The following is a 57,671-nucleotide window of genomic DNA, read 5'->3' as shown; positions in this document are numbered from 1 at the left end:
AACGAGCGGGCCTGGACCCGATGTCATTGCGCGGCAGCAAGACTGGAGTCTTCGCCGGTCTGATGTACCACGACTACGCGTCGAAGACGGCACTGCCTGCCGAACTCGAAGGTCATTTCGCGACCGCTGTCGCGGGCAGTGTGGCGTCGGGGCGGGTCTCGTACACGTTCGGGCTGGAAGGGCCCGCTGTGACGATCGATACGGCGTGTTCGTCCTCGCTCGTGGCCATGCATCTCGCCATGCGTTCGCTGCGGTCGGGCGAATGTTCGATGGCCCTCGCGGGCGGGGTCACGGTGATGGCGACACCGGCGGCATTCGTCACCATGTCCCGGCAAGGCGGCGGCTCCTCCGACGGCCGGTGCAAATCGTTTTCCGCGGCGGCCGATGGCACCGGCTGGGGTGAGGGAGCGGGTCTGCTGCTGTTGGAGCGGCTCTCCGATGCCGAGCGCAACGGCCACCAGGTGCTGGCGGTCATCCGGGGTTCGGCGGTGAATCAGGACGGCGCGTCCAATGGCTTGACGGCGCCGAACGGTCCGTCTCAGCAGCGGGTTGTTCGCCAGGCGCTGGAGGACGCGGGTGTGACAACCGCTGATGTAGATGTGGTCGAGGCACACGGTACCGGCACCGTGCTGGGTGACCCGATCGAGGCACAGGCGCTGCTGGCGACCTATGGTCAGGGCAGGCCCACCGGACAGCCGCTGCTGCTGGGGTCGATCAAGTCGAACATCGCGCACACACAGGCCGCGTCGGGTGTCGCCGGCGTGATCAAAATGGTCGAGGCGATGCGGCGCGGGATCGTGCCCGCCACCCTGCATGTGGACGAGCCGAGCCCGAAGGTTGATTGGTCATCCGGTGCGGTCGAGCTCGTCACGGAGGAATGCCCGTGGCCGAATGCGGGTCGGGTGCGCCGAGCCGCAGTGTCGTCATTCGGGGTGTCTGGTACGAACGCGCACGTCATCCTGGAACAGGCGCCGCCGGAATCCGATCGCTTCACCACCGCGGATCTGCCTGCGGAATCCCCGCATGTCTGGGTGCTGTCGTCCCGAACCGCGGCCGGATTGCGTGCGCAGGCCCACCGGCTGCGTGAATACATCACTGCGAACCCGGATCTCGCGCCGGCGGATGTCGGCGCGGCGTTGGTGACGGGCCGCGCGGCACTCGAACATCGCGGGGCAGTGCTGGGCTCCCACCGTGACGAGTTCGTGCGGGGGCTCGAGGCTCTGGCCGCGGGAGAGTCGGCGCCGGGTGTCGTAGTCGGCGAGGTGCTCGAGGGCCCGACGGTGTTCGTGTTCCCGGGGCAGGGCGCGCAGTGGGTGGGGATGGGCCGCGACCTGCTGGAAACCGATGCTGTCTTCGCCGCCAGGATGCGTGAGTGCGCGGTGGTGATGGACCCGGCGACCGACTGGTCGTTGCTCGATGTGGTGGCAGGACAGCACGACAGCTTGCTGGAGCGGGTCGATGTCGTCCAGCCGGTGTCGTTCGCGATCATGGTGTCGCTGGCGGCGGTGTGGGAGTCCCGTGGTGTCACACCACACATGGTGGTCGGCCACTCGCAGGGCGAGATCGCGGCGGCCTGCGTGGCGGGCGCACTGACTCTCGAAAATGCGGTCGACGTCGTGGTCCGGCGCAGCCGAGTGATCGCCCATCGGCTGGCGGGCCATGGCGGGATGGTGTCGCTGGCGTTGCCCGAGGGCGAGGTGGGTGCGCTGATCGCCCCGTTCGGGGACCAGGTTTCGATCGCCGCCGAGAACGGCCCCACGGCCACGGTGATTTCGGGAAACAGCACCGTTCTCGACGAGATCGTGGCCGAATGCCGTGATCGCGGGGTGCGTGTGCGGGTCATCGACGTGGATTACGCGTCGCATTCGGCACAGGTCGACTCGATCGCCCCGGAACTGCTGGACGCGCTGACCGACCTCACTCCACAGTCTGGCCGGATCCCGCTCTACTCGACCGTGCGAGGCCGGGTAGTCGATGGTGCCGACCTGGACGCGGCGTACTGGGTGGAGAACCTGCGTGAGCCGGTGCGGCTCCGGTCGGCGATCGAGACTCTCCTGGCCGCCGAGCACAGGACCTTCATCGAGGTGAGTACTCACCCGGTCCTGGTGCCCGCGATCGAGCAGATGATCGATGGCGCCGAGACGACCGCGGTGGCGCTGGGGACACTGCGGCGCGACGAGGACGGTTCCCGACGGCTGCTGGAGTCGTTGGCACAGGCTTGGGCCGGTGGATCGGCGGTGGATTGGCTGCCGAGCTTCGAGAAGCGGCCGGGGGCGCGAGTCGACCTGCCGACCTACGCGTTCGAACATCAGCGGTTCTGGCTCGAAATGGCAGCGGGCGCGGGTGATATCGCATCCGTCGGTCTCCGTTCGGCAGAGCATCCGATGCTGGGCGCCGCGGTGGTGCTGGCCGATTCGGGGGGACTGCTGTTCACCGGTCGGCTGTCGGTGGCGACGCATCCCTGGCTCGCGGACCATGCTGTGGCCGGCAGCATACTGGTGCCGGGAACCGGGCTGGTCGAACTGGCATGGCGCGCGGGCGATCAGCTCGGTTGCGGCGAGATCGAGGAGCTCACGCTCGAAGTACCGCTGATCATCCCGCGCGACGGCGGCGTCGCGGTGCAGTTGGAGGTCGCCGCGGCGGATGCTTCTGGACGGCGTGAGTTCTCGGTTCACTCGCAGCCACCGAACGGCGACGACGAGTCCTGGGTGCGGAACGCGACAGGGGTTCTAGGGGTCGGGGGAGTAGGTGTCGGGGCGGCCGAATTGACCGAATGGCCGCCTGCGGGCGCGGTCCAGGTCGACGTGACGGACCTGTACGAGCGCACTGCCGCGGCGGGTTTCGACTACGGTGCCGCATTTCAGGGACTGCGCGCGGCGTGGCTGCGGGACGGCGAGGTGTTCGCCGAGGTCGCCCTGCCCGAGCATGTCGCCGCGGATGCCGATCGGTTCGGCATGCACCCGGCGCTGCTGGACTCGGCGCTGCACGCGTCGTCGCTACTGCCCGCCTGGGCTTCCGCGAGCGAGGGCAGGCTCCCGTTCTCGTGGCGGGCGGTGACGCTGCACGCGACCGGTGCGACCACGCTGAAGGTCCGCCTGCGGGCAATCGGCGCAGACGCGATTTCGGTACTGGCGTGTGACGGCGCCGGTCGGCCGGTGGTGATCGCCGAGTCGCTCGCGGTCCGCGCGATCAGCGCCGCGGGTCTGTCGGGTCGGGGCACGTCGGCCTCGCTGTACCGGCTGGGCTGGCAGGCCGTCGCAACCGTGCCGGAGGCACTGCCGACCGTACCGGTCTTGCTCGGCGACAGTAGTGCCGAACAGGCAGGGCACCTGACGTTTCCGGACCTGCCCGCGCTCGCGGCGGCGATCGAGGACGGCCTCGAATTGCCCGCTGTGGTCATCGCGGCCGTGCCGGAAGACACCGGCGACGACCTGGTCGATGGTGTCCACCGGGCCGCGCACGACGTGCTGGAATTGTTGCGGGCCTGGCTGATCGACGACCGTTTCGCCGACGCAGTCCTGATCCTGGTGACCAACGGCGGGGTCGCGGTCGCCGCGGACGAGAGCCCCACTCGGTTGGCGCATGCCGCGGTCTGGGGTCTGGTGCGGTCCGCACAGTCCGAACATCCCGACCGGATCGCAGTGCTCGATGTCGACGGAGGCCCCGCTGCGGGCATCGTCTGGGCCGGGGCCGCCATCGCGCAATCGCAGGCGGCGGTACGCGGCGATACGATGTGGACCCCGCGGCTCGAGCACATTTCCGGCGAGAAAACGTCGGGCCGAACCGATTTCGGATCCGGCGCGGTGCTGGTCACCGGTGCGAGCGGTGCCCTCGGCGGACTCGTGGCCCGGCACCTGGTTGCCGAGCACGGGGTGGGTCACCTGGTGCTGGCCAGTCGCAGCGGCGCGACAGCGGACTTGTGCGCCGAACTGGTCGATCTCGGCGTGACGGCGACATCGGTGGCCTGCGATGTGGCCGACCGCGAGGCGGTGGCCGCCATGGTCGCCGCGATTGCCGCGGAGCGCCCGCTGACGGCAGTGGTCCATGCTGCCGGCGTCATCGACGACAGCACGCTGATGTCCCTCACGGCCGATCGGATCGACCGGGTATTCCGGCCCAAAGTGGATGCCGCGCTCGCGTTGCACGAGGCGACCCGGGATCAGCCGATCTCGGCTTTCGTCATGTTCTCCTCCGCCGCCGGAATTCTCGGCAGCCCCGGGCAGGCGAACTACGCAGCATCGAACGCCTTCCTCGACGCGTTCGCACAATGGCGGCGCGGAACAGGCCTGCCCGCGGCCACCCTGGCCTGGGGCATGTGGGCACAGGCGAGCGGAATGACCGATCAGCTGGCCGACGCCGATCGGGAGCGCGGCGAGCGCAGCGGAGTGGTGCCACTGTCGAATGCCGAGGGCCTGGCTCTGTTCGACGCCGCTCTCGCGGGCGAGGATGCCGTCGCGGTCCCGATCGGTCTCGACCTGTCGCGGTTGCGTGCCCGGGTCGCTGGGACCGGCTGGGTTCCGCCAGTCCTGCGCGGGCTGGTACGAACCGTGGTGCGGCGTAGCGTGGCCGCAGGCTCCGGTACCTCCGCCGATCGTCTGGCCGGGTTGCCCGAGCGCGAACGTGCCAGGGCGCTGCTGGACATCGTCAGTGCGCAGGTCGCCGTGATCCTGGGCTACACCTCGGCGCGTGTGCTCGAACCGCGCCGAACGTTCCTCGAGCTGGGCTTCGACTCGCTCACCGCGATCGAGCTGCGTAACCGGCTCAACGCAGCGACCGGGCTGCGGCTGCCCGCGACGCTCATCTTCGACTACCCCAACACCGAAACGCTGGTCGGGCATCTGAAGGCCGAGCTGGCCGGGACCGACGACAGCGCCACGCAGCGGTCCTCGGCCGTGGTGGCCGACCACGACGACCCCATCGTGATCGTGGCGGTCTCCTGCCGGTATCCGGGCGGCATCAGCGACGCCGAGGGACTGTGGCGAGTTGTCGCCGAAGGCGCCGATGTGATCTCCGACTTCCCGACCGACAGGGGCTGGGATCTCGAAGCGCTGTTCGACACCGACTCCGGCCGTTCCGATACCAGTTATGTCCAGGTGGGCGGATTCCTCTACGACGTGGCGGATTTCGATGCCGATGTCTTCGGCATCTCGCCACGTGAGGCACTGGCGATGGACCCGCAGCAGCGTTTGCTGCTCGAGACGTCATGGGAGTTGTTCGAACGGGCCGGAATCGACCCGTTGTCGTTGCGGGGCAGCCGGACCGGCGTCTTCGCGGGTGTGATGAACCACGACTACGCGCTCGGCCTCACCGATGTATCCGAGGACCTGGTCGGATACATCGGGATGGGCACCTCCGGTGGCGTGGCGACCGGGCGCATCGCCTACACCTTCGGCCTGGAAGGGCCTGCGGTGACGGTGGATACGGCATGTTCGTCCTCTCTGGTCGCACTACACCTGGCGGTGCAGGCGCTGCGCAGCGGAGACTGCACACTCGCGGTGGCGGGCGGTGTCGCGACCATGTCGACGCCGACATCGTTCATCGAGTTCAGCAGGCAGCGGGGCCTGGCACCGGACGGTCGGTGCAAGTCCTTCGCCGCCGCCGCGGACGGCGCCAGCTGGTCCGAAGGGGTGGGGCTCGTTCTGGTGGAACGGCTTTCGGACGCACGGCGCAACGGGCATCCGGTTCTGGCGGTGGTACGAGGTTCTGCGATCAATCAGGACGGCGCGTCGAACGGGCTCAGCGCGCCCAACGGTCCGGCGCAACAGCGGGTGATCCGCCATGCTCTGCAGACAGCTGGGCTCGACACCGCCGATGTCGACGTGGTGGAAGCGCACGGCACCGGCACGGTCCTCGGTGATCCGATCGAGGCGCAGGCTCTGATCGCGACCTACGGGCAGGGCAGGGATGCCGAGCGTCCGCTGATCCTGGGATCGATCAAGTCGAATATCGGGCACACGCAGGCAGCTGCGGGGGTGGCGGGCATCATCAAGATGATCGAGGCGATGCGCCACGGTGTGGTGCCCGAGACGCTGCACATCGATGCGCCCAGTCCACACGTCGACTGGGCGGCGGGAGCCGTCGAGCTGGCGACCGCGGCCGTGCCGTGGCCGGTCACCGATCGTCCGAGACGGGCGGGTGTGTCCTCCTTCGGCGTCACCGGCACCAACGCGCACGTCATCATCGAACAGCCGCCACATGCGGTCGAGCCGAGGCCGACCGTCGATCCGATCGACATGCCGCTGCCGTTCGTCCTGTCGGGCCGAACACCCGAGGCGCTGTCGGCGCAATCCGCCAGGCTCGCCGCCTGTCTCGACCACACCGACGATGTCGCGCTGACCGAGGTGGCCTGGACCCTGCTGCGCGGGCGCGCGGCACTGGACCAACGCGCGGTTGTTCTGGCGCGCGACACGGCGGAGCTGGTGCGCGGTCTTACCGCGATCGTGGACGGCGACCCCGGGGCGATCGCGGGATCGGCGCACAGTCAGGCCGTGCTCGGAATCCTGTTCAGCGGACAGGGGTCACAGCGTGCGGGCATGGGCCGGGACCTGTACCAGGCGTTCCCGGTGTTCGCCGCCCTGTTCGACGAGGCGTGCACGCACCTCGATCCGCTGCTCGAAACGTCGTTGCGCGACATCGTGTTCGACACCGAGCATCCGGAAACCTTGAACCGCACGGAATTCGCGCAACCAGCCTTGTTCGCGATCGGATACGCGCTGTTCGGGCTGGTCGAATCCTTCGGCCTCGCACCGGATGTCGTGATGGGTCATTCGGTCGGTGAGATCACCGCGGTATGTGTCGCGGGAGGACTCTCTGTCGCGGACGCGAGCCGCCTGGTGGTCGCGCGCGGCCGTTTGATGCAGGCGCTGCCCGCGGGCGGCGCGATGGCGGCGATTCAGGCGACCGAAGCCGAGGTGGTCCCGCTGCTGTCCGATTCGACAGCTGTCGCCGCCGTGAACGGTCCCGCCGCCCTGGTTGTCTCGGGCAGCGAGGCGCGGGTCGACGAGATCGTCGCGCACTTCGCCGCGCTCGGGCGCAAGACACGCGCTTTGCGGGTATCGCACGCGTTCCATTCCCCGCTGATGGATCCGATGCTGGACGAGTTCGCCGCGGTGTGTGCCGAGGTCGAGTTCTCCGCCGCGAAGGTGCCGGTGATCTCGAATGTGACCGGCGAAACGATCTCGCTCGACGAGTTCGGCGTTCCCGCGTACTGGGTGCGGCACGCGCGAGCGGCGGTCCGCTTCGCCGACGGCGTGGACTCGCTCGTCCGGGCGAGCGTGACCGGGCTGCTCGAACTCGGACCCGATAGCACGCTGACTGCGCTGGCGCAGGCGGTCGCCCCCTCCGACATCTGCGTGGTACCGGCCATGCGCGCCGGCCGCTCCGAGGCCGAGTCCTTCGTCGATGCGCTGGCGCGCTTGCAGACCCGGGGGTTCCCGACGGACTGGGCGGCCGTACTGCCGGGCGATCCGCGCCAACGCGCCGACCTGCCCACCTATGGGTTCCAGCGACGCCGATTCTGGCCGAAGCGGTCGCGGACCGCGGTGGGGATGACGAGCACCGGCCATCCCGTGCTCGGGGCGGTCGTCACCCTGGCAGATTCCGACGGCCTGCTCATGACCGGCAGCCTCGATCCGGCCGTGGTGTCCTGGATCGCCGAGCACCGTGTACTCGACGACTCGTTCGTGCCCGGTTCGCTGTTCGTCGAGCTGGCATTGCAGGCGGCGGATCAGGTCGGTTCCGATTACGTCGAGGAGCTGACCATCCAGGCACCGCTGGAGCTGCCAGGCTCCGGCCCGGTCGAGCTGCAGGTCGTGGTGGGTCCGCCGGACTCCGAAGGCCGTCGCTCGTACACGATCCATTCCCGGGCGGCAGCGGATTCGACATGGGCGCAGCATGTTTCCGGCACACTCGCCGAAGGTGTGATGGGGCCGGGTTTCGCCGAGGAGGATTGGCCGCCCAGCGGCGCCACCGCCGTCGACGTCACCGACTTCTACAACCGGGTCGCCGACCGTGGACTCGAATACGGTCCGTCGTTCCAGGGACTGCGGGCGGCATGGCGGCGCGGCGACGATCTGTTCGCCGAGGTCGCGTTGCCCGCGGAAGAAGTCTCCGATCTCGATCGCTATGCACTGCATCCGGCGCTGCTCGACGCGGCTCTGCACGCACTCGGGCTCACCCCTGGTGACGGCGCGCTCGAGTTGCCGTTCTCGTGGCGCGATGTGCGACTGCACGCCGCACACACAGATCTGCTGCGCGTCCGATTGTCTCCGATCGGCGACGGCATGGCTGTCGAGGCTGTCGATCGGTCCGGGCGTCGTGTCGTCTCCATCGGCGGACTCGTCACGCGACCGTTCGTGAGTGGCCCGCCCGCGATCGTTCGCGATGCGCTCTTCCGGGTGGAGTGGATCGCCACGAAGCTGCCGGTCCGAGCGGGCGAGGACAGCTTCTCGATGGCGGCCGTCGGCGATGTGCCGGAGCTCCAGGCCCGTCGTTACCTCGACCGCGCGGCGCTGGTCGCCGCGGTCGACGCCGGTGAATCGGCGCCCGATCTGGTAGTGCTGGCGTATCTACCGAATACGTCGGTTACCGATATCGCGTCGGCGGCGCGCGCGCAGACGGCACGAGCCCTCGACGACCTGCAATCACTACTGGCCGACGACCGATTCGCTACGACCAGGATCGCCTTCCTCACGCGTGGCGCGGCGGGCGACCACGACACGGTGGACCTGCGCAATGCCGCGGTGTGGGGTCTGGTCCGTGCGGCCCGGGCCGAGTACCCCGGCCGGCTGCTGCTCGTCGATGTCGACGAGCAGACCGAGTCCGCACTGCCCGCCGCGCTGGCACAGCAGGATGAACCGGAACTGTCCCTGCTGGGCGGCGCGATCCGGGTCCCGCGATTGAAACGTGCTGAGGTTGCGGCCGTCTCACCGGCCGAATGGAACCCGAACGGCAGCGTGCTCCTGACCGGTGCCACCGGTGCCCTCGGTACCGAGATCGCCCGGCACCTGGTGGCCGAACACGGAGTGCGCCACTTGATTCTGGTGAGCCGTGGCGGCGTGTCCGAGGACAGGGTCGCCCAGCTGACCGAACTCGGAGCCGAAGTGGTCGCGGCATCCTGTGACGTCACCGACCGGGACGCGCTCGCCGCGCTGATCGCCGGTATTCCGGCCGACCGTCCGCTGGCCGCGGTCGTTCACGCCGCCGGCGTGCTCGACGACGGCGTGGTGGCCGGCCTTACCCCGAGTCAACTCGACGCGGTGATGCTCCCGAAAGTCGATGCCGCGCTTCATCTACACGAGCTCACCGCCGCCCTCGATCTGGATGCATTCGTGCTGTTCTCTTCGGCCGCAGGCACTTTCGGTGGAGCCGGGCAGGCGAACTACGCTGCCGCCAACGCGTTCCTGAACGCGCTCGCCGCCTGGCGACGAGCTCAGGGCTTGCCCGCGTCCGCGCTGGGATGGGGTCCCTGGGAGGGTGACGCCGGAATGGCGGCGACGCTCGACGAAACCCATACCCGGCGCTCGAGGCAGGCCGGTGTCCAGCCGATCTCGGCGACCCTCGGCACGACGCTGTTCGACCTGGCGATGCGAGCCGACGATCCGGCCCCGCTACCGGTGAGGCTCGATTTCACGGTGCTGCGGTCGGATCCGACACCGCTGCTGCGGTCCCTGACCGGCGTCGCATCGCGCCGCGTGTCCCAGTACTCGTCACTGGTGATCGCGGGCGCGCCCCCGGAGGAGCAGCGGCGCCGGGTCGCCGACCTGGTACGGACCCAGGTCGCGGCCGTGCTCGGACACGACGGCGCCGGCGCGATCGATCCGAGTCGCCCCTTCGCCGATCTCGGCTTCGATTCGCTCACCGCGGTCGAACTCCGCAACCGGCTCGGCTCGGTGACCGATCTGCGTCTACCGCCCACGCTGGTCTTCGACCATCCCACCCCGAGTGCGCTCGCCGACTTCGTTCTCGACACGCTGCTCGACCGGACCACTGCCGTCGCACCGTCGCGCGCCATCGCCACACCGGTGGACGAGCCGATCGCCATTGTGGCGATGAGCTGCCGCTATCCGGGTGGCGTGCGGTCACCGGAGGACTTGTGGGAGCTGCTTGTCGCCGAGGGTGACGCCATCTCCGAATTCCCGGCCGACCGCGGCTGGGACATCGAAGCGCTGTACGACCCGACCGGCCTACGACCCAACTCCAGCTATACGCGCGAGGGTGGGTTCCTCGACGACGTGGCCGATTTCGATCCGGCACTCTTCGGTATCTCCCCGCGCGAGGCGATCGCGATGGATCCCCAGCAGCGGTTGCTGCTCGAAACCACCTGGGAGGCTTTCGAGCGGGGCGGAATCGACCCGTCGTCCTTGCGTGGCAGTAACACCGGGGTCTTCGCGGGCGTGATGTACGGGGACTACGCCGGCGTGTTCCAGGAGGGATCCGACGAGCTGTCCGGGCACGCGGGCGCAGGCACCGCCGCCAGTGTCGTGTCGGGGCGGGTGGCCTACACCTTCGGGCTGGAAGGCCCGGCGGTGACCGTCGATACCGCGTGCTCGTCGTCGCTGGTCGCTTTGCATCTGGCGGCGCAGGCGCTGCGCAACGGTGAATGCTCGCTCGCTCTCGCCGGTGGTGTCGCCGTGATGTCGACCCCGGCGTCGTTCATCGGATTCAGCAGGCAGCGGGGGCTGGCTCCCGACGGCCGGTGCAAGTCGTTCGCGGGTGGCGCGGACGGCACGAGCTGGTCCGAAGGCGCCGGACTGCTTCTGCTGGAACGGCTTTCGGACGCACAGCGCAACGGGCATCCGGTGCTCGCCGTGGTGCGGGGCACCGCCGTGAACTCCGACGGCGCCTCCAACGGGCTGACCGCGCCGAACGGACCCGCACAGCAGCGCGTCATCCAGCAGGCGCTGGCCAATGCGGGATTGTCGGCCGCAGATGTGGACGCGGTGGAGGCACATGGGACCGGAACCACGCTGGGCGATCCCATCGAGGCACAGGCGTTGCTCGCCACCTATGGTCGGGAACGCACTCGTCCGCTGGCCCTGGGGTCGATCAAGTCGAACATCGGACACACGCAGGCTGCCGCGGGTGTTGCCGGAATCATCAAGATGGTCCAGGCGATGCGCAACGGAATTCATCCCGCGACACTGCATGTGGATGAGCCGACACCGCATGTCGACTGGTCGGTGGGCGCCGTGGAACTGGTGACCGAGGCGCGGGCCTGGCCCGAGCAAGGCCGGCCGCGCCGAGCCGGAGTGTCGTCGTTCGGATTCAGTGGGACCAACGCGCATGTGGTGCTGGAACAGGGACCACGGACCGAGCCCGGGACATCCGCCGACTTGCCGATGACGCCACTGCTGCTCGCGGGCAAGACCGCTGCGGCACTGCGGGCGCAGTCGCTGCAGATCTTGTCCGTGATCGAGAACGATCAGGACGTGGCCATGACCGACCTGGCCTGGTCACTGGCGACCGGCCGCGCGGCACTGGAACACCGGGCCGTGGTGACGGGACGGGACCGGGACGATCTGATCGCAGGTTTGCGGCGAGTGGTGACCGGGGAGACCACGGCCATCGTGCCGGAAGGTCGTGTGGCGGTGTTGTTCTCGGGTCAGGGTTCGCAGCGGGTGGGGATGGGGCGTGAGTTGTATGCGGCGTTCCCGGTGTTCGCGTCGGTGTTCGACGAGGTCTGTGCGGTGGTGGATCCGTTGGTGGGTCGGTCGCTGAAGGAGTTGGTTTTCGAGGGTGAGGAGGGGGTGTTGGAGCGGACGGAGTTCGCGCAGCCGGCGTTGTTCGCGGTCGAGTTGGCGTTGTTCGGTTTGGTCGAATCGTTCGGTGTTGTGCCGGATTTTGTGATGGGTCATTCGGTAGGGGAGATCGCTGCGGCGTGTGTGGCGGGTGTGTTTTCGGTTCCCGACGCGGCGCGGTTGGTGGTGGCGCGTGGTCGGTTGATGCAGGGTTTGGTGTCGGGTGGGTCGATGGTGGCGGTGCAGGCTTCGGAGTCCGAGGTTTCGGCGGTGTTGTCGGAGGGTGTCGGTATCGCGGCGGTCAATGGTCCGGAGTCGGTGGTGGTTTCGGGTGTGGTGGGTGCGGTGGATTCGGTGGTGGAGCATTTTCGGGGTGTGGGTCGTAGGACGTCGCGGTTGCGGGTGTCGCATGCGTTTCATTCGTTGTTGATGGAGCCGATGCTCGAGGAGTTCGCGCAGGTGTGTGCGGGGGTCGAGTTCGGTGTTCCCCGTGTCGGTTTGGTGTCGAACGTGACGGGTGGTCTGGTGTCGGGGGAGGTGTGTGCGCCGGGGTATTGGGTGGGGCATGTGCGGGAGGCTGTGCGTTTCGGTGATGGTGTCGCGACCCTCGTGGCGGAGGGCGTGACGGGATTTCTGGAGTTGGGACCGGGGGGTGTGCTCACTGCCTTGGTGCCGGAGAATGCCGGCGAAGCACTCGCGGTGTCCGCACTGCGATCGGACCGGCCGGAGCTCGACACGATGCTCTCTGCGCTCGGCCGACTGCACACCCATGGCTTGCACGTGGCGTGGACCGCGCTTTTCCCGGCCGGGCACCGACGGCGGGTAGACCTGCCGACCTATCCGTTCCAGCACCGTCGTTACTGGCCGTCACAAGCGCCGCTACCCGCGGCCGGATCGCCCTCGAATGGCCATCCGCTCCTGGGCGCGACAGTCACTCTCGCCGAACCCGACACGCTGATCATGTCCGGCCGGTGGACCAGGCGGACGCACGCCTGGCTGGCCGACCACGAAATCTCGGGCACAGTGGTCGTGCCGGGTGCCGTGCAGGTCGAGCTGGCGCTCGCCGCGGGTGCTCGGGTCGGGTGCCCGCGGGTTGCCGAATTGACGATGGCGGCCCCGATGCTGCTTCCGGAGACAGGCGGTCTCGAGGTGCAGCTGGTGGTCGATCCGCCGACCGGCACCGGGGACCGCGGTCTGAGTCTCTACTCCCGTCGTGATGATGATTCACCCTGGACCCGGCATGCCACCGGTCTGCTGAGCGGTGACACCCGGTCCGGGGCCGACGCGGGCGAGATGTGGCCGCCCGCCGGCGCCGCCGCCCTGGCGGTGGATGAGCTGTACGCCGGATTCGCCGCGGCCGGTCTGCACTACGGCCCGTCGTTCCGTGGTGTCCGGGCAGCCTGGACTCAGGGTGGCGAGGTCTTCGCCGAGGTGGAGATCCCGGACGAGTTGGTCGATGCGGCAGGACGTTTCGCTCTGCACCCGGCACTGCTCGACGCGGCGCTGCACGGAGCCGGCGCGGCCGACCTCGGATCACTGGCCGAGGGCACCTGGCTTCCCTTCGCGTGGAACGGGGTGTCGTTGTTCGCTGTCGGCGCCGAGCGGCTGCGGGTGCGGATCACTCCGACCGGCACCGGCACACTGACCATCGCTGCTACGGATCCGGACGGACAGCCTGTGTTCCGGGTGGACACGCTCATGCTTCGCCCGGTCGACCGTCGGCAGCTGAGCACGACCGGCGATTCGTTGTTCGGTGTCGAATGGGCCCGTACGGCTGTGCCGATGGCAGCCGGGCTGCCGCGCCACTCCGGGTTGTCGGTGTTGTTCGATGACATCGATACGGGAGGCCGGATCCCGGCCCGGTTCGCCGTCGACTTCGCCTGCGCGCCCGCCGATGCCGACCTTTCGAGGTCGATCGTCGCGGCCACGCATCGTGCGCTGACAGCGATACAGCAGTGGCTCGCCGACGAGCGGCTCAGCGATTCCGAACTGGTCATCGTGACCAGCGGCGCAGCACTTGTCGGCGATGATCACAGCATCGATCCGGCCGCTGCCGCGGTGTGGGGGTTGGTGCGCTCGGCGCAGGCAGAGAATCCGGGCCGATTCCGGCTGGTCGACACCCGCGACGACCTCGTCGTAGTGCCGGAGGCGGACGAACCGCAGTGCGCGGTGCGCGCCGACGGCATCTACGTCCCACGACTCGTCCGGGTCCCCGCCTCCGAAGCGAGCCCGCTCGAACTGGACCCCGCCGGAACCGTGTTGATCACGGGTGGCACCGGCATCCTGGGTGCGGCGCTCGCGCGGCATCTGGTGCGCGCCTACGGCGTCGGCAATCTCGTGCTGACCAGCAGGCGCGGCCCGGATGCTGCGGGCGCGGCCGAGCTGGTGGCCGAGCTGGCCTCGCTCGGCGCCCTCGTTCGAGTTGTGGCGTGCGACGTGGCGGACCGCGACGAGCTCGCGGAGGTCCTGGCTTCGATTCCGACCGCGCACCCGCTGACCGCGGTCGTACACACCGCCGGTGTGCTCGATGACGGTGTGGTCACCGCGCTGACTCCGGACCGGCTCGACGCAGTGCTCGCACCGAAGATCACGGCCGCGGTCAATCTGCACGAGCTGACCGTCGATCATGATCTCGCCGCGTTCGTGCTGTTCTCGTCCGCGGCGGGCATCGTGGGTAACCCCGGCCAGGCCAACTACGCGGCCGCCAATGCGGCTCTCGACGCACTCGCGCACTATCGCGAACGCCGCGGCTCCTCGGCGAAATCACTGGCCTGGGGCCCGTGGGACGGCGGGATGGCGCTGGGACTCGACGCGTCGGCGAAGACCCGCCATGCCCGTTCCGGGGTCTTCGCGCTGACCGAGTCCGAGGGCCTCGCACTGTTCGACATCGCCCTCGCCCTCGACGACGCGGTGCTCATGCCCGCTCGGCTCGACCTCGCGGCGATGCGTGCCCAGCCGCAGGTTCCGGCTTTGCTGCGCAAGCTGGTGCCCGTGAGTAACCGGCGGGTCGCCACCGCCGGCGAAGGCGGCCGGGCGCTCGTAGGCCGGCTGTCCGGCCTACGGCCCGCCGAGCAGTCGGATGCGCTGTTCGAGCTGATCCGGGAGCACGCCGCGGCGGTGCTCGGGCACGATGGCATGCACTCGATCGAACGCGATGCGTCGTTCGCCGATCTGGGTTTCGACTCGCTGATCTCGGTGGAGTTCCGTAATCGGATGGGCGCCGCGACCGGTCTGCGCCTTCCCGCGACTCTGGTGTTCGACTACCCGGCGGTCGCCTCGCTGGCCCGGTATCTCCAGGGTGAGCTGTTCGAACGCCCGGCAGAGGGTGCGGTGCGCGCCGAATCACCCGCCGATCCCGCCGCCGAGCTCGGCGAACCGATCGCCATTGTCGGAATGGCCTGCCGCTATCCCGGTGGAGTGAGTTCACCCGAGGAGCTGTGGCAGCTGGTCCTGGACGGCACCGACGCGGTCGCACCGTTCCCCGACGATCGTGGTTGGCGGATCGCGTCGGGCCCGGACACGGTTCGCCACGGCGGATTCCTGTACGACGTAGCCGATTTCGATGCCGGCTTCTTCGGCATATCGCCGCGGGAGGCGCTGGCGATGGACCCGCAGCAGCGACTGCTGCTGGAGACCACCTGGGAGACGTTCGAGCGCGCCGGAATCGATCCAGCCACGCTGCAGGGCAGTCGCACCGGGGTTTTCACCGGCGTGATGTACCACGACTACACCGGTTTGGTGCAGGACGACGACGACCTCGTCGGCTACCTCGGTACCGGCGGCTCGGCGAGCGTGGCATCGGGCCGGATCGCGTACACGTTCGGTCTGGAGGGGCCTGCGGTCACGATCGACACGGCGTGTTCGTCCTCGCTCGTTGCGATGCATCTCGCCGCACAGGCATTGCGTTCCGGAGAGTGCACGCTGGCGCTGGCCGGTGGTGTGACGGTCATGGCCACTCCGGGTGCGTTCACGGAATTCTCGCGCCAGAGTGGTCTCGCGGCCGACGGTCGATGCCGGGCGTTCGCGGCGAGTGCTGATGGAACCGGATGGTCCGAAGGCGTCGGGGTGCTGCTCCTGGAGCGGCTGTCCGACGCCCGCCGCAACGGGCATCCGGTGCTGGCCGTGGTCCGTGGTTCGGCGACCAATCAGGACGGAGCCTCGAACGGGCTCACCGCGCCGAACGGTCCGGCGCAGCAACGCGTCATCCGTCAGGCCCTCGCCAACGCCGGACTGTCCACTGCCGACGTGGATCTGGTCGAGGCGCACGGAACCGGCACCACGCTGGGCGATCCCATCGAGGCGCAAGCCCTGCTGGCCACCTACGGCAGCGCGCGGCCGCACGACCGGCCGCTCCAGCTGGGTTCCCTGAAGTCGAATATCGGTCACACCCAGGCGGCTGCCGGTGTGGCAGGGGTGATCAAGATGGTGCAGGCGATGCGACACGGCATCATGCCGCGCACGCTGCACATCGACGAACCGACACCGCATGTCGATTGGTCGGCGGGCACGGTGGAGTTGCTCACCGAAGCCCGGACGTGGCCGGAATCGGCTCGCCCGCGCCGTGCCGCGGTGTCGTCCTTCGGCTTCAGCGGAACCAACGCGCATGTGATTCTGGAGCAGGTGGTCGCGACCCCGGTCGCCGAGCCCGCCGAACCCGAGGGGTTGCCGTCGGCCGTCGCCGTGCCGGTCTCCGGGCGATCGCCTGAATCACTACGCGCACAGGCTGATCGACTCGCGGCACTGCTCCGACACGATGCCTCGGTCGGTGCGGTCGAGCTGGCGCACGCTGCGGCCACCACCCGGTCTGTGTTCGACCACCGGGCCGTCGTCGTCGGCGATACGCGCTCCGAGATCGTCGCGGGCCTGTCGGATCTGGCGGCCGGTGAATCCGCGCCGGGGCTCGTCCTCGGCGGGGGGCGCGTTCGTGACGGCAAGACCGTGTTCGTCTTCCCCGGCCAGGGGTCGCAGTGGGCCGGCATGGGGCAGGAACTGCTCGAGCACTCACCGGTCTTCGCTGCGCGCATGGCCGAATGCGCTGCGGCGATGGACCCGATCTCCGGTTGGTCGCTGCTCGATGTGGTGCGCGGCGTCGACGGCGCGCCGCCGCTGGAGCGCACCGACATTCTGCAGCCGGTGTGGTTCGCGATGCTCGTCTGTCTCGCGCAGGTGTGGCGAGAACACGGAGTCGAGCCCGATGCCGTCGTCGGGCACTCGCAGGGCGAGCTCGCCGCGGCGTGTTTCGCGGGGGCGCTGAGCCTGCCCGACGCCGCCCGAATCGCCGTGCTGCGCAGCAAGCTGATCGCGGACCGGCTGTCCGGGCACAGCGGCATGGTGTCGGTCGCGCTGTCGGTCGACCAGACGCGGCGCCTGCTCGAATCCATCGGGTCCGTGCTGGATATCGGTGGGGTGAACGGCCCCGAGACGACGTCGGTCTCCGGTGGCACCGCCGCGCTCGACGAGCTGGTCGAAGCATGTGCGGAGCGGGGGATCCGTACTCGCTGGATCGGGATCGACTACGCCTCGCACTCGCGCCACGTGGAGCCGCTCGAGGCCGACCTTGCGGGACTGCTCGCGGGGATTTCGGCCCGGCCCAGCACGATCACGGTGTTCTCCACGGTGACAGGTGAGGTGATCGACGGCGCGGAGTTCGGCGCCGACTACTGGTATCGCAATCTCCGGCAGACCGTGCTGTTCGAGCCGGTGCTGCGCGCGCTCGTCGATTCCGGGTTCCGGTTCTTCGTGGAGGTCAGCCCGCATCCACTGTTGATCGCGGGAATCGAGCAGCTCGACGCGGATCTGATCACGGTCGGAACGCTTCGCCGTGATGACGGTGGCATGCGCAGACTGCTGACCTCACTCGCGCAGCTGCAGGTCGGCGGCAGGCCGGTCGATTGGCGGCCGGCATTACCGGAGACGGCCCGGCCGGTGTCGCTGCCCACGTACGCGTTCCAGCGCAGCAGGTATTGGCCGAAGGGCGGGCCGCGGCTCACCGATGCCGCGGGGTACGGCGTCAGCGCAACGGCCCACCCGGTGCTGTCCGCCGCGGTGGCCCTGCCGGATTCCGGTGCGGTGCTGTTCACCGGTCGCCTCTCACTCGAGGGTCAGCCATGGCTCGGGGATCACCGGGTGGGCGGCCTGGTGGTGGTGCCCGGCGCCGTGTTCGTCGAATTCGTGGTGCGTGCCGCGGATGAGGTCGGTTGTGCCCTGCTCGAGGAACTGATGCTCGAAGCTCCCCTGGTACTGACCGATGCGGTGCAGCTCCGGGTGTCCGTCGGCGAGCCGGCGGAATCCGGTCGGCGGGTGATCACCGTGCACTCCCGGCCGGAGGATGCTCTCGCCGACGAATCATGGACTCGGCACGTCACCGCTTCGGCGCGATCAGGTGGTGGCGAACCCGGCTCGGTGCTCACGGAGTGGCCGCCTGCCGAAGCGACGGTGCTGGATGTGGCGGAGCTGTACCGAAATCTGACGGCAGCGGGCCTGGAATACGGTCCCGCGTTCCGTGGGCTGCGGGCGGCGTGGCGGCGTGGCGGCGATGTTTTCGCCGAGGTGGTGCTGCCCGATGATCTCGCGGCGGACGCTTTCACCCTGCATCCGGCGTTGCTGGATGCCGCGCTGCACGGCGCGGCGCTGGGAGTGGACGCAGTGCAGACGGCGGGCGTTCACGTTCCGTTCTCGTGGAGCGGAGTATCGCTGCACGCGGCCCGCGCGCGGGTGATGCGAGTGGGGATCACCCAGGTCGGCAACGGATTCTCGGTGCACATGGCCGACCCATCGGGAGCTCCGGTGGCGACAGTGGACCGAGTGACCCTGCGTCCTATCGCCACCGAGCAGCTCGCACCCCGGGGCCGCGCGGTCGATTCGATGTACCGGCTCGACTGGACCGAGATGACCGTGTCCCCCGCTGCGGGGCGGAGCCGTTCCTGGCTGGTGCTCGGTGACGACAGCCATGCGGCGAACGACGCGCTACGCCGCGACGGTGACGCAGTGCGCTGTGTCGCAGCTCTTTCCGATATGGACGTGGTGCCGGATACGGTACTGGTCACGGTCGCTGACACGGCCGATCCGGTGGTGGGTACACACGAGTCCGTCGGGCGGATCTGCGAGCTCGTTCGTGCGTGGGTAACCGATCCTCGCTACGCGCGGTCTCGCCTGGTGGTGCTCACCGAGTCCGGCAGCCTGTCCGGAGCGGCGGTGCTCGGCTTCCTGCGGTCTGTGCAGGCCGAACATCCGGGCCGGTTCACGCTGGTGGACTGGGATCGGCTCACCGGCGCGACGCTGTCCGCGGCGATCCGCACGGGCCAGCCGCAGACGAGGGTCCGCGGTGATCTGCTGCACACGCCTCGGTTGCTGCCCGCGACATCGGGTGAGAGATCCGAATTCTCGTGGGACCCGACAGGTACGGTGCTCGTCACGGGTGCCACCGGTGCGCTGGGGGCGGAGGTCGCCCGGCATCTGGTCACCGTTCACGGTGTCCGGGACCTGCTGTTGACGAGCAGGCGGGGCGCCGACGCCACGGGGGCCGCTGAACTGTCCGACGAATTGACCGGGCTCGGCGCATCGGTCCGATTCGCGGCATGTGACCTGTCGGATCGGTCGGCTGTCCGCGACCTGCTCGACGGCGTGCGGCTCACCGGCCTCGTGCACGCGGCGGGCGTGCTGGATGACGGTGTGGTCACCGCGATGACACCGGAACGGATCTCGAAGGTATTGCGCCCCAAGGTCGATGCCGCATGGAACCTGCACGAGCTGACCGCGGGTATGCCGCTGACCGCCTTCGTGCTGTTCTCCTCTGCCGCAGGTGTTTTCGGCACACCGGGACAGGCGAACTACGCTGCCGCCAACGCGTTCCTCGATGAGCTCGCGTACCGGCGAGTGGCCGAAGGACTGCCCGCGGTGTCGTTGGCTTGGGGCCGTTGGGGTGCCGGAATGTGGGCCGGCGGTGCGGGCGACTCGGCGAACTCGTTGTCGGTGGCCGAGGGGCTGCGTCTTTTCGACGACGCGGCATCGATCGATGCGGCCCTGCTGGTGCCGATGCGTCTGCCCGTCATCGAGGGCCCGGTCCCGGCACTGCTGCGTGCGGTCGTGCGGGGTTCGGGCAGACGGGTGGCGGCCGGCGACGGCGAGCACTCGGATTCGCTGGTGCGCAGGTTGGCCCGGATGACCCCGGAACGCAGGCTCGAGGAGCTCGGCAGAGCAGTACGAGCCGAAGTGGCTGCGGTACTGGGACATTCGACGCCGGACGCGGTGGAGGCCGGACAGTCGTTCCGCGACTTGGGATTCGATTCCCTCGCCGCGGTGGATCTACGCAACCGGATCGCGATCCGCACCGGGCTCACTCTGCCCCCGACCCTGGTCTTCGACCATCCGAACACCACAGCGCTGGCTGCCCATCTCGACCGCGAACTGGGGCTCGGCGCCGATGTGGGCACCGAACTCAGCGCGCATCTGGATCTGATCGAAGAGCTGCTGCGGGAACAACAGTCGGCCGGATCGGATCATTCGAAGATCCGCGTGCGCCTGCGTGCGCTCGCGAATGCGGGCGGTAGCGACGCGGCCGCGTCGCCCGAAGCCGCCGATCTCACCGCTGCTAGCGATGACGAGCTGTTCGACCTGCTCGACAACAACCTGGGGACAGTCTGATGGGGGATGGTATGGACGGCGACGACAAGCTGCGCACCTACCTTCGGCGCGCCACCACCGAAATGCTGCAGGCCAAGCAGCAGCTCGCCGAGTTCGAGGCGGCGACACGGGAGCCCATCGCGATCGTCGCGATGAGTTGCCGGTATCCGGGGGCCGTCGAATCTCCCAGCGATCTCTGGGATCTGGTTGACGAAGGCCGTGACGCTGTCACAGGATTTCCAGCGGATCGTGGCTGGTCGGCTTTCCCCGGCTCGCGTGATGGTGCGGGCGGTTTCATCGACGGTGCGGGCGACTTCGATCCGGAACTGTTCGGTATCTCGCCGCGCGAGGCCTTGGCGATGGATCCCCAGCAGCGACTACTGCTCGAGCTGTCGTGGGAAGTGTTCGAGCGGGCGGGAATCGATCCACTGTCGTTGCGTGGCAGCCGGACCGGTGTCTTCGCCGGGGTGATGTACCACGACTACGCGGCCGGTGCGGCCACCGTTCCGGAAGAGGCCGCCGCCTTTCTGGCAACCGGTACCTCCGGCAGTGTGGCGTCGGGCCGAGTGGCCTATACCTTCGGGCTGGAGGGCCCTGCGGTCACCATCGACACCGCCTGCTCGTCCTCGCTGGTGAGCCTGCATCTCGCGGCGAATGCGCTGCGCAATCGGGAATGCGGGCTTGCCCTGGCAGCCGGGGTGACTGTGCTCGCCACCCCGAGCGTGTTCACCGAGTTCTCGCGGCAGGACGGCATCTCCCGCGACGCGCGGTGCAGGCCGTTCGCCGCGGGCGCGAACGGCACGGTGTTCGGTGAGGGAGCCGGAATGCTGTTGCTGGAACGGCTCTCGGACGCGCTGCGCAATGAGCACCCGGTATTGGCAGTGGTGCGTGGCAGCGCGGTCAATCAGGACGGTGCGTCGAATGGATTGACCGCCCCCAACGGGCCTTCCCAACAGCGGGTCATCTGGCAGGCCCTCGACAGTGCGGGGCTGTCCGCCGCCGACGTCGACGCGGTGGAGGCACACGGTACCGGCACCACCCTGGGCGATCCGATCGAGGCCCAGGCGTTGTTGGCGACCTACGGCCAGGACCGGGCGCATCCGCTCCAGCTGGGTTCGATCAAGTCCAATATCGGTCACACCCAGGCGGCCGCGGGTGTCGCCGGCGTGATCAAGATGGTCGAGGCGATCCGGCGCGGGGTGCTGCCGAGGACGTTGCACGTGGATTCGCCTACCCCGCAGGTGGATTGGTCCAGCGGTGGGGTGGAGCTGCTCACGGAGTCGCGTGCGTGGCCCGAGCTGGGTAGACCACGGCGGGCCGGGGTGTCGTCTTTCGGCGTTTCGGGCACGAACGCACACGTGATTCTGGAACAGGCCCAAACTCCCGCACCGCCTGCTGTCGATCGCCCCGATGCCGTGGTGGTACCGGTTCTGGTGTCCGCGCGGTCGAGGACCGTGCTGGCGGCGCAGGCCGCACGGTTGTCGGCGTTCCTCGACGGGTCGCAAAGCCGGACGGCGGATGTGGCGCATTCGCTGGCTGTGACACGCGCGAATCTGCCACATCGTGCGGTGGTGATCGGACGAGAGGTTGCCGAGCTGCGTTCGGGTCTGGCGTCGGTCACCGACCACGCCGGTGCGCCGAATGTCGTCACGGGTGTGTCTCGTCCAGGCCGGGTGGTATTCGTTTTCCCTGGGCAGGGCGCCCAGTGGGTCGGTATGGGGCGGGAACTACTCGGCTTCTCGGAGGTTTTCGCGGCGCGGATGGCCGAGTGCGCCGCGGTCATGGATGCGATGACCGGATGGTCCCTGCTCGAGGTGATCACGGCCGGCGACGAGGCATCGCTCGACCTCGTGGATGTCGTTCAGCCCGTGTCGTTCGCGGTGATGGTGTCGCTCGCGGCGGTGTGGGAGTCCTTCGGTGTGGTCCCCGAAGCGGTGGTGGGACACTCGCAGGGCGAGATCGCCGCGGCATACGTGTCCGGAGCCCTGTCGCTCGACGATGCCGTGCGAGTGGTCGTCGGCCGCAGCAGGCTGATCGCGGAGCGTCTGGCAGGCCGGGGCGGGATGGTGTCGGTGGCTCTGCCCGCCGGGCGGGTGTCGGAACTGATCGACCGGTTCGACGGACGAGTGTCGGTGGCGGCGATCAATGGTCCAGAGCTGACCGTGGTTTCGGGAGAGAACACCGCTTTGGACGCACTGCTCGCCGAGTGCGCCGGCGCCGAGATACGCGCACGCAGGATCGAGGTGGACTATGCCTCGCACTCGGTGCAGGTGGACGCCATCTCCGCGGACCTGGCGCAGGTACTGGCAGAGATCACGCCGCGGGCTGGACGGATCCCGGTCTTCTCGACGGTCCGTGGCGAGTTGCTGGATGGAGCGGAGTTCGACGCGGCCTACTGGTTTGAGAATCTGCGGCGGCCGGTGGAATTCGCGGCGGCGATCGAGTCGCTGCTGCACGAGGGATACCGGTTCTTCATCGAGACCAGTGCGCACCCCGTCCTGACCTTCGGTGTCGAGCAGGTCGCCGAGGCCGCGGGCGCCGAGGTGGTCGCCGCCGGAACGCTGCGCCGTGCGGACGGGGGACCGATGCGGCTTGTCACCTCGCTGGCACAGGTCCATGTTCACGGGGGACCGGTGCGCTGGGATCCGCTGTTCCCGAGCAGCCGGATCGTCGAGTTGCCCACCTACGCGTTCGAACGCCGGCGGTTCTGGCTCGCGCCACAGGCGCCGGAAACCGCTCTACTGCAAGAAGATCCGGCATCAACTGCGTTCTGGCAGCACGTCGAAGCGCGCGATCTGGATGCCCTCGCCGGACTGCTGGACATCACCCCGGCCCAGGCCGGAATACCCGAATTCGTCACCGCGCTGTCGCAGTGGCGCCGCCGCACCCGGAGCGAGTGCGTCGTGGACACGTGGAGATACCGGGAGTCCTGGTCGCCGATCCAGCCGTCCGCGGCGCATTCGGGAACGGCGACGTGGCTGGTGCTTTCGAGGGCCGGGGCGGATAACAAGTCCTTCGACCCGGTGCTGAGCGCGCTGGAAGCGAGCGGGGCGCGACTGTTGACGATCGAGTTGCCCGGCGGTGTGATCGATCGACCCGCGCTGGCCGAGCGCTTCCGCGCGCTCGAGCGTGTCGAGGGCGTACTGGCCTTGGTCCCCGAAGAAGGGGGAGGCGCAGAGCTTTCCGGGCCACTTGTCTTTGCGTTGACAGTCGCACAGGCCTGGTTCGACGCGAATGTCGCAGGCCGCCTGTGGTTGTCGACCCGGGCGGCGGTCTCCACCGCCGAAACGGATGCGCCGGTCTCGCCGGAACAGGCACAGGTCTGGGGGCTCGGCCGGGTGCTCGCACTCGAGCAACCTCGGGCCTTCGGCGGCCTCCTCGACTGCGCCGCGGGTCTGGGTGACCACGTTGCGCAGGTCGCCGCCGCGCTGCTGCGCTCGCCCAGCGAGGACCAACTCGCTGTGCGCGCCGACGGCGTCGAAGGACGACGCCTGATCCGGGCACCGCTGGCCGATACGCCGCGGGTGCGCGAATGGCGCCCGCGCGACACGGTATTGATCACGGGCGGTACCGGAGAAGTAGGCGCACATGTCGCGCGGTGGGCCGCGGAGGCGGGTGCCGCCCATCTGGTTCTCACCAGCCGGCGCGGGTCGCGAGCACCGGGTGCCGAGGCGCTCACCGCGCAGCTGCGGGCACTGGGCGCCGAGGTGACGATCGCCGCGTGCGACGTGGCCGACCGTGCACAGCTCGCCGCCGTCCTGGCGGCGATTCCGGCCACCACTCCGCTCTCGGCGGTGATCCATGCGGCGGGGGTCAACCACCGCGGCTCCGCGTCGGAGCTGACCGCCGCCGAACTGGCCGCCGTGCAGGCGGCCAAGGTCCTCGGCGCCGTGCATTTGGACGAGCTGACCACGGATCTGGACGCTTTCGTACTCTTCTCCTCCGGCGCCGCTTCCTGGGGCAGCACCGAGAACGCGGCGTACGCGGCGGCAAATGCGTACCTGGACGGACTGGCCCTGCGCCGTCGCGCCCACGGCCGACCGGCCACCTCCCTCGCGTGGGGCAGCTGGACCGGCGGGATGATCGTCGGGGCGGGAGATCTGCTGGCGCGTCAGGGAATTCGGGCCATGGCGGCGGATCAGGCCCTTGTCGCGATGGTGGCCGCCGTCGAACGGGACGAGGTCTGCTCGACGGTCGCGGACCTGGATTGGCGGCTTTTCGCGCCGGTGTTCACTTCGGTGCGGCCCAGTCCCTTGCTGGCCGCGATCCCCGAGGCGGCGCACGCGCTCGACGGAGGGGCCGACGTGGACGACGCCGATTCGGTGCGCGCGGCCCTGTCGGCCGAACTCGCCAAACACGCACCGCTGGAACGGGAACGCCGGTTGCTCGACCTGGTGCGAATCGAGGCCGCCGCGGTGCTCGGGCACAACGATCCGGCCGCGGTCGACCCCGACAGCAAGCTGCTCGACCTCGGACTGGTCTCGCTGACCGCGGTCGAACTCCGGAATCGGCTCGGTGCGGCGACCGGCGCGGCATTGCCCACCACGATCGTCTTCGACCACCCGACCGCGCTCGCCTTGGCGCGTTATCTGGCATCGGAGCTGGTGATCGAGCAGACGATCGAGCGACCGGCAGACCCGGAGGAAGCCGCTGTCCGGGAAGTGCTGCGCGAAATTCCGCTCGCCAGGTTGCGGCAGGCGGGACTGCTCGACCTGCTGCTCGACCTCGGCACGGGCGAGACCGACCGGCCCGAATTCGACGACGACAGCGAAGCCATCTTGGCCATGGACACCGACGAGCTTGTGCGCATGGCCTTCGAGCGCAGCGAACACGAGTGATGGGAAATAGAAGAAACGTGGATAAGTCAGTGCGCGATGTCGCCGAGGCCCTGCGCCGGTCCCTGCTCGAGAATGATCGACTGCGCAAGCAGAACGAACGAATCGCGGGTGCGGCCGCCGAGCCCATTGCGATCGTTTCCATGAGCTGCCGTTACCCCGGCGGCGCCGGATCACCGGACGATCTGTGGCGGCTGGTCGCCGACGGAACCGACGCGATCGGCGACTTCCCGGCGAACCGCGGATGGGACCTGAGCCGCCTGTTCGATGACGATCCAGAGGCTCGCGGGCACAGTTACTCCAGAGCGGGTGGCTTCCTCGACGAGCCGGGGGTCTTCGACGCGCGTCTCTTCGGGATCTCGCCGCGCGAAGCGCTCGCCATGGACCCGCAGCAGCGATTGCTGCTGCACGCGAGCTGGGAGGTGTTCGAGCGCGCCGGTATCGCGCCGCTGTCGCTGGAAGGACGCAACGTCGGCGTGTTCGTCGGCGGCGGGTCCGGTGAGCATCCATCCGTACTCGCCGCCTCGGGCGACACCCTCGAAGGCGAGGTGCTCACCAGCAGCGCGAGCAGCGTGCTGTCGGGGCGGATCTCCTATACCTTCGGGCTCAGCGGGCCCGCGGTCACCGTGGACACGGCTTGCTCCTCGTCGTTGGTCGCTGTGCACCTTGCCGTGCAGGCATTGCGCAGCGGCGAATGCGAACTCGCGCTCGGTGGCGGCGTGGCCGTCATGCACAGCCCCGCTCCCTTCATCGAGGTATCCCGGCAGCGCGGTCTGGCCGGGGACGGCCGCTGCAAGGCGTTCGCCGCAGGGGCCGACGGCACCGGATTCGCCGAGGGCGTCGGTGTGCTCCTGCTCGAGCGCCTGTCCGACGCGCGACGCAACGGGCATACGGTGCTGGCCGTTGTCCGTGGCTCCGCGGTGAACCAGGACGGTGCGTCCAACGGTTTGTCCGCCCCGAACGGTGCCGCGCAGCGCCGGGTCATCCGGCAGGCGCTGGGCAACGCGCGCCTCACTGCCGCGGATGTCGACGCGGTCGAGGCACACGGCACCGGAACAGTTCTCGGCGATCCGATCGAGGCGCAGGCCATCATCGACGTCTACGGAAAGGGCCGCCGCGCGGGAAGTCCGCTCCTGCTCGGCTCGATCAAATCGAATATCGGCCATGCGCAGGCAGCCGCGGGTGTCGCGGGTGTCATCAAGATGGTGATGTCGATGCGGCACGGTGTGCTGCCGCAGACCTTGCACGCACAGGTGCCGACCCCGCACGTCGACTGGTCCGCGGGAGACGTCGAGCTGTTGTCGCAGGCACGCGCCTGGCCGGATTCGGATCGGCCGCGCCGCGCGGGCGTGTCCTCGTTCGGCGTGAGTGGCACCAACGCCCACCTCATTCTGGAACAGGCACCCGCTTCAGCAGTCTCGGAGCGGGCCGACTGCCCGCCGGTGGTCCTGCCGTACCTGTTGTCGGGCAAGGATTCCGAGGCGGTTCGCCGACAGGCAGAGCAGCTGCACAGGCACCTGGACAGCCACCCGGAGCAGGAACTGCGTGATGTGGCGCTGTCGCTGGCGGCAGCCCGCTCGCCGCTCGACGAGCGGGCGGTAGTCCTCGCGCAGGACCGCACCGAACTGCGGATCGCGCTGGATGCCCTCGCGTCGGAGCAGCAGGCGGACAACACCCTGCGTGACACCGCCCGCCGATCTCGGGACGGTGTGCTGTTCGTTTTCCCCGGCCACGGATGGCAGTGGAACGGCATGGTCGCCGAATTGCTCACCACCGAGCCCGTTTTCGCCGCTCGGCTCACGGAATGCGCCGCGGTGATCGACCCGATGGTCGGGTGGTCGCTGCTGGATCTCCTGCGCGGGGACGCACCGCTGCCCGATGGCACCGAGGTGATGCAGCCGGTGCTGTTCTCGGTGATGGTGTCGCTGGCCGAACTGTGGCGTTCCTACGGCGTCGAACCAGGTGCGGTGGTGGGGCACTCACAGGGTGAGATCGCCGCCGCCTGTGTGGCGGGCGTGCTTTCGCTGGCTGACGCGGCACGGATCGTCGTGCGCCGGTCGCGGTTGTTCGCCGACGAACTCGTCGGAAACGGCACACTCGCCCTGATCGGTTTGCCGGTCGCCGAAGTGCACCAGCTACTGCGCTCCCATCCGGCGCTGACGGTCGCCGCGGTGAACAATCCGGCCACGACGGTCGTCGCCGGGGACGAAGACCGATTGCTCACACTGGTGGCCGCCTGCACGGCCGACGGCGTCCGGGCTCGGATGCTGCCGGGAACGGTCGCGAGTCATTGCGATCGGGTGGAGCCGTTGCGGGACCGATTGCTCGACGATCTCGCCGGAATCGAGCCGCTGCCCGGCACGATTCCCTTCTACTCCGCGGTCACAGCCGAGACCCGCGATGCCGCCGAGCTCGGGCCGGAGTACTGGTACCTCAATGCCCGCGAACCAGTCGAATTCGATCGCACCATCCGCACCGCGATCGACCACGGTTTCCGGACGTTCGTCGAGTTGAGTGCGCATCCCTGGCTCACCGCGGGTATCGAGCAGACCGCCGAGGCCGTCGGCGCCGAGGCCGTGGTGACCGGGACGCTGCGCCGCGACGACGGTGGTGGACGGCGCTTTCACAGGTCGCTGGCCGCGATGCAGGCGACCGGTGTGCCGGTCGACTGGAAACCGCTCTTCGAACGGGTCGGCGCTCGCCTGACCGAACTCCCGACCTACTCGTTCGATGAGACCCGGTACTGGATGGAGATTTCCGCGCGACCGGGCGATCTGGGTGCGATCGGTCTGCTGGCTGTCGATCACCCGCTGCTCGCGGCGGCGGTGTCGCTCGCCAACTCCGAGGCGACCGTGATCACCGGGTTGCTCTCGCAGCGTACGCATCCCTGGCTGGCCGATCACGCTGTCGGGGACACCGTTGTGCTTCCCGGCAGTGCGTTCGCCGAGCTCGCGCTGCGCGCAGGTGCGCTCGACGGCTTCGACCACATCGAGGAAATGACGCTCGAGTCGACGCTGGTCCTGCCCGCCGAGGGCGCGGTGCGGCTGCAGGTCGTCATCGCGCCCGTGGACGAGCACGGCCGCCGCACGCTGTCGATCCATTCACAGATCGTGGGCGACGATGACGTGTCGTGGCGCAACCACGCGAATGCTGTACTCAGCCAAGCGGATTCGGTCGTCGATGACGATTCCGAGCCCTGGCTCCCGGCCAATGCCCAACCGGTAGCCGAGGCCGAACTCGACGGCCTTTACAGCACCCTGTCGGCCCTTGGCATGATCTATGGTCCGGCGTTCCAGGGACTGGCCTCCGCGTGGCGTTCCGGCGACGAGGTCTTCGCCGAGGTGAATCCGGTTGCCTCGCTTCGCGATGTCGACCGGTTCGGTGTACATCCGGCCTTGCTCGACGCCGCGTTGCACGCGGTTGCCTTCGGCTCCTTCACAACGTCCGGGGGCCGACCGCTGCTGCCTTTCGCCTGGCGTGGTGTCACGTTGCATCGCAGCGGGTCGTCGACGCTCCGGGTCAGACTCGGAAAGGCGGCCACTGGGACCGGTGTGTCGGTGCGGATCACCGACGACGAGGGCCGCCCCGTGCTGACCGCGGAGTCGATCGTCCTGCGCGAGATGCCGGCCTCGGCACGTCAGACCGACGATCTGCTGCACGTGCGCTGGCAACCGGTCACGATGGGCGAAGACCCGGTCGGTGACCGAGCCGCGCTCGGCGCGGACCAACGGACCGTCGCCGCAGCAGAACTCGGCGCACTGGCCGATACCTCGACGGTGCCGGAATTCGTGCTCGTACCGGTACAGCCGGCGCGCCAGGATGCCGACGGCGCGCACGCGACGGTGGCGCAGGGCCTCGACCTCGTCCAGACCTGGCTCGCTACACCGGAATTCGACGATTCCCAGTTGGTGTTCGTCACTCGCAACGCCATGACCACCGCCGACGAATCGAGCGCGCGTGACCTCGCGGGCGCGGCGCTGTGGGGACTGATCAGGTCCGCGCAGTCCGAACACCCCGGCAGGTTCGTGCTGGTCGATATCGATGACGATGCGAGGTCGGCGGAGCTGCTCTCGCTCGCGGTGCGAAGCGGTGAGCCGCAGCTGGCTGTTCGAGACGGTGTGGCCGTGGCCCCCCAGCTCACCCGGGAGCTTGGCGCGGACCGGCCGGACGCGGTGCCCTTGGATCCCGACGGGACGGTGTTGATCACCGGTGGCACCGGAACCATCGGCGCCGAACTGGCACGGCATTTCGTCACCGCACACGGCGTCCGGAACCTCGCCCTGGTCGGCAGGCGCGGTATCGAAGCACCGGGCGCTGCTGCGCTGCGCGATGAGCTCGCGGTGCTCGGCGTCGAGGTAGCCGTTATCGCGTGCGATGTGGCCGATCGGGTCGCGCTGAGCGACCTGCTCGACCGGTTGCCCCGGCTGACCGCCGTGGTGCACGCCGCGGTGGTGCTGGACGACGGCGTCGTCACCGCGCAGACGCCGGAGCGGATCGCCTCGGTGTTGCGTCCCAAGATCGATGCGGCGTGGCATCTGCACGAACTGACGCGTGAGCGCGGCCTCGTGGCCTTCCTCCTCTTCTCCTCGGCCGCTGGAACATTGGGGACCCCGGGGCAGTCCGGGTACGCGGCCGCCAACGCCTATCTCGACGCGCTCGCCGAACTTCGGCGGACACAGGGACTTCCGGCCCTCGCCTTGGCCTGGGGACGATGGGCCCGGGCCGACGGGCTCACGGCGGATCTCACCGCGGCCGATGTCGAGCGACTCGACCGGTCGGGAATCGTGGGCATGACCCCCGCGGAGGGCCTCGCGCTGCTCGACGCGGCGCGGGCGGTCGATCGCGCCGCTGTCGTCCCGATGCGAGTGGATCCCGTCGCGCTTCGTGCTCAGCTGGAGGAGGGCACGGCGCATTTCCTGCTGCGCGGCCTGGTCCGATCGGTTGCCCGGGTGCGCAGAGGCGCCCGAGCCGGCAGCCGGTCCCTGCTCCGTAAGCTCGCTGGCCTGTCCCGTCCGGAACAGCAGCAATATCTGCTCGATCTGGTCGTGGGTGAGGTCGGGGCCGTCCTCGGTTACGACGGTGCGCGGCAGGTCGGCCCCACCGCGGCCTTCGCGGATCTGGGTTTCACCTCGCTGACGGCGGTGGAGTTCCGGAATCGGATGGCGACCGCGAGCGGCTTGCGATTGCCTGCCACACTCGCGTTCGACTATCCGAATTCGGCCGATCTCGCCGGGTTCCTCCTGGACACCGTGATGGGCGGGCCCGCCACCGCACAGACACCACAGAACGCGGTGACCGCGTTCGATGAACCCATCGCGATCGTCGCCATGAGCTGCCGCTATCCCGGTGGCATCGACTCGCCGGAGGCGCTGTGGCGGCTCGTGGCCGAAGGCGGCGACGTGATCGCGCCGTTCCCGCTGGACCGCGGCTGGGACATGTCGGATCTCGGCGCCGCGCGATCGCGGGGTGTGGAGCTCACCCGCGAGGGCGGATTCCTCGATGGCGCGGCGGATTTCGATCCCGGCCTGTTCGGAATCTCGCCCAGGGAAGCGATCGCCATGGACCCGCAGCAGCGGGTAGTGCTCGAGCTCGCCTGGGAGGCGTTCGAGCGAGCCGGTATCGCTCCGCTGTCCTTGCGGGGTAGCAGTACCGGCGTCTACGCGGGCGTGATGTATCACGACTATGGTGCCCAGGTTCGGGAACTGCCGGAGGGTGTCGAAGGCTTCCTGGCGACAGGTGTCTCGGGAAGCGTTGTCTCCGGGAGGATTTCGTACACCTTCGGTTTGGAAGGGCCCGCGGTCACGGTCGATACGGCCTGCTCCTCCTCGCTCGTCGCGATGAACTCCGCTGTTCAGGCGTTGCGTACCGGCGAATGCGACATGGCGCTCGCGGGCGGTGTCACCGTCATGGCCACCCCGGGCACATTCATCGAGTTCTCGCGGCAGCGTGGCCTGGCCGCTGATGGCCGCAGCAAGTCGTTCGCGGCGAGCGCGGACGGCACCAGTGTGTCCGAAGGCGCCGGTCTGGTACTGCTCGAGCGGCTGGCGGACGCACGCCGCAACGGGCATCCGGTGCTGGCGCTCGTGCGCGGCACGGCGGTGAATCAGGACGGGGCCTCGAACGGTCTGACCGCGCCCAACGGGCCGTCACAGCAGCGAGTCATCCGGCAGGCGCTGCGCAATGCGGGACTGTCCGTCGCGGATGTCGACGTGGTCGAGGCCCATGGGACGGGTACCACGCTGGGTGATCCCATCGAAGCGCAGGCGGTGATCGCGACCTACGGACAGGACCGTCCCGAGGATCGTCCGGTCTGGTTGGGCTCGCTGAAATCCAATATCGGTCATGCTCAGGCCGCGTCGGGTGTCGCGGGTGTGATCAAGATGGTCGAGGCGATGCGCCATGGTGTGGTGCCCAAAACCCTGCACCTCGACGCACCGACGCCGCACGTCGATTGGGCAGCGGGTGCGGTCCGCCTCGCGACCGAGGCGGTGCCGTGGCCGGAGTCGGGTCGGCGGCGCCGGTCCGGGGTCTCGTCATTCGGGGTCAGCGGTACCAATGCGCATGTCGTCCTGGAGCAGGCTCCGGAACCGGAAACGGAAACGGCTGTGGCGCAACCCGAGTCGCTGTCGGGATTGCCGTTCGTATTGTCCGCGAGAACCACGGGCGCGCTGCGGGAACAGGCCGCGAGGCTGGTCGAGTTCCTGGACGAGCCCACGTCCTTGCGCGATCTGGCGTGGTCGCTCGCGACCACCCGCGCCGCCCTCGACGAGCGCGCGGTGGTGATCGGCCGGGACCGGGCCGAGCTGGCCGCGACGCTGAATTCCGTGGCCGGTGGGGATTCCGCAGCCGAGGTGGTCACCGGTCGGGTGCGGTCCGGCAAGACAGCGTTCGTGTTCCCCGGTCAGGGCGCCCAATGGGCAGGTATGGGGCGCGAGCTGATTCGGACGAGTCCCGTGTTCGCCGCGCGGATCACCGAATGCGCCGCTCTGATGGACCCGCTCACCGGTTGGTCATTGCTCGATGCCCTTGCCGGCGGGCAGGATTCATCATTCGACCGGGTCGATGTCGTGCAGCCGGTGTCGTTCGCGGTCATGGTGTCGCTGGCTGCCGTGTGGGAGTCCTTCGGAGTCGTGCCGGATGTCGTGGTCGGGCATTCACAAGGCGAGATCGCCGCGGCGTGCGTCGTGGGGGCGTTGAGCCTCGCCGACGGTATCCGCGTCGTCGTCAGCCGCAGCCGGATCATCGCCGAAGAGCTGTCCGGGCGCGGTGGCATGGTCTCGATCGGTCTGCCGGTGGCTCGGGTCGAGCAATTGATCGCCCCGTTCGGTGCCGAACTGTCGGTCGCGGCCCTCAATGGTCCAGCGGGCACCGTGATCTCCGGCGGCAATGCCGCGCTCGACGAGGTCATCGCCGAATGCCGTGCCGCCGGGGTTCGGGTTCGCCGGGTCGAGGTCGATTACGCGTCCCATTCGGCACAGGTGGACGTGATCGCCGAGCGATTGAACGACGAGCTGTCCGGCGTGGTTGCCAAGCGAGGGCGGATGCCCGTTCTGTCGACGGTGCGAGGGCGGCTGATCGACGGCTCGGAGCTCGACGTCAGCTACTGGATCGACAATCTCCGGCAGCCGGTGCGATTCTTCCCGGCGATCTCGAAGCTGCTCGCCGAGAACTACCGGTTCTTCATCGAGGTCAGCTCACATCCGGTGCTGGTACCCGCGATCCAGGAGGCGATCGAGGCGGCGGACCAGCCCGCACTGGCGGTCGGTTCGATCCGGCGCGACGACGGCGATCTCGATCGCATGATCCGATCGCTGGCCGAGGTCCAGGTATGCGGCAGGCAGGTGGATTGGAGTCCGCTGCTGACCGGCGCAGTTCGTGTCGCCCTGCCGACCTATCCGTTCGAGCGTCAGCGGTACTGGCTGGAATCATCGCCTGCTCGGCAGAATCCGGGCGCGGGCGACCTCGACGCCGAGTTCTGGGACGCAGTCGAGAGCGAGGATGTGGCGACCCTGGCAGCGGGTCTCGAGATCGATGCCGAGGTGGCCACCGAGGTACTGCCTGGCCTGGTTACCTGGCGCAGGCGCAAGCGGGACGCCTCGGTACTGGATTCCTGGCGTTACCGGGTGGATTGGCATCCGGTCGAGGTGTCGGGCACGGCGCCGGGGCGCTGGCTGGTGGTCGTGCCCGCCGGGACCGCTTCCAACAGCGACGTGGTCGCGGTGGCCGGCACCCTGGCCGACGCGCACGTCTTGGAGGTGGAAACCACCGACCGGCACGCACTGGCCGAAGCATTGGCCGCGTTCGATAGCGTCGAGGGAATCGCGTCCGTGGGCAACTCCACGACAGCGACGCTCGCCCTGATCCAGGCACTGGGTGATGCGGGCGTGGCGGCGCCGCTGTGGCTGGTGACCTGCGGGGCGGTCGCCACGGCGGACCCCGATCCGGTACAGGCCGAACTGTGGGGCCTCGGCCCGGTTGCCGGGCTCGAGCATGCCCAGCGCTGGGGCGGTCTCGTCGACCTGCCCGCGACTCTCGACGACCCGGCACTTGCCCGGCTCCGGGCGGTTCTCACCGGGACACATGGCCAAGATCAGGTCGCGATCCGCGCAAACGGTGTGCTGGCCCGCCGGATCGTGCCCGCACCGACCGGGAAGACCGTCTCCGAGACCCCGGCCTGGCGCACCAGCGGCACGACCTTGATCAGTGGCGGTACCGGAACCCTCGGTGCGCTCACCGCACGGTGGGCCGTCCAGCACGGTGCCGAGCGGGTGGTGCTGGTCAGCCGTCGCGGCACGGCGGCCGACGGAACTTCCGAGCTGGCCGCTGAACTGCGTGCGCTCGGCGCGCAGGTCGCCATCGTGGGCGGCGATATCACCGACCGTGCCGCGGTCGCGGCAGCAGTGGCGCTCGCCGATGACGACGATCTTCCGCTGCGGATGGTCGTGCACACCGCCGCCTCGCTCGAGGTCGCGTCGCTCCCCGGGACGACGGTCGAGGAATTCGACGCGATGATGTGCGCCAAGGTCGACGGCGCGGTCCATCTCGACGAGCTGACCGAGGACATCGAGCTCGACGCGTTCGTGCTCTATTCCTCGGTGGCCGGCGTCTGGGGCAGTGGCGCCCATGGTGCGTACGGTGCCGCCAACGCACACCTCAACGCGCTGGCCGAGCGTCGGCGCGCCCGCGGACGTACCGCGATCAGCATCGCGTGGGGCGTGTGGGGCACACCGAACATGTGGGACAGCCGCAACATCGTGGAGGGGATGGTTGTGGGCGAGCGGCAAACCCGGCACGGTTTGCCCCCGATGGACCCGGACCTCGCGCTCGCGGGAATGCACACCGCACTCGACGACGACGAGACCTTCCTGCTGCTCGCGGACGTCAAGTGGGAGAACTTCGTTCCGCTGTTCACGATGAACCGGCCCAGCCCGTTGCTCGGGGCGCTGCCACAGGTTCGGAGCATTCTCGCCGAGCACGGGTCGGCTGGTTCCGCTGTCGCGGTCGAATCGCAACTGCGAGAGAGACTTTCGAAGGTATCCGGCGCGGAGCGTGAGGCGCTGGCGCTCGAGCAGGTTCGCACCGAGGTGGCGGTAGTCCTCGGTCACGCGAGCGCGAAGGACGTCGCGCCCGACCGCGCCTTCCAGGAGCTCGGTTTCACCTCGCTCACCGCTGTGGAACTGCGGAATCGTCTCGTCGAGGCGACGGGCCTGAAGTTGCCCTCGACCATGGTCTTCGACTATCCGACCGCGAAGGACCTGGCCCGCTACCTGATCGCCGAGGCGTTCGGCATCGAGGCGACAGACGCACCGGCCGCGATCGAGCCGGCGGCGATCGATGACGATCCGATCGTCATCGTGGGCATGGCCTGTCGCTACCCGGGCGGTGTCGGCTCACCCGAGGACCTGTGGCGTATCGCGGCCGACGGCATCGATGCGATTTCCGGATTCCCCACCGACCGTGGCTGGGACGTCGAGAACCTTTACCACCCCGATCCCGCGCATGTGGGCACCTCCTACGTGCGCCACGGTGGCTTTCTCGAGGCGGTGGCCGATTTCGACGCTGGGTTCTTCGGTATCTCGCCGCGCGAGGCCACGGTCATGGATCCGCAGCAGCGCCTGCTGCTCGAAACCGCGTGGGAAGCCTTCGAACACACGGGAATCGACCCGCTCACGATGCGCGGCAGCCGGACCGGTGTCTTCGTCGGAGCCAACCCCGCGCCGCAGGCGGGCGGGGGACAGGTGGGGGCGCTCGACGGGCTGGCCATGACAGGCAGCCTGTCGAGCGTGCTGTCCGGCCGGGTGTCGTACGTGTTCGGTCTCGAGGGGCCCGCGGTCACCGTGGACACCGCATGCTCCTCGTCGCTGGTCGCCATGCACCTCTCGGCGCAGGCCCTGCGCACCGGCGAATGCTCCCTCGCGCTCGCGGGTGGTGTGATGGTGATGTCGTCGCCAGCAGGGTTCATCGGGTTCTCCCAGCAACGCGCTCTCGCGAAAGACGGTCGGTGTAAGGCATTCTCGGCCGCCGCGGACGGTATGGCGTTCGCCGAAGGGGTCGGTTGGGTCGTGCTCGAACGGCTTTCCGACGCGACTCGCAACGGGCATCGCGTGCTGGCGGTACTTCGCGGCTCGGCCGTGAACCAGGACGGCGCCTCGAACGGCATGACGGCGCCGAACGGCCCCGCCCAGCAACGGGTCATCCGCGACGCGCTGCACCGCGCGTCCCTGTCACCCGACGATATCGACGTCGTGGAGGCGCACGGCACCGGCACCGCGCTGGGCGACCCGATCGAGGCGCAGGCGCTGCTGGCCACCTATGGTCGCGGCCGGTCGGCGGACCGGCCGGTGTTGCTGGGATCCATCAAGTCCAATATCGGCCACAGCCAGGCCGCCGCTGGGGTGGCAGGGGTCATCAAAGCGGTCGAGTCGCTGCGACGCGCGGTGGTGCCTGCCACCCTGCACGCTGAGGAGCCGACGCCGGAGGTGGATTGGTCGGCGGGCGCGGTCGAGCTGGTGACCAGGACCAGGCCGTGGCCGGAGACCGGCCGCACCCGGCGAGCGGCGGTGTCGTCGTTCGGAATCAGCGGAACCAACGCGCACGTGATCCTGGAGCAGGCGCCCGAGCAGCCGGTCGCGGCGGTGGTCGCAGACCCGGACCTGACGTCGCTGCTGCCGTTCGTCGTCTCCGGCAGGTCGGCGGCGGCGTTGCGGGCGCAGAGCTCGCGGCTGCGGTCCTATCTGGACGATGCCCCGGAGGCCTCGCGGGCGGATCTGTCCTGGTCGCTGCTCACTACGCGAGCCGCGCTGGATCATCAGGCGGTTGTCGTCGCCCGAAATCGGGCCGAGTTGATCGAGGGACTTTCCACGGTCGCACGCGGCGATTCGTCTGCTCATGCGGTCGTCGGGCGGCGACGACCGGGCAAGCTCGCCTTCGTCTTCTCGGGACAGGGCGCTCAGCGAGCGGGCATGGGCCGCGAGCTGTACGCGGCCTTCCCAGTCTTCGCCGACGCGTTCGACGAGGTCTGCACGGTGGCCGACCCACTGCTGGGCAAGTCGTTGCGCGACATCGTGTTCGAGCCCGAGCAGGCCGGGGAGCTGGATCGGACGGAATTCGCGCAGCCGGGCTTGTTCGCGGTGGAGTACGCGCTGTTCCGGCTGCTCCGGTCGTTCGGTGTCGTCCCTGATCTGATGATCGGTCACTCGGTCGGCGAGATCACCGCGGCCTGTGTCGCGGGTGCGCTGCCGGTGGCGGACGCGGCACGGTTGGTGGTGGCGCGGGGCCGGTTGATGCAGGCATTGCCGGAAGGCGGTGCGATGGTGGCCATCCAAGCGAGCGAAGCCGAAGTGACGCGGGAACTGTCCGATTCGGTGAGTCTTGCCGCGGTGAACAGTCCGGGGGCGGTCGTGGTGTCCGGTGTTCGCGCGGCGGTCGAAGCCGTCGCGCACCGCTTCGCCGCCGACGGGCGCAAGACCACCTGGCTCGCGGTTTCCCACGCGTTCCATTCGCACCTGATGGAGCCGATGCTGGACGAATTCGAGCGCGTGTGTGCCACCGTCGAATTCACCGAGCCCGCGGTGCCGGTGGTATCCAACCGGACCGGCGAGTTGATGACGGCCGAGCAATGGGGGTCGGCGAAGTACTGGGTCGAGCACGCCCGCGAGGCGGTACGGTTCGCGGACGGCATCGCCACCCTGGCCGCGCACGGCGTGAACAGTTTCCTCGAGGTGGGGCCGGACGCGACATTGACCGGCGCTGTGGCCGCCGATCTCGAGTTCGATCCCGATCAGCCCACGGTCATCGTCTCGGTGCTGCGTGCGGCGCGGGACGAACCGCAGACCGTGTTCGCCGCTCTCGCGGAATTGTTCGTGCACGGACACACCGTCGACTGGTCGGCTGGTGTCGAGCCGAGTGCGTGTCACCGAGTCGAGTTGCCGACGTACGCCTTCCAGCACCGGCGCTACTGGCCGGAACTGGTCGCCACGGAGACCGCCCGCGGTGACAGCGCCGACGCCGCGTTCTGGGAGACCGTCGAGAACGGTGACCTCGGATCGCTGGCCACCTCCATGAACGTGGACGCGGCGGTGCTGGGCGAGGTGCTGCCGGGCCTGATGGAATGGCGCAGGAGACGTCTGGACGATTCGGCGGTCGCGGACTGGCGCTACCGGGAGACCTGGGCGCCGGTCACCGTCGGCGAGACAGGTCCTCAGGGCAGCTGGCTGGTACTGCTGCCCGAACACATCGATCAGCAGCTGTCCGAGACGATCATCGGCGCACTCGGCCGTACCGCGGATGTCGACTCGATGGTTGTGCCGGCGGGGATCAGCCGAGCGGCGCTGGCCGAGCTCCTCGGGCAAGCACGCGCTCTCGACGGCGTGCTCTCCTTGCTGGCCTTCGACGAGCGAGCCGACGAAGAGCATCGGGTGCTCGTGAACGGCTTCGTGAGCACGGTGGTCCTCGTGCAGGCCCTGCACGATGGTGCATCGGACGCCCAGGTCTGGTGTGTCACCAGGGACGCGATGTCCGTGGTCGCCGGAGACCTTGTTCTCGGTGTCGCGCAGTCCCCGATCTGGGGCCTCGGCCGGGTTGCCGCGCTCGAGTATCCGCAACGGTGGGGTGGTCTGGTCGACCTTCCCTCGAACCCGGACCCGGCTGCTGTGGCGAATCTGGTCGGCCTGCTGGGGGACAGCTCGAGAGAAGACCAGATCGCGCTGCGCGGCCCGAGGGCCTACGGGCGCCGCCTCACCCGTGCGCCGGATCCCGTCACGACCACCGGCACGCCGTGGAAGCCAGCGGGCACGGTGCTGGTGACCGGCGCGACCGGTGCCCTCGGCAGCAGGGTCGCGCGGTGGGCGGCGGCCAATGGCGCACAGCACCTGCTGCTGATCAGCCGTCGTGGGGCGAATTCCCCCGGTGCGGCCGAACTGGCGGCCGAACTGCGCGACTCGGGTGCGACAGTCACACTGGCCGCCTGCGACGCCGCCGATCGGGACACACTGGCCACGCTGCTCGCTGCGATTCCCCCGGAACACGCACTCACGGCGGTGGTGCATGCCGCGGGCGTGCCGGTCGAGGGCATGCTCGCGGATACGACAATCCCCGAATTCGCAGACGCCGTGTCGGCGAAGGTGGACGGCGCGCTCGCCTTGCACGACCTGACCAGCGGGCTCGAACTGGCGGCCTTCGTCTTGTTCTCCTCCGGCTCGGCATCGTGGGGGAGTGCGAGCAACGCCGCCTACGCCTCGGGTAACGCCTTCCTCGACGGTCTCGGCAGACATCGCAAGGCAGCCGGTCTTGTCGCGACGACGGTCGCGTGGGGAAACTGGGGCGGCGGTGGCATGACAGCCAACGACTCCGCGCAGGAAGCGTTGCTACGCCGCGGCGTTCGTCCGATGAACCCGGAACTGGCATTCGGCGCGCTGCTGCACGCCGTCGAGCACGGCGAGACCCAGCTGACCGTCGCCGACATCGACTGGCAGCGATTCGCGGGGCCGTTCACCTTCACCCGGCCGAGCCCACTGATCAGTGGAATCCCGGAAGCGGCACGGGCCTTGCAGGATCAGGACGGCGATCTGGAATCCGGTGCCGGGTCGGAGTTGCGTCAGCGCCTGGCCGGACTGCCACGCACGGAGCGCCGCCAACTGCTGTCGACCATTGTCAGCGATCAAATCGGCACGGTACTCGGGTATTCCGGCGCGCATTCCGACGATCTGGATCGGCCGTTCACCGACCTCGGGTTCGACTCGGTGACCGCGGTCGAGTTGCGCAACCGGCTGTCCAGCGCTACCGGAACGACCTTGCCGGCGACCCTGGTCTTCGACTACCCGACGCTGACCGCCGTTGCCGACTTCCTCGTGGCCGAGCTCGACGGTGGGTCGGGGGAGCTGTCGATTCTGGACGAATTCGACAGGCTCGGAAGGGAAGTCGCGGTGAACAGCGATGCCGAGACGCGGGCGAAGCTCTCGATGCGGCTGCAGACGCTGCTGGCGAAACTCGGCGAGGCCGAGGGGGACGAGACCGAAGACGTGGCCGGCCTCGACGCCGCTACCGATGACGAGATCTTCGATCTCATCGACAACGACCTGGGCGTGTCGTGAACCGCGGGTTCGCGCAAGACGATCTGAAGGGCAGAGAAATATGAACGACACGACAGCCGGGGGAATCCTCTTCGCGGCCAATCCCGATTCCGGCCTGATCAACCCTTTGCTGACGATGGCCGGCGAGCTGGCCCGGCGGGGCGAGCCCGGCCTGTGGTTCGCCTCGACCGACGACCGGCAGAGTGTTGTCGAGAATCAGGGTGGGCTCGAACCGATTCGCTTCGTCTCGGTCGGTCCGCGCGAGCCCGAACTCGACCCGGTGAATTGGAGTGATGAGACCTATCGGTCGCTGTGCACAGGTTCCATGCTCGACCGTTTCAACGCGTTCTTGGACACCGTGGGTCATCCCGAGGATGCGTGGAAGAAGTATTCGAATTTGATGGAACAGATGGCACGGATTCGGCCTGCGCTGGTGGTGGCCGATTCGTCGAGTCCCTGGGCGATCGATGCCGCTCTCATGCACGGGATCCCCTACATCATGACGGTTCCGATTCCGCTCAGCAGCGTATATTTCGAGCGGTTGCCGCTGAGGTATCCAGTGCCGTTCAGTGGCCTTCCGATCAAGATGTCGTTTTCGCTGTGGATCGCCAACCTATCGTTCTATATCGGTAGTCGTATCGCATTGTTCAAACCCGCCAGACTGAAAAAGGCGGCTCCACTCGCGCGTCGCCGGAGGGCGGCCGGGGTTCCGAACCCCAACGCACTGCCATCAAAATATGCTGATCTGGCCGAGGAAGTGCTGAGCTTCGCTGTTCCTGAGCTGGAGCCACCTTTCCCCGGGATGCCGGACAACGTCACAATGATCGGTGCGATGGTGACCGATGATACGGACGGAAACCCTGCGGACGATGATCTGACCGCATGGCTCGACGCGCACGAATCGATCGTGTACATCGGGTTCGGCACAATTATGCGATTGAGCAGAGAGCAGCTCGGTGTCATTGTCGAGGTCATCGAGGCTCTAGGGTCCGAGCATCGGGTGCTGTGGAAGTTGCCGGCCGATCAACAGGCGTTGCTGCCCGATGCGCTACCGGGCAATCTCCGCATCGAATCCTGGGTTCCCTCGCAACTCGGCGTGCTTGCGCACCCACATGTGAAGGTCTTTTTCAACCACGGTGGCGGTAATGGGGTCAACGAAGGTCTGTACTTCGGCAAGCCGCTTCTGGTATTGCCGTTCTGGGTCGACTGCCACGATTACGCGGCACGCGTTGTCGAAAGTGGTACCGGATTATCCGTACCCAATGTGCCCGCTCTCGACGCGACGAAGATCAGCGGCAAGCTGATCCGGCTGCTGACGGAGCGCAGCTTTGCTGACCGCGCCGCCGAGCTGGCCGAAAGTCATCGGAAGCTGGGCGGGGTGGCGCGGGGCGGTGATCTGATCGCCGCCGCACGCGGGCGGGTATCGAGTCGGACCTGAATCTCGTCCACCGCCGGAATGATCCGAAGATTCCGGCGGTCCGAGCGGTGTTTTCGAACTTATCGGAGAATTCGTCCACCGGCTGAGGTAGGGGGACGGCAGGGGTGTCATGTTAGGGGTGAAAGTCGCTAAGTTTCGGCCTAACTCGTATCGATGGTGGGAGACGAAGAAGGCCATGACCAAACGCGCATTGATCACCGGGATCACCGGCCAGGATGGCTCCTATCTGGCTGAATATCTTCTCGAACAGGGATACGAGGTGTGGGGCGTGCTGCGTGGGCAGGCGGAACCACGCCTGCCGCTTGCACCGCATCTGACTTCCAGTGTGCGGTTCGCGCGTGGTGATCTACTGGATCAGGGAAGCCTGATCTCGACTATGGAGCAGGTAGTGCCCGATGAGGTGTACAACCTCGGTGCCATTTCCTATGTTCCGCTTTCTTGGCAGCAAGCGGAAATCACCGCCGAGGTCACCGGTGTAGGGGTGCTCCGGATTCTGGAGGCCATTCGCATTGTCAGTGGAGTGCGAGCCTCTCAGCCGTCGGCCACTCCCGATATTCGCTTCTACCAAGCCTCCTCCTCCGAAATGTTCGGCAAGGTGCGTGAAACTCCACAGAATGAATTGACATCATTTCATCCGCGGAGTCCCTATGGTGTTGCCAAAGCCTACGGGCATTACATCACCCAGAACTTCCGCGAGTCCTACGGAATGCACGCGTCGTCGGGAATCCTGTTCAACCACGAGTCCCCGCGGCGCGGACCGGAGTTCGTGACTCGCAAAGTGACGTTGGGGGTCGCCCGCATCAAGCTGGGGCTCGAGCGTGAGCTGCGATTGGGCAATCTGGATGCGCAACGCGACTGGGGCTTCGCCGGTGACTACGTTCGCGCCATGCACCTCATGGTGCGGCAGGACATACCAGGGGACTACGTCATCGGCACCGGCAGCATGCACACCGTGCGCGAATTCGTCGAGCTGGCCTTTTCCTGCGCCGGGCTCGATTGGCGTGACCATGTGACTGTTGATCCGGCGTTCGTTCGCCCGGCGGAGGTCGATCTGCTGTGCGCGGATTACGGAAAGGCGCAACGGGAGCTGGGGTGGCAGCCCTCCATGCCCTTCGAGGACCTCGTGGCGTTGATGGTCGAGTCCGACCTGAAGCTTTTGTCGTCTTCTACCGAGACCGGCGCGGTCCGGGCTATCTAGCAATCTCGAAAGGACTGTGCGGTGCACAACGAGGACAAGCTGCGTCAGTATCTCAAGCGCGTGACGGCAGATCTGCAAGCCACTCGCAAGCGGCTACAAGAGGTTGAATCCGGCTCGGCCGAGCCGGTGGCGATCATCGCCATGAGCTGCCGGTTGCCGGGCGGGGCCGACTCGCCGGAGGCGCTGTGGGAGCTGGTCTCCTCGGGTGTGGACGCGATCGGCTCGCCGCCCGCCTACCGCGAATGGGACGCCGACGAAGCCGATCTCATCGTTGGCGGCTTCGTCGAGGACGCGGCCGATTTCGACGCGGCGCTGTTCGGGATTTCGCCGCGAGAAGCGCTGGCGATGGATCCTCAGCAGCGCCTGCTGCTCGAGGCGACCTGGGAGGTATTCGAGCGCGGAGGCATCGACCCGCTGTCCGTGCGCGGCGACCGGACCGGCGTGTTCGTCGGGGGGACCTCACAGGATCACGCGGTGAAGGCCGCCTTCGGCGGCGCGGACACCGAGGGCTATCTGCTGACCGGGAGCGCGGGAAGTGTGCTGTCGGGACGTATTTCCTACACCTTCGGCCTGGAGGGCCCGGCCGTCACCATCGATACTGCGTGCTCGTCGTCGGCGGTAGCCATGCATCTGGCAGCGCGGGCGCTGACCGGCGGCGAATGCTCACTTGCGATCGCCGGCGGTGTCGCGGTGATGTCGACACCCAGTGTGTTCGCCGAGTTTTCGGCGCAGGAGGGGTTGTCCTCCAGCGGCCGCTGCAAGTCGTTCGCGGCGTCGGCTGACGGAACGGCCTGGGGCGAGGGGGTCGGCCTCGTGCTGTTGGAGCGGTTGTCGGATGCGCGGCGGAACGGGCACCCGGTCTTGGCCGTGATACGCGGCAGCGCGGTCAACCAGGACGGAGCGTCGAACGGCTTGACCGCACCGAACGGTCCAGCGCAACAGCGAGTTATTCGTGAGGCACTGGACAACTCGCGCCTGAGCTGCGCCGATGTGGACGTGGTCGAGGCGCATGGCACGGGCACGGTGTTGGGTGATCCGATCGAGGCGCAAGCGCTGTTGGCGACCTACGGTCGGGACAGGGCGGTGGGGCAGCCGTTGTTGCTCGGTTCGATCAAGTCGAACATCGGTCACACGATGGCCGTCGCGGGTGTGGCGGGTGTGATCAAGATGGTGGAGGCGTTGCGGCGGGGTGTGGTGCCTGCGACGTTGCATGTGGATGCGCCGACGCCGCAGGTGGATTGGTCGTCGGGCGGGGTGGAGCTGGTGACGCGGTCGCGGGTGTGGCCGGAAGCGGGGCGGGTGCGCCGGGCTGGAGTGTCTTCCTTCGGCGCCTCGGGCACCAACGTGCATCTCGTCCTCGAGCAGGCGCCGGTCTCGGCGGCGGAACCGGCCGATGACGTGCGTGCGCCCGCTCCGATGGTACCGCTGGTCGTCTCGGCACGGACGACGGCGGCCCTCGCCGCGCAGTCGAGCCGACTGGCCTCGTTTCTGTCCGATGACCGCGGAATCACACTCGCGGACGCGGCCTACTCGCTGGCTACGACCCGGGCCACGCTGCCACACCGAGCAGTGGTGCTCGCTGATGGTTTCCCGGATCCGTCCGCCGACCTGCTCGACCCGACAGCTCAGGACCGGGTGGTACTCGCGACCGGCGCTGCCGCTCGCGTCGGCCGGGTGGCGTTCGTGTTTCCGGGCCAGGGCGCTCAGTGGGTGGGTATGGGGCGTGAGCTGCTCGAGACCAGCGAGGTTTTCGCGGCGCGGATGGGCGAGTGCGCGGTGGTGATGGACCCGATGACGGGGTGGTCGTTGCTGGATGCCGTCGCAGGCGAACATGGTCCGGGATTGGACCGTGTGGATGTGGTGCAGCCGGTTTCGTTTGCCGTGATGGTGTCGTTGGCGGCGGTGTGGGAGTCGTTCGGTGTGGTACCGGATGTGGTTGTGGGGCACTCGCAGGGCGAGATCGCGGCGGCGTGCGTGACGGGCGCGTTGTCGTTGGCTGATGCGGCGCGCGTGGTCGTGTCGCGGAGTGCGGTGATCGCACGGCGGTTGTCGGGCGTCGGGGGGATGGTCTCGGTGGGCCTGCCCGAGGATCGAGTGCGCGAGCTGGTGGCCAGGTTCGGGAACCGGATGTCGGTCGCTGCGATGAACGGTCCCGCGGCGACGGTGGTCTCGGGCGAACCGGCGGCGCTGGAGGAGTTGCTCGCCGAGTGCGCGGCAGCTGGTGTGCGGGCGCGTCGGATCGAGGTGGACTACGCGTCGCATTCGGTGCAGGTCGACGCGGTGGCAGCGGAGCTGGCCGGTGCCTTGGCGGGGGTGGCGCCGACGACGGGCCGGATGCCGATGTATTCCACGGTGCGCGGTGGTTTGCTGAGCGGGTCGGAGCTGGATGCGCGGTATTGGGTGGAGAACCTGCGCCAACCGGTGCGATTCAGTACCTCGGTGCAGGCTCTGCTGGCGGACAATCACCGATTCTTCATCGAGGTGAGCCCACATCCGGTCTTGGTGCCGGCCATCGAGCAGATCATCGACGCTGACGATGCCGCGGCCGTGGCGTTGGAGACCCTGCGCCGCGGTGAGGGCGGCCGTCGGCGGCTTCTGGAATCGCTTGCGCAGGCATGGATTCACGGAGCTGCCGTGAATTGGTCGGCTGCCTTCGACGGATTGCCCGTCGCGCGCACGGAGATGCCCACTTATGCTTTTCAGCGGCAGCGCTATTGGCTGACCGGCACAGAAGTGCCGAGGGCGCCCGGGGATTCAGCCGACGCCATGCCGTGGGCCGCCGTCGACGAGGGCGATACCGCTGGATTGGCCGACCTGTGGGACGTCGAGGCCGAGCTCGTCGAGCGGCTGCTGCCCGGCCTGCTGTCCTGGCGACAGCGGCACCGGGACCGATCGCGCTCGGACGCGTGGCGATTGCGCGAGGACTGGCAGCGGCTCGACATTCCGGCCGGCGCGTTGTCCGGTACCTGGCTGCTGGTCGGTGATCATACGGACGACTCGTGCGCCGTCGCCGCCTCGATGACCGCGCGGGGCGCCACCGTGATCCGGGTAACCACCCACAGCCTCGATCGCGCCCGGATGGCGGACTCGCTCCGTGCTGTGACGACGAATCCTCCTGCAGTGGAGCCTATTTCCGGCATCGTGTCGGTATTGGGGCTGGACCGGCGGATCGATCCCGCGCATCCCGAACTGACGATCGGTCTCGGCGCGTCGATAGTGTTGATCCAGGCGCTCGGCGATGCCGGCATCGAGGCGCGACTGTGGTGTCTGACCCGTGCGGCGGTCCCCGTCGGAACCGTCGGCGACCCCATGGAAAGTCAGCTGTGGGGCGTCGGGCGGGTGGCGGCACTGGAGTATCCCCAGCGCTGGGGTGGTTTGATCGATCTTCCCGGTGCCGTCGACTCCGATGTCGCGGACCGCGTGACCGCCGTACTGGCCGCTGATTTCGACGAAGATCAACTCGCCGTGCGACACGACGGCGTCTTCGGCCGTCGCCTCGCCCTGGATCCGGCGCTCGGCGACGTGGAGCCCGAGAAGGGCTGGCGGCCGGCCGGCACGGTCCTGATCACCGGCGGTACCGGTGCGCTGGGCGGGCGGGTGGCCCGGTGGGTAGCCGCGCACGGAGCTGACCATGTACTACTCCTCGGCCGCAGTGGCGAGCGGGCGCCGGGCGCCCGCGAGTTGGCCGCCGAACTACGCGAATCCGGTGCGCTGGTCACGATCGCGGCGTGCGATGCCGCCGATCGCAACGCGCTCGCCGCGGTGCTGGCCGACATTCCGGAGGAATTTCCGCTCACCGCGGTCGTGCACGCCGCAGGTGCGGCGCGATTCGAGCCGCTGAACGATTGCACAGTGGACAGCTTCGGAGAGTCCAACGCCGGCAAGGTACTCGGCGCACGCAATCTCGACGAACTGACCCGACACCACGGGCTGGCGGCGTTCCTGTTGTTCTCCTCTGCCGCGGCGACCTGGGGCAGTGCGGGCAATGCTGTGTACGCCGCGGGCAACGCCTTCCTCGACGGCCTCGCCCGGCAGCGAAAGGCGCTCGGCCTGGCGGCGACGTCGATCGCGTGGGGTGCCTGGGGCGGCAGCGGAATGGTGCAGCGGGGATCGAAGGAACTGCTTCTGCGCCAAGGACTTCGGGAGATGGACCCGGATGTAGCCGTGCAGGCACTGGTCCATGCCGTCGGCCGCGCCGACACCACCGTGACCATCGCAGATGTGGACTGGGCGCGGTTCGCTGAAATGTTCACCATCGCCCGCCGGAGCCCGCTGATCGGCGGCTTGCCGGGTGTCGGCGCCGGCGACAACGCGGCGCGAGATGCCTCCGGAGATCCGGAACTGCTGCGCCGCCTGGCGACGAAGTCGGATGCCGAGCGAGTGCGCCACCTCGCCGACATGGTGCGAGCCCAGGCTGCCGAGGTGCTCGGACACGCCGGGCCCGAGGCCATCGATCCGGTCGCCGCGTTTTCGGAGCAGGGATTCGATTCGCTGACCGCGATCGATCTCCGCAACCGGCTCAACCGTTCGACCGGACTACGCCTGCCCAGCACATTGGTATTCGATCACCCCACGGTCGCCGCCGTCGGTGCCTTTCTCCGAGACGAGCTGTTCGGTTCCCACAGCGAGGCCGCCACGATGTCGGCGGTGGCGAGCACCGACGAGCAGATCGTCATCGTCGCGGCCAATTGCCGTTATCCCGGTGACGTCGAATCGCCGGACGATCTCTGGTCTCTGCTGATATCCGGCCGGGATCCGATCTCGGCGCCACCTGATGACCGCGGCTGGGAACTCGAACTGTCGTCGGCCATCGGTCGGGGCGATGCGGGCGCTCCACCGAAACACGAGGGTGGATTCGTCCGCGGCGTCACTGAATTCGACGCGAGTCTGTTCGGGATCTCGCCGCGTGAGGCGTTGGCGATGGATCCGCAGCAGCGGGTGCTGCTCGAGGTGTCGTGGGAGCTGTTCGAACGCGCCGGGATAGATCCGCTGTCACTGCGGGGAAGCGCTACCGGTGTCTTCGTGGGTGGTACACCGCAGGACCACGCCATCAAAGCGGTTTTCGGCGGTGCCGACACCGAAGGTTATGTCCTGACCGGAAGTTCGGCCAGCGCCTTGTCCGGACGGATCTCCTATGAGCTGGGCCTCTCGGGGCCGGCGGTGACGGTCGACACCGCGTGCTCGTCCTCCCTGGTTGCCCTGCACCTGGCCGCGCAGTCGGTCCGTAGTGGCGAATGCGCGATGGCGGTCGCAGGCGGAGTCGCGATCATGTCGTCACCGAGCGTCTTCACCAGATTGTCGCGTCAGGGCGGACTGTCGCCGAGCAACCGGTGCCGGGCATTCGCCGCGTCGGCGGACGGTACGGGGTGGGGTGAGGGCGTCGGTTTGGTGTTGCTGGAGCGGTTGTCGGATGCGCGTCGTCTGGGTCATCGGGTGTTGGCGGTGGTGGCTGGTAGCGCCGTCAATCAGGATGGCGCGTCCAATGGATTCTCGGCTCCGAATGGTCCGGCGCAGCAGCGGGTGGTGCGTGCGGCGTTGGTGAGTGCGGGGTTGGGGGCCTCTGAGGTGGATGTGGTGGAGGGGCATGGGACGGGGACGGTGTTGGGTGATCCGATCGAGGCGCAGGCGTTGTTGGCGACTTATGGTCGGGATCGGCCGGTGGGTCGGCCGTTGTTGTTGGGGTCGGTGAAGTCGAATATTGGTCATACGCAGGCTGCTGCGGGTGTGGCGGGTGTGATCAAGATGGTGGAGGCGTTGCGGCGGGGTGTGGTGCCTGCGACGTTGCATGTGGATGTGGCGACGCCGCAGGTGGATTGGTCGTCGGGTGGGGTGGAGTTGGTGACGGCGGCGGTGCCGTGGCCGGTGACCGGTCGTCCGAGGCGGGCGGGGGTGTCGTCCTTCGGAGTCTCGGGCACCAACGCGCATGTCATCCTCGAACAGGCACCGGAGCAACCCGAGCAAGCGCCGGACAACCCGTCGGCTTCCGGCATCGTTTCCTGGGTCCTGTCTTCGCACAACGAGTCAGGACTGCGCGCGCAAGCGGCACGGCTGCACGCCCATATTCGAGCGAATCCGGAACTGTCACCGGCAGCCGTCGCGACCTCGTTGGTCACCACCCGGGCAGCGCTCGAGCACCGGGGGGCCGTAGTCGCCGCCGACCGTGCGGGTCTACTGGACGGGCTCGCGGCACTGGCGGATGGGCGCGGTGCGCCCGGTGTGGTCACCGGTGGTGTCGCCGACGACAGGGCGGTGTTCGTCTTTCCGGGGCAGGGCTCGCAATGGCTCGACATGGGCCGGGAGTTGCTGGCGGCCGACGCTGTGTTCGCGGAGCGGATGCGGGAATGCGCCGAGGCGATGGATCCCCTCACCGGCTGGTCGCTGCTGGATGTCGTTTCGGGAGACGACAGTTCGCTGCTGACTGTGTTCGGAGCCGACGTCGCCGAGCCGCGTCAACGGGTGGATGTCATACATCCGATCAGCTTCGCCGTCTCCGTATCGCTGGCCGCGGTGTGGGAGGCGTGCGGTGTGACTCCGGATGTGCTGGTCGGTCATTCGTCGGGGGAGATCGCCGCGGCCTGTGTCGCGGGCGCGCTCGGACTCGAGGATGCCGCCATGGTGGTTGCCCGGCGCAGCCGGGTGCTGACCGAGCGTCTGGCCGGCCGAGGCGGCATGGTTTCGCTGGCCGTGCCCTGCGCGCGAGCGCGCGAGATCATCGCTCGATTCGATGGCCGATTGTCGATCGCCGCACTCAACGGTCCCGCGACAACGGTGATCTCGGGTGAGCTCGCGGCCCTGGACGAAGTGGTCGCCGAATGTGCGCGAATCGGTGTGCGGGCCCGGCGGATCGATGCGGACGGAGCCGGGCACTCGGCGCAGGTCGACGCGGCGACGCAGCGACGCGTGATCGAGGAATTGACGACGATCAACCCTCGACCGGGTCGGATCCCGATCTACTCGACGGTCCGCGCCGCGCTGATCGATGGCAGCGAGATGGACGCGCACTACTGGGCCGAAAGCGCACAGGCCTCAGTGCTTTTCGCCCCGGTGATGGAAAGCATGCTGGCGCAGGGATACCGGTTGTTCATCGAAGTCAGCTCGCATCCGGTGCTGGTGCCCGCGGTGCAGCAGGCCGCCGACCATGGCGGCGTACCGGTCGTCGCGTTCGGCACCCTGCGCCGTGGTGAGGGCGGCAGGCATCGCACGGTGGAGGCATTGGCGCAGGCGTGGACGCACGGACTCGCAGTGGATTGGTCCGCCGCGCTGCCCGACGCGGCGACCGCCGAGCCGGTGCCGTTGCCGACGTACGCCTTTCAGCGGGAACGTTATTGGCTCGAACTCAGCTCGCCCGACGCGGACACCGGCACGGTCGATCCGATCGACGCGGAACTCTGGGATCTCATCGAAAGCGGCCGGCCGGAAAGACTCGCGGACGTGGTCGGTGCCGACCCCGAGGCCGGGTCGAGCGAATTGCTCGCGGCGCTGGTGCGGTGGCGTCGCGCCGCTCGTCGGAGCAAACTGGCGGATGCCTGTCGCTATGTGGACGAGTGGCGGCTGTTCCAGGCTCCTTCTGCGGGACCGGCCGGCCGATGGCTGGTGGTGCGATACGCCGACGAGAGCGCTGCGGCGGCGACCGATGCGGTGTTGTCAGGTCTGGACCCCGACCACTGCGTGGTGGTGACTGCGGCGCCGGCCGATGATCGGGCCGGTCTGGCGGAGAAGATCCGCGTGGTAGCCGGATCTCGACCCGCGTTCGACGGGGTGTTGTCGCTGCTGGCCTTCACCGAATCCGCCGACCCCGGCTACCCCGATGTCGCGGCCGCTGTTTCCGGGAATCTGATCCTGAATCAGGCGTTGTCCGACCTCGGCGTCGAAGCGAAGTCGTGGTGGCTGACCCGCGGCGCGGTGGGGACGGGAAGCGACGATCCGGCGCCGGTGCCCGCGCACGCACAGTTGTGGGGGCTGGGGCGAGTTGTCGCGCTGGAGCAGCCGTACAGCTGGGGAGGCCTGATCGATCTGCCCGAGACGATCGGGGATGATCTCGGAGCGCTCCTCATGGCGGTTGTGTCCGGTGAGCACGGTGAGGACCAGGTCGCCATCCGCGGCGGAAATGTGTTCGGGCGCCGGTTGATCGCCGACAAGGCCGACGCCGGTTTGTGGAATCCCCGCGGCACCGTCCTGATCACCGGTGGCACCGGGGCGCTCGGTGGACACGTCGCCCGGTGGGCCGCGGCCAACGGCGCCGACCACATCATGCTGATCAGCCGGAGCGGCGATCGTGCCGCCTCGGCCCCCGGGCTGGAGACGGAGCTGCGCGAACTGGGCGCCGAGGTTTCCTTCGTCGCGTGTGACATCGCGGACCGAACCGCGCTGGCCTCGGCCATCGAGGGGATACCCGCCGAATTCCCGTTGCGAGCGGTGGTGCACACCGCGGGGATCGCCTACTACGGGATGCTGCCCGAGACCACGGTCGAGCAGGTGGCGCTGGCGACCGCCGGAAAGGTCCTTGGTGCGCGCAATCTGGACACGCTCACCCGAGAGCTGGATCTGGACGCGTTCGTGTTGTTCTCCTCGGGTGCCTCGTCCTGGGGTAGTGCGGGCAATGCCGTATATGCGCTCGGCAACGCGTATCTGGACGGGTTGGCCTTGCAACGCAGAGCGTCCGGCCGTCCGGGCACATCGGTGGCCTGGGGTGGCTGGGACGGTGGCGGTATGGCCGAGGGCGCGCCCATCGAGATCATGGGGCCGCGGGGCATGCGGTTGATGCCGCCCGACGTCGCCGCCGAGGCCATGGCCGCCGCGATCGCCAGTGCCGATACCGTCGTCACCGTCGCCGATGTGGACTGGGCCTGGTGGGCGGAGACCTTCACCATCGCCCGGCCGAGTCCACTGATCTCGGAGATTCCGGCGATCAAGGCGGCGTCTACGACCCCGGCAACAGAGGGACCCGATCGGACCGCCTGGCGTGCGCAGATGGCAGAGCTACCCGCCGAGCAGCAGCGTGCGAACTTGATCGAGATGATCTCCACCGAGGTCGCCGGTGTGCTCAAAATCGCCGGCGGTGGTGGGGTCGAGCCGGACCGCCCTTTCATCGAGCTCGGATTCGATTCGCTCACTGCGATCGAACTGCGCGACAGGCTCAAGAGCCTGACGGGCCTGGCTCTGCCCTCCGCGGTGGCGATGGACTACCCCACCGGGCGGTTGCTGGCCGAGCATGTGGGAGAGCTGATGGCCGAGGAGGAACAGCCACGATCGGCGGCATCGCCGGGCTCGCTCAGCATCGCTTCGCTCTATCGCGCCGCCTGCACCGCGGGCCGTTTCGTGGAAGCGAACGAAATGGCCATGGCTGCGGCGAGATTGCGACCGACCTTCGGCGCGGCGACGGAGATGAACATGACACGGCCGCCGGTGAAACTCGCTTCGGGCTCTGATCCCGTTGTCCTCATCGGCATCCCCGCGACCAGTCCGCTCTCAGGAGAATACGAATTCTCGCGAATGGCAAGGCATTTCGAGGGTAAGCGTGACCTCTGGGTGTTGCCGCTACCTGGTTTTCACGATGGCGAGAATCTTCCGGAAACCTGGGAAGTGTTTGTGGAGATGCTGGCAGATCAGATCGTCCAGATCGCCGATGGCCGACGTTTCGTGCTGATGGGCCGTTCCTCTGGGGGATCCATCGCCCATGCTGTCGAACTCCGTCTGGAGAAGATCGCGAGCCCGGCTGAGGCGGTGGTACTGCTCGATTCGTTCGAGATCGGGACCGACGAGACCATACGGGTCCAACCGGGTGCGCTCCGTGCGCTGGAGGGGCACGAAGCGCGGGTGGGCCAAATGGATGACATCAGGCTCACCGCGATGGCCGGTTATTACCGGCTGCTGGCCAACTGGGAGCGCCGGGAATTGGCTTGTCCCACATTGTTCGTCGCGGCCGCCGAGCCGGATTCCGACACCGGGGTATCGGCGATCTGGACGCTGCCCCATGACGAGATAACGGTGGCGGGCGACCATTTCAGCATGGCCGAGGAATACGCACTGGAGACCGCTGCATCGGTCGAGCGGTGGATATGCGAGACCGTCGGTGACAAGCGCGTGGCGTCGGACGCCGAACTTGCCCGCGGCGCGGAGCCGGGGACTCGATGAAAAACATTCCTTGTCGGGGGATACAGCTGTCGGCCACCGAGGTCGGGGCAAGAGAGGGAAAATGATGCGTGCTCAACTCACCGCTGCGGAGATCGCTCGGATGCCGCGTGGCGGACCGGATGCGTCATGGTTGAATCGCCGATTCCAAACGCAGAGACCAGAATTGACTGACCGCTACGATATTTCCGACGCACTGAAGCAGAAAGTGATCGGGACCCTCGACCGGTTCGGTGATCGATTCGGGCTTCATACGCTCAACGCGCAGATGGTATTGGATCAGGTCGCGGGCATCGACAAGCCGAGAATCTTGGAGCTCGGTGCAGGCCATGGCGGGGTGACGGCCGAAATTCTGAGCCTGCATTCCTCGGCCGAAGTGACCGTCAGCGATATCGATCCGGCATCGGTGGACAATATCGCAGCAGGTCCTCTGGGGGCGCACCCGCGTTGCACGGTAAAGCTGATCGATGCCACCGAGATCGATTTCCCGGAAGACAGCTTCGACCTTGTCGTATTTGCCGTCTCCATGCACCACCTGCCACCGGAGGACGCCTGCCGGGTAATCGCCGACGCGACACGTGTGGGTAAGAAGTTCCTGGTCATAGACTTGGAGCGCCCGTCGACTCTGGGGTTGTTGCTCGCTCCTGTGATGCTGATACCCACCGCGATCGCGGTACTGATGGTTTCACCGATGTCAGCGGTGCTGCCATTTCTCCACGATTCCCTCATCGGCACGCTCCGTGCGTACAGTCGCGCAGCCTTCGAAGCACTGGGCGATGCCACTGCGCCAGATATGGTTGTCGAGTTCGCGCCGGGTGGCCCGCGCTCCTTGCCATGGATTCCCATCGTGTTCTCCAGGGGGACCACGGCCGGTGGGGAATCGGCGGATTAGGAGCTGTCCCACTTCCGGTTGTGGCCGATAGCATCGGCCACAACCGGAAGTGGGACGAATTTCGCTCCGGCGTCACCCGTGAGCAGCATCCATTCGCAAACTGCGCTGAAGTTCTTTGAGCTTCGCCGAGAACGACGCGATGTGCTTGTCGAGGGCAGGGGAGCTGCCGGCCTTCGTCAGCTGGCCGCGGGCGCTCTGCAACTGTTGCGCCGACATCCGATCCTTGCCCATCATCTCGAAGATGTAGTCCCGTCCTCCGTAATACGGGAGGTCGCTCAGCATGAACGCCAACTTCTGACCGCCGCGCTTCTCGAATTGCTCACGGTGGCAGACGACGTCGGGAGCCACGGACCGGATGGAGATCGCGGTCCGCCGGCACTTCTGGTTCTGCGTCCGGTGAATGATGTCTCCGCGCAGGAGCAGCAGGTCACCGGGGGAGAGCAGGGGCGTGTGCGCCAGCACCTCCAGATCCGCCTGGAACTGAACCGAACTTCCCGAGTCGTCATCGAGGCGGGTTCGCCCCGTGTAGCGGGCTGCACCGGAGCCGACCGCCAAGGTATGGAGTTCCTGGTCGGCCGCCGCCAGCTCGGAGAACGGAATAATGGTGACGTTCGACTCGGTGGGGTCCGCTTTGTCGAGAACCATGTACAGGTTCGTGTATCGCAGATGTTCTCGAAAGTCGTAGTAGGAGCCGTGCTCCTGGTGGAACGGGAAGTTCACCGAGTGCTCGGGATCGTCCGGATCCACCGAGAAGAACGCACTCTGCGTCAGGAGCATGTCGCATCCGAACAGCTCCCGCTGAACATCCTTCAATTTTCCCCGGACGGCGGGGTCGATGCGTGACGGATCGTCGAGCACGGAGGCGAGTCGCTTACCGAAATATCCGGCCCCCGTCCCGTGTCCGATCTGCGCGGCCACTTCGAGCAGGGTGCGGATCTCGCGGCCGTCGAGAAATCCCTCGATGTGTACGAATCCGTCGCTGTCGAACTTCTTCTGTATTGTCATTTCAATACTCCTGAATCCGATGTAGCCATAAATATCACAGGCGCCATTCCCTGGATCTGGAATGGCGCCTGTGTGGTTTCTTCAGTTTTCGGTTGTCCAGCGACTCTTGGCTCGCGGTTTGTCGGCCAGTGCATCGGGAAGTGGTGTCTTTCCGATCTGGTCGAGCGGGACCGGGTTCGGGCTCGGCAGCGAGTCGTCGCTCATGTTCATGGAGTACAGCCCGATCAGGACGCCGCGATTGTCGTGAATATGCGCGACATCACACGTACCGTCCTCGTTGGTGGTCGGCGGAACGGTGACCTTGCCGCCCGCCTCCTCGACGAGCCGGCAGGTTTCCGCGAGATCGTCGACCTCCAGGATTACCGCGAAATACTCTTCGGGGATTTCGCGCCCCTCGGGGGTGAGATGCGTATCCCACGTCGTGCCGAAGGGAGTGACACTACCGGCCGGGGTATTCGCGAAACCGGCGGGATTGCCGGGCCCCTCCGAGCCGTTGGTGAATGTCCACCCGAAGGCCTTCTCGTAGAATCCTTGAGTCGCTGCCACATCTCTACTGCCGATCTCGAATGAGATCAATCGCCCGAAATGTTTAGACATACATATTCTCTTTCCGACTGGATGGATCGTCTGATGGGATCGTGAACGGTTGTCAAGAATGGTCGCAACCATGCCACTTGCGGTCAGTATTCGCGGCGCGGCCATGGCTGTCAACCGCTGACTTGCGGCCGAATAACGGGCGACATGTTAGGGGTATTGCAGGGGTGCTCTATTAGGGGCAATTGCGGCTACGTTTTCGGTGCCAACCTTTGTGCAATTTTGGTCGGGAGTAATGAGCGCGATGACGATGAACCCTGCGGATACCGCGACTTCTCGAGTGTTCGTCTTGTCTGCCGACGACCCGGACAGCCTGCGCGAACGTGCCGTCGTGCTGCGCGAGTTCATGTCGGCGCACCCCGAACACGAGCCACTCGACATCGCCTATTCGCTGGCAGGCACAGATCCGCGGGGCGAACATCGCGCGACCGTGATCGCGGCGGACAACGCGGATCTGATGACCCTGCTCGGGCAGCTGGCATCGGGTGAACCGCATGCGGACATCTGCGTGGGCCAGGCGAAGACGGGCGGCGGTGTCGTCCTCGTCTATCCCGGGTTCGGAATCGAGTGGCCGGGGATGGCGCGGCAGCTGCTCGACTCGTCGGCCACCTTCCGGGCAGAGATAGCTGCCTTCGAGCGGGCGCTGTCGCCCTTCACGGATTGGTCGTTGACCGATGTGCTGCTGGAGCGTCCCGGCGCCCCGTCCCTCGACCGTCTGGATGTGGCGCAACCGGTGTCGTGCGCAGTCTCGATCGCGCTCACCGCGCTCTGGCGCGAGGCCGGTGTGGAGCCCGACGCCGTGCTGGGATACAGCCTCGGCGAGATCCCCGCGGCGCATGTCTCGGGCGCGTTGTCCCTGTCGGATATCGCGCGGACGGTGGCTCATTTCAGCGTGGAACAGGCAAGTCTGGATGGACAGGGTGCGATGATGATCGCCGCGCTCTCCGCCGAACGCTTGACGGGCCGGCTCGCCGAGATAACCGATCGGGCGCGGGTGGTAGGGCACAACGGTCCGAATTCCTCGGTGGTGGCGGGCGATCCGGACGCGGTGTCGGCCGTGCTGGCCGACCTCGCTCGCGGTGGTATCCGAGCACAACGGGTGCCGGTGGGTGCTGCGGTGCACACCGCGCAGTTCGACGGCTCCGAAGTATCGCTGCGCACGGCATTGGCGCCGATTCGCCCACGCGTCGCGCGGATCCCGTTCTGCTCCACCGTCACCGCCGATCTGCTCGATTCCGAGCAGTTGACGGGAAGCCATTGGGGCCGCAACCTCCGCGAGACCGTTCAGTTCGAGGCCGCGATGCGCCGAATGCTCGATTACGGGTATCGGCATTTTCTCGAGATCGCCCCGCGTCCCGCGCTGACCATGTCGATGCACGACATCTTCGAGAACGCCGGCGTTCAGGCCGTGGCGCTGGGCACGCTGCGTCGCGACGACACCAGTGCGCGGCGGTTTCAGGCGGCCGTGGCCGCGGCTTATGTCGAAGGAGTGCCGGTCGACTGGACACACCATTTCGCCGGGACCGGAGCCCGGCGGATCTCACTGCCGAAGCCGACCGAGCGTCCACCGGCCGCGAAGACCGTCCACGTACCGTCGGTGCCTGTCGCGCGCGGCGACGGTCGTCGGCTGCGCGAGGTCATGGGCCTGATCCAGGCGCAGATGACGGCAGTGCTGGGTCGCACGGAGTCCGGCGATCCCGACAGGACGTTCAGCGAGATCGGCTTCGACTCCCTCACCGCGGTGCAACTCCGTAATGGGCTCAACACAGCCACCGGGTTGACGCTGGCCACGACGGTGATCTTCGACTACGCGACACCGGCGGAGCTGGCCCGCCACATCGTCGCGGCCGAGACCGGCGCGGCCGGCGAGCCCGAGGCACAGCCGGAAGCGGACGTGTCGGACGAGCCGATCGCGATCGTGGGCATGAGCTGCCGATACCCAGGCGGCGTCGGGACACCCGAAGAGTTGTGGCGGTTGGTCGAACGGGGCGACGACGTCATCTCGACCTATCCCGAGGACCGCGGGTGGGACGCCGAGCATGTGCGTTCGTCACGAACCGACCGTGGTGGGTTCCTCTACGACGCGGCGGATTTCGATGCTGAGTTGTTCGGGATCTCGCCGCGTGAGGCGTTGGCGATGGATCCGCAGCAGCGGTTGTTGCTGGAGGTGTCGTGGGAGTTGTTCGAGCGGGCGGGTATCGCGCCTGATTCGTTGCGGGGCAGTCGAACCGGTGTCTACATCGGTATGTCCGGCCGGGACTACGCGGGCGATCTGCTCGACCAGCCGGACCAAGCCGGTGGCTATCTGCTCGCCGGCAATCTGATGAGCGTCGCCTCCGGCCGGATCGCCTACACCTACGGGTTCGAAGGGCCGGCCGTCACGGTGGACACTGCCTGTTCTGCCTCGCTGGTGGCCATGCACCTCGGTGCCCGGGCACTGCGCAGCGGGGAATGCTCCCTCGCCGTCGTCGGGGGCGTCACGATCATGTCGACCCCGGCGTTGATGCTCGAGTTCTCTCGTCAGGGTGGTTTGTCGGGTGATGGTCGGTGTAAGTCGTTTGCGGGGGCGGCGGATGGGACGGGGTGGGGTGAGGGGGTTGGTTTGGTGTTGTTGGAGCGGTTGTCGGATGCGCGTCGTTTGGGTCATC

The 57,671-nt window shown here is 68.0% G+C and carries 10 protein-coding genes (1 of these 10 running past the window's edge); 8 read left to right on the top strand and 2 right to left on the bottom strand.

Going from position 1 to position 57,671, the window contains the following annotated elements; genetic code table 11:
- From ACWF99_RS12580 to ACWF99_RS12550, 7 genes are all read left to right on the top strand, one after another.
- On the top strand, positions 1 to 20,381 hold the 3' portion of the coding sequence (locus tag ACWF99_RS12580; RefSeq protein WP_452535991.1) for an SDR family NAD(P)-dependent oxidoreductase. 406 nt of this gene lie to the left of the window's left edge; the window shows 20,381 of its 20,787 coding nt (coding positions 407-20,787); its start codon lies off the left edge, out of view; it ends in the stop codon at positions 20,379 to 20,381.
- Positions 20,382 to 20,392: 11 nt separating this feature from the next.
- Positions 20,393 to 25,198 (top strand): type I polyketide synthase, encoded by a 4,806-nt coding sequence (locus ACWF99_RS12575; RefSeq protein WP_452536591.1) that lies wholly within the window; start codon positions 20,393 to 20,395, stop codon positions 25,196 to 25,198.
- Between the two features lie 17 nt (positions 25,199 to 25,215).
- Positions 25,216 to 39,786, top strand: coding sequence for a type I polyketide synthase (locus ACWF99_RS12570; RefSeq protein ID WP_452535990.1), 14,571 nt, complete (start codon positions 25,216 to 25,218; stop codon positions 39,784 to 39,786).
- A gap of 40 nt (positions 39,787 to 39,826) precedes the next feature.
- On the top strand, positions 39,827 to 41,203 hold the full coding sequence (locus ACWF99_RS12565) for a glycosyltransferase (protein ID WP_452535989.1): 1,377 nt from the start codon (positions 39,827 to 39,829) through the stop codon (positions 41,201 to 41,203).
- A gap of 175 nt (positions 41,204 to 41,378) precedes the next feature.
- On the top strand, positions 41,379 to 42,401 hold the full coding sequence (locus ACWF99_RS12560) for a GDP-mannose 4,6-dehydratase (RefSeq protein ID WP_452535988.1): 1,023 nt from the start codon (positions 41,379 to 41,381) through the stop codon (positions 42,399 to 42,401).
- Between the two features lie 21 nt (positions 42,402 to 42,422).
- Positions 42,423 to 52,535, top strand: a complete 10,113-nt coding sequence (locus ACWF99_RS12555) for a type I polyketide synthase (RefSeq protein WP_452535987.1) — start codon at positions 42,423 to 42,425, stop codon at positions 52,533 to 52,535.
- 61 nt (positions 52,536 to 52,596) lie between these two features.
- On the top strand, positions 52,597 to 53,424 hold the full coding sequence (locus ACWF99_RS12550; protein ID WP_452535986.1) for a class I SAM-dependent methyltransferase: 828 nt from the start codon (positions 52,597 to 52,599) through the stop codon (positions 53,422 to 53,424).
- Between the two features lie 72 nt (positions 53,425 to 53,496).
- On the opposite strand, the gene ACWF99_RS12545 is transcribed toward ACWF99_RS12550, so the two are convergent.
- Positions 53,497 to 54,342: a hypothetical protein gene (locus ACWF99_RS12545; protein WP_452535985.1), complete on the bottom strand. Its 846-nt coding sequence runs from the start codon at positions 54,340 to 54,342 to the stop codon at positions 53,497 to 53,499.
- 168 nt (positions 54,343 to 54,510) lie between these two features.
- Positions 54,511 to 55,131, bottom strand: a complete 621-nt coding sequence (locus ACWF99_RS12540) for a VOC family protein (RefSeq protein ID WP_452535984.1) — start codon at positions 55,129 to 55,131, stop codon at positions 54,511 to 54,513.
- Positions 55,132 to 55,267: 136 nt separating this feature from the next.
- Here ACWF99_RS12540 and ACWF99_RS12535 point away from each other — a divergent pair.
- A partial coding sequence (locus tag ACWF99_RS12535; protein ID WP_452535983.1) for a beta-ketoacyl synthase N-terminal-like domain-containing protein occupies positions 55,268 to 57,671 on the top strand: 2,404 nt, incomplete at its 3' end.

Source organism: Nocardia sp. NPDC055002 (genome assembly GCF_053608825.1).
Note: the sequence above shows the minus strand (reverse complement) of the source record. Positions and strands in the feature narration are given on the sequence as shown.

What these genes read in the sequence shown, in the direction of transcription:
- ACWF99_RS12560 (WP_452535988.1), top strand. Translation starts at nt 41,379, where the DNA reads ATGACCAAACGCGCATTGATCACCGGGATCACCGGCCAGGATGGCTCC.
- ACWF99_RS12575 (WP_452536591.1), top strand. Translation starts at nt 20,393, where the DNA reads ATGGACGGCGACGACAAGCTGCGCACCTACCTTCGGCGCGCCACCACC.
- ACWF99_RS12550 (WP_452535986.1), top strand. Translation starts at nt 52,597, where the DNA reads ATGATGCGTGCTCAACTCACCGCTGCGGAGATCGCTCGGATGCCGCGT.
- ACWF99_RS12565 (WP_452535989.1), top strand. Translation starts at nt 39,827, where the DNA reads ATGAACGACACGACAGCCGGGGGAATCCTCTTCGCGGCCAATCCCGAT.
- ACWF99_RS12540 (WP_452535984.1), bottom strand. Translation starts at nt 55,131, where the DNA reads ATGGCCGCGCCGCGAATACTGACCGCAAGTGGCATGGTTGCGACCATT.